Raw genomic sequence first — 57,327 nt, forward strand, 5'->3', positions numbered from 1 at the left:
CGGTGTCCACGAACGACGCCGCACAGTACGGTCTGGCCGCCATCCAGAACCTGGCACTGATCGGCGATCGGCTCGAATCCGACATGATCTGAGCCCTAAATCTCACGGATCTTGTGATCCGTCAACAGGTCGCCACCGGGAGGGCGTCGCGCCATAGTGGGTTCTCGACACACGGCCCTTCATCCTTAGCCCGGAGGATTCATGACCGCGCAGACCACCGTCAGGCCCAACTGGCCCGTCCTCATCGGATCGTCGATTCTCATCGTCGGTATCGCGGTGTGGGCGATCGTCCTCCCCGACCAGGCGGGTGGTGCGATCGGTTCGGCGGTCGGCTGGGTCGCCACCAACCTCGGGTGGTACTACATCCTGACCGCGACAGTGGTGCTCGGGTTCGTCGTCTACCTCGCGCTCTCGCCGATGGGGCGGACGAAGCTCGGCCCCGACCACTCGAGGCCGCAGTTCCGCCTGTTCACATGGATGTCGATGCTGTTCGCGGCGGGGATCGGGATCGACCTCCTCTTCTTCTCGGTGGCGGAGCCCGTCGCGCAGTACTACGAGCCCCCGGCCGGGGCAGCGGAGAACGTCGAGGCGGCGCGACAGGCGATCGTGTGGACGCTGTTCCACTACGGCCCCGTCGGGTGGGCGATGTACGCCCTCATGGGCGGGGCGTTCGCGTACTTCGCCTATCGCCGGAACATGCCCCTCAGCATCCGCTCGCTCCTGGCGCCGATCCTCGGGAACCGTCTTCGCGGATGGGCCGGACACACCGTGGACATCGCGGCCGTGCTCGGCACCGTGTTCGGCATCGCCACCTCCCTCGGGATCGGCGTCGTGCAGCTCAACTACGGACTGTTCCTCCTGTTCGGGATCCCGCAGGGCGTGGCCGCCCAGATCGGCCTCATCGTCATCTCCGTCATCATGGCGACGATCTCGACCGTCTCGGGCGTCGAGAAGGGGATCCGCCGACTGTCGGAACTGAACGTCGTCCTCGCCGTGCTCCTGCTCGTGTTCCTCGCCGTGACCGGCAACACCCGGCGCCTTCTCGACGGCGTGGTGATGAACGTCGGCGACTTCGTCTCCTCGTTCCCCGGCCTCATGATGAACACCTTCGCGTGGACGCAGCCGGACGAGTGGATGAGCGCCTGGACCCTCTTCTTCTGGGCGTGGTGGATAGCATGGGCCCCGTTCGTCGGCCTCTTCCTCGCGCGGATCTCCCGCGGACGCACGCTCCGCCAGTTCATCACCGGCGTCGTGGTCGTGCCGTTCGTCTTCATCGCGGTGTTCATCTCGATCCTCGGCAACTCCGCGCTGGAGCTCATCCTCGGCGGCGCCGACGACTTCGGTCAGACGGCGCTGTCCTCGCCCGAGCAGGGGTTCTACGATCTGCTCGCGGCCTACCCGGCTGCGCCGGTCGTCATCGCCCTCGCGACGCTGACGGGCCTGCTCTTCTACGTGACGTCCGCCGATTCGGGGGCACTGGTCCTGGCGAACTTCACGTCGATCATCGACGACCCGCGCGAGGACGGCAGCAGCCCGATGCGGGTGTACTGGGCCGTCGTGACGGGTCTGCTGACCCTGTCGATGCTGCTCATCGGCGGCATCTCGACGCTCCAGAATGCGACGCTGATCGTGGGCGTGCCCTTCTCGATCGTGCTGTATCTCGTCATGATCTCCCTCTTCCGAGCGCTCCGGACGGAGCAGCATCAGGCCGAGGGCTTCCGGGCGACGGTGACGGCCCGCGTGGCGACCGTGGAGACCCCGTGGCGGCGGCGCCTGCGACGCGTCGCGGAGTTCCCGACGCGCGAGAAGGCGCTGAGCTACCTCGAAAAGACCGCGGAACGCGCGCTGCGCGAGGTCGAGGCCGAACTGTCGGCGGTCGGCGTGGACGTGTCGTACTCCCGATCGGACGTGCCGGATGCCGACCTGCCGACGCTCGTGCTCTCGGCCCGGTTCCCTGATCACGCCGACTTCGTCTACCAGGTCTACCCCGTCGTCGAGGAGCTGCCCAGCTACGCGCGCCGCACCCCTCGACGGAGCGACCTCTACTACCGTCTCGAGACGTTCACGGCGACCGGATCACGCGGGTACGACGTCTACGGATACACGGCCGAGCAGCTGATCGCCGACGCGGTCGCGCACTACGAATCGCACATGGAATTCCTTCGGGTCACCCCCGACGGACGGGACGCCTCGATCGTCGAGGATGCCCCCGTGCCCGATTGGCACACCGACTTCCCCACCCACAAGGACTGACGCTGAGCAGAAGGAGCATCCCCATGCCCGAAACCCTGTACATCGACGGACGCTGGGTCTCCGCCGCCGCCGGCGGAACCAGGGAGATCCGTTGCCCCGCCGACGGTTCCCTCGTCGCCGTGGTCGACGAGGCGGACGAGACCGACACCGTCCGGGCGATCGCCGCCGCACGAGCCGCTTTCGACCGTGGCGAGTGGGCGGGCACCCCGATGCCCGAACGCGGCGCCCTCCTGCTCCGCGTGGCCACGGCCCTTCGCGAGCGGAAGGAGGAGTTCGCCGAGGCCGAGTCGCGCGACACCGGAAAGCGCATCGTCGAGTCGCGCATAGACATGGACGACATCGCCGCCTGCTTCGAGTACTACGGCCGCCTCGCGGGCAACGACGCCGGTCGCATCGTCGACGCCGGATCTGCAGATGTCCTCAGCCGCGTGGTCTACGAGCCCGTCGGCGTCTGCGCCCTCATCACCCCGTGGAACTACCCCCTCCTGCAGGCGGCGTGGAAGATCGCTCCTGCGCTCGCGGCCGGCAACTCCATCGTGCTCAAGCCCGCCGAGCTCACCCCGCACACGGCGATCCTCATGATGCGCGTCCTCGAAGACGCCGGCCTCCCGCGGGGCGTCGCAAACCTCGTGCTCGGAGCCGGCGCCGCTGCCGGCGGCCCCCTCTCCACGCACGAGGACGTCGACATGGTCTCGTTCACGGGCGGTCTCGTCACCGGACGGGTGATCGCCGCGAACGCCGCCGCGACGGTGAAGAAGGTCGCTCTCGAATTGGGCGGCAAGAACCCGAACGTCATCTTCGCCGACGCCGATTTCGATGCGGCGGTCGACAACGCGCTCAACGCGGCGTTCGTGCACTCCGGACAGGTGTGCTCGGCCGGCGCCCGGCTGATCGTCGAGGCATCCATCGCGGAGCGCTTCGTCGACGAGCTGGTGCGACGTGCCGAGGGCATCCGCCTCGGCGGACCGTTCGACGACGCCGCGGAGACCGGGCCCCTCATCTCGGCCGAACACCGGGACAAGGTGACCGCCTACGTCGACAAGGGAGTCGCCGAAGGCGCCCGCGTCCGGTGCGGCGGACGCTGGGGCGAGGGTGAGCTCGCCGACGGCTACTACTACCTCCCGACGGTGCTCGACCAGGTCAGCCGAGGGATGTCGGTGGTCCGCGACGAGGCTTTCGGACCCGTCGTGACGGTCGAGACCTTCGAGACGGAGGACGAGGCGGTCGAGACGGCGAACGACACCATCTACGGCCTCGCGGGAGCCGTGTGGTCGCAGGATGCCGGGCGCGTCCAGCGGGTCGCGGGTCGACTGCGTCACGGGACGATCTGGATCAACGACTACCACCCCTACCTCCCGCAGGCCGAGTGGGGAGGCTTGAAGCAGTCCGGCTTCGGCCGAGAGCTCGGCCCGACCGGCCTCGCCGAGTACCAGGAAGCCAAGCACATCTACCAGAACCTGCGCCCGGCTGTGACCGGCTGGTTCGAGAAGCGCTGAGGAGAAGAAACCGACATGGAGACCACGCACACTTTCGATTACGTCGTCGTCGGCGGCGGTTCTGCGGGAGCGGCCGTGGCCGCCCGGCTGAGCGAGGACCCGACGGTCACCGTCGGTCTGCTCGAGGCCGGCCCCACCGACGTCGACACGGACGTCGTCCTGACGCTGTCACGGTGGATGGAACTGCTCGAATCCGGGTACGACTGGGACTACCCGATCGAACCCCAGGAGAACGGCAACTCGTTCATGCGCCACGCGCGCGCGAAGGTCCTCGGCGGCTGCTCGTCGCACAACTCCTGCATCGCCTTCTGGGCGCCCCGCGAGGACCTCGACGAATGGGCGCACGTCCACGGCGCCGAGGGCTGGGACGCCGACAGCACCTTCCCGCTCTACCAGCGCCTCGAGACCAATGAGGACGACGGGGACCACCACGGCCACGACGGTCCCGTCCACCTCATGACGGCCCCGTCGACCGACCCGTCGGGCGCCGCACTCCTCGCGGCGTGCGAACAGGCCGGCATCCCGAACGTCCGTTTCAACACGGGTGACACCGTCGTCAACGGGGCGGGGGTCTTCCAGGTGAACCGTCAGCCGGACGGCACTCGCGCGTCGTCGTCGGTGTCGTACCTGCATCCGATCCTCGACCGGGAGAACCTGACGATCCTGACGGACGTCCACGTGCGCGAACTCGAGTTCGACGGCGACCGCTGCGTCGGGGTCCAGTACGTCGGGAACGCGTTCGGCCGCCCCGATCGCATCGCCGCGAGCCGCGAGGTCATCGTCTCGGCGGGGGCGATCAACACCCCGCAGCTGCTCATGCTCTCGGGCATCGGTCCGCGGGAGCACCTCGAGGAGCACGGCATCGCGGTGCGGGTGGATGCGCCGGGCGTGGGCGAGAACCTGCAGGACCACCCTGAGGGGGTCATCCAGTGGGAGTCCAAGAAGCCGATGCCCCGCGAGTCGGTCCAGTGGTGGGAGATCGGCGTGTTCACCGCGACGGAGGACGGCCTCGACCGCCCGGACCTCATGATGCACTACGGCTCGGTGCCGTTCGACATGCACACCTACCGCGCGGGCTACCCCACGGCGGAGGAAGTCTTCTGCCTCACGCCGAACGTCACGCACGCCCGGTCCCGCGGGACGGTGCGCCTGCGGTCGAGGGACTTCCGCGACAAGCCGATGGTGGACCCGCGTTACTTCACCGACCCCGACGGTCACGACATGCGGGTGATGATCGCCGGCATCCGCAAGGCGCGCGACATCGCGGCGCAGCCGGCGATGCAGGAGTGGGTGGAACGCGAACTGGCCCCGGGTCCCGACGCCGTCACCGACGATCAGCTCGCCGATTACATCCGCCGCACGCACAACACCGTCTACCACCCGGTCGGAACAGTCCGGATGGGCGCCGTGGACGACGCGATGTCGCCGGTCGACCCGCAGTTGCGCGTCAAAGGCGTGACGGGTCTGCGCGTGGCCGACGCCTCGGTGATGCCCGAGATCACGACGGTGAACCCCAACATCACGGTCATGATGATCGGCGAGAAGTGCGCCGATCTCATCCGCGGGGCGTGACGACAGGCGAGACGACGGTGAGCGGGCTCAGGCGAGACCCGCCTGCGTCAGGTGCAGGTGCGCGTAGCGGCCGCCGCGCGCCAGGAGCTCGTCGTGGGAGCCGCGCTCGACGATCTCGCCGCGCTCCAGGACGACGATGACGTCCGCCTGCCGGACGGTCGACAGCCGGTGGGCGACGACGAGGGTGGTGCGTCCCGTCATGAGGCGGCCGAGGGCATCCTTCACGAGCTCTTCCGACTCGGGGTCGAGCGCGCTCGTGGCTTCGTCGAGCAGCAGGATGCGCGGGTCGCGGATCAACGCCCGCGCGATCGCGAGCCGCTGCCGCTGACCGCCCGACAGGCGCGCGCCGCGCTCGCCCACGACGGTGTCCCACCCGTGCGGCTGGTCCTGCACGAACCCCCACGCGTTGGCGTCGCGGAGCGCCCGCTCGATGCGGGCATCGTCGACCTCGCCGAGCCCGTAGCCGACGTTCTCGCGGATCGTCCCCTCGAAGAGCACCGACTCCTGCGGGACCACCGAGACGAAGCGGCGCACCGCGCGCAGGTCAAGCTCCTGCATGTCCTCACCGTCGATGAGGATGCGGCCTCCCGTCGGACGGAGGAACCCGAGGATGAGGTTGAGCATCGTGGACTTGCCCGACCCCGACGACCCGACGAATGCGACGGTCGCGCCTGCGGGGATGTGCAGGTCGATGTCGTGGAGCGCATCCTCGGCGGCACCGGCGTAGCGGTGCGACGCGTGCGCGAGGGTCAGTTCGCCGGCGACCGCGTCGACCGTGCGCTTGCCGGCGTTCTGCTCGAGGTCTGGCTCCTGCAGGACCTCGGCGATCGAACGCACCGACTCGAGGCCGCGCGCGCCGACGGGGATGAGCATGAGCAGCTGCGTCAGCCCCTGGGTCAGCAGGGTGAAGTAGGTCGACAGCAGCACGACCTCACCCGGGGTGATGGGCAGGATGCCGGTGAGCGAGAACGTCGCGGCGAGGACGAGGCATCCCACCCCCAACAGCTGCATGGCGACCCACGAGACCGACGCGACGTGGCCGTTGAGCATGTCGAGGTGGAGCCCGGCGCGACGGACGCCGTCGGCGCCGGTTGCGACCCGGGTGACTGCCGTCTGCTCGAGGCCGTGGGCGCGGGTGACGGGGATGAGGGAGGCCATCTCGCCGACGCGGGCCGAGAGGGTCTCGACCTCGCGGCGGAAGTGGGCGTTCCGCTCCTGCGAACGCTTGCGCATGCCGTAGCGGATGCCGATGGCGATCGGGACGGCCAGCGCGTAGACGGGCAGGAACGCGGGGACGGCGATCGCGGTCATCGTGATCGCGCCCGTCATCACCATCGCCGCCGAAAGCAACGGATGCGTGACCTGCTGCAGCATGAGTTCGACGTTCTCGACATCACGCACGACCTTGGTCTGCACGATCGACGAGCTGACGCGCGAGTGGTAGCCGATCGACAGGCTCTGCAGCCGCTCGGCGAGGGCGTTGCGGAGGTCGGCGCCGGTGTCGCGGACGACCGTCATGAAGCTCCGCGTGTAGAGGATGTGGTTCGGGTAGTTCTGCAGCAGGAGCACGGCAGCCAGCACGAACCACCACATGACCTGCTGCACATCCCCGCGGCTCGCGACGATGTCGATCACCGCCGCCGTGATGACGGGCAGGAACCACATCGGGATCTCCTTCGCCGCGAAGGCGAGGATCGCGACGGCCATCCGCCCGGGCCGGCGGGCGAGCAGGCGCAGCACGGACCGCGTCGGGCGCGCGCCGTCGATGAGGGGAGTGAGATCGGAAAGCGTTTTCCGGGTCATGTGTCCATGGTAGGTGCGGGCTCTCCGGGCAGGAACCCCCTCGAACCCCGGAGCACCCGAACCCTCGACCCGAGGGGCGCCCCGCAGTACCGTGAGGCATGGCGATCTTGACCCTGCGGCGGTTCGCGCCCCTGATCATCGCGGTGATCGGTGTGGCCCTGCTGATCGCGGCGACGGCGCTTCGCGCGTCGCTGTGGGTGCACCTCGGCATCCTCGTCGCCACGATCGGACTGGCATCCCTCACCGCCGGCCGCGCTCGATCGACGTCTGCCGAGCCGCGCGAGCTCTCCGCCTCGGACGCGTACTCGGATGCCCACCTCGGCAGGCGCCCACCCACGCACCCGACGATCGACACGCGACCCCAGGGGCAGTACGGCCCGGGACTGCCGAAAGACCCGCTGCGCCTTCCCGAGGATCCGCCGGGCGTCTGACGGCGCGCAGCGGCGGGGGTTTCGGGAAGGCGCGCGTTCCGGGGACGCGAACTGCCGCATCTGCCGGACCGAGGCGACGATATGCGTCCCCGGAAGCCGGGGCGCCGGCACTCCGGGGACGCGATCTGCCGCTTCGTCGCGCCGGCAACGACAACAGGGGTCCCCGGAACGCTCCGGCCGGCGCCCGGGTCTATCGTGGAACCCGCCCGCCCCTCGATTCCCGGGACCCGATGACCACCCCACGCCGCGAACCCGATCCCCACGGTGAGCTCCCGATCGACAGCGACCTCGCCTCGACGGGGTCGCGGCCGGTGCACCTCGCCTGGTCGTCGATCCTGCTCGTCCTCGTCGGCGGCACCGCGGGGACGGCATCTCGCGAAGGACTCTCGCTCGCGATCCCCCCGGTCGGCGGCATCCCCGTCGCGATCTTCGCGATCAACATCGTCGGAGCGCTCTTCCTCGGGGCGCTTCTCGAATCCCTCGCCCGGCGCGGGCCCGACGACGGTCGCCGCCGTTCGCTCAGACTTCTCCTCGGCACCGGATTCGCGGGCGGGTTCACGACGTACAGCGCGCTCGCGGTCGACAGCGGCCTGCTGCTGACCGGGGGCAATCCGCTCGCCGGCATCCTCTACGCCCTCGGCACGGTCGTCGTCGGTGCGCTCGCGACCGTCGCCGGGATCGCGCTCGCCGCAGCGCACCACCGCCGGACGGTGACCCGATGACCCCCGTCCTCTTCATCGCGCTCTCGCTCGCGGGCGGAGTCGGCGCGGTGCTCCGCCTGGTGATCGACGGATCGGTCAAGAGCCGCGTGAAGACCGCACTGCCCGTCGGCACGCTCCTCATCAACGTCGTGGGCTCGCTCGTGCTCGGATTCGTGACGGAGCTCGCGCTCGGCGGCATCCTCGAGGAATCGTGGCGACTGATCATCGGCACGGGCCTCTGCGGCGGCTTCACGACGTTCAGCACCGCGAGTTTCGAGACGGTTCGCCTCGCGCAGGAACGCCGGTACGTGCTCGCTTCGGTGAACGCGATCGGGATGCTGGTGGCCGCCGTCGCAGCCGGGCTCGGCGGCATCCTGCTCGCCCGTCTGATCGGCTGATCCGGTCGGATGCCGCGCCTCGGGATGCCACAGGGAAAGCGCTTGCTGGCATACTCGAGGGAGCCGACGAAGGAGTCCCCGTGACTGTCACCCGACGAACCCGCATCGTCCTCGCCGGAGCCCAGGGCTTCGGCACCGTCCACCTCGAGAACCTGCGCCGCCTCGGTGACCGCGTCGAGCTCGTGGCGGTTGCGGATCCGACGCCCGTCCCGCCCGAGAACCTCCCCGCCGGAACCCGCGCCTTCGCGTCGCTCGCCGAGGCGCTCGACGCCGTCGACGACGTCCACGTCGTGATCGTGGCGACACCGCTGCACACGCACGCGGCGCTCGCGGGTCTCGTCGTCTCGCGCGGGATCGACCTCTACCTCGAGAAGCCGCCCGTGCTCTCGTCCGCCGACCTCGCCGTGCTCGCCGACGCCGCCGCGGCCTCGGGCGCCCGCGTGCAGGTCGGGTTCCAGAGCCTCGGGTCGCTCGCGATCCCCGCCCTCATCGCCGACGAGTTCGGCCTCGGGCCGATCCAGGCGATCGGTGCCGTCGGACTCTGGTGCCGCGACCGGGCGTACTGGTCGCGCAGCCGCTGGGCGGGCCACCGCATCCTCGACGGTTTTCCCGTCCTCGACGGCGTCGTCGCCAACCCGCTCGCGCACGCGACCGCGACCGCCCTCGCCGTCGCGCAGTCGACCGCAGCGTCCGACGTCACCCAGGTCACCGCCGACCTCTACCGGGCCAACGACATCGAAGGCGACGACACCAGCGTCATCCGACTGTCGACGGGGCGCGGCATCCGTGTGACGTCCGCCCTCACGCTCTGCGCGGAGGACTCCGAGGAGCCGTACGTCCTCATCCGCGGCACCCGAGGGTCGGCGAAGTTCTTCTACACGGAGGACGTCGTCGAGACGGCGGACCGCCGCGTCGAGTTCGGCCGCATCGACCTGGTCGAGAACCTGCTCGATCACCGCGATCACGGCACGCCGATGCTGGCTCCCCTGCACGAGACCGGCGCGTTCGTCCGCGTGATGGATGCCGTCGCCGACACCGAGCCGGCGCCGATCGACGCCGCCTTCGTCACCTGGAACGACGAGGGCCCCTCGCCGCGGGCCGTCATCCGCGGGGTCCGCGACGCCGTCGAGCGGGCGGTGGATGCCGAGGCGACCTTCGCCGAGTTGCACCTGCCCTGGGCGGCGAAGACCGAACCCGCCGTGCTGGCCGAGCTCCGCTCGCCGGACGAGTCGCGGCATCCCGTCGCCGTTCTCGTCGACGGCGCCGACATCACCCGCTCGTCGAGCCCGCGGCCCTACCTGCACCCCGTTCGGACCCCCGGCGGCGTCGTCGTGTCGGACATGCACCCGGCGGACCACGACTGGCACCTGGGCATCAGCGTGACGCTGCAGGACGTCTCGGGCGTCAACTTCTGGGGCGGCCGCACCTACACACCCGGCCGCGACTACGTCTGGCGCGACGACCACGGTCGCATCGTCGCCACGCGCGTCGAGGGCGAGGCATCCGCTCTCGAGGCGGAGTTCGCATGGATCGGCCGCGACGGCGCGCAGATGCTCACCGAATGCCGACGGATGACCGTGGCCGACGCCGGCTCCGGTGCGACGACGATCGATCTCAGCGTCGAGCTCACCTCGCGGGCCGGCACGCTGCACCTCGGCGGGCCGGGCAGCAACGGACGCGTCGGCGGCGGCTACGGCGGACTCGCCTGGCGCCTGCCCGCGGCGACGGACGTCGACGTGCGGACCGCCTCAGCGCGCGGCGAGGATGCCGTGCACGGCACAGTCGCCCCCTGGCTCGCCTGGTCGGCCGTGTTCGAGGGCGGACCGGCGACGGTTGCGATGGCCCCGCTCGACGAGGTCTCGGCCGCCGACCCGTGGTTCGTCCGCGTCGCGGGCTACCCCGGCATCGGCGCAGCCCTCGCCTGGGACCGCGCGGTGGACCTGGCCCCCGGCATCCCCGTGTCGCGCTCGTACCGCCTGCTCGTCGCCGACGGACGGCTCACCGACGACGAGGTCGTCGCCGCACTGCGACTGAGCTGAGGTCGCGCACGCCGAAGGCGGCGACCCCGACGGGCCGCCGCCTTCGCGTGGGGCTTACTTGATGCCGGTGGTGGCGATGCCTCGGATGAGGAAGCGCTGACCGAACAGGAAGGCCAGGAACACCGGCACGAGCGACACGACCGACATCGCGAACATCCCGCCGAAGTTCGACGCTCCCTGCGCCGACATGAACTGCCGGAGGGCCAGCGGCACCGTGAACAGGTCGGGGTTGTTCAGGTAGATGAGGGCGCCGAAGAAGTCGTTCCAGACCCAGACGAAGGTGAAGATCGCCGTCGTCGCGAGGGCCGGCGTCATCATCGGGAGCAGGATCTGCAGGAAGATGCGCGCGTGACCGGCGCCGTCGATGCGGGCGGCCTCATCGAGATCGCGGGGGATGCCGCGGATGAACTGCACCATCAAGAAGATGAAGAACGCGTCGGTCGCCAGCGCCTTCGGGAGGATGAGCGGCCAGAACGTGTTCACCATGCCGAGCTGGCTGAACATGATGTACTGCGGCACGATCACGATGTGCACGGGGAGCATGATCGTCACGAGCATGATCGCGAACATCGTGCGCTTGAAGTGGAAGTTCAGCCGGGCGAACGCGTACGCGGCCATCGAGCACGAGATCAGGTTGCCGACGATGGAGCCGGCGACCACGACGATCGAGTTCCAGAGGTAGGTCCCGAACGAGGGCGACAGGGCGTTCCAGCCCTCCGTGTAGTTCGACACCTCGAACGACAGCGGCCAGAGCCCCGGCAGCCGGAAGATCTCGTCGTTGGGTCGCAGCGAGCTGACGACCATCCACAGCAGCGGATAGAGCATCAGGGCGGACGTCGCGATGAGGAAAACGTGGCGGACCACGACGCTCACCTTCGAGCGCCCGCCGAGGCCGGCGGACTGCCGGCGGCGGATCCGTTGCCGTTCTTTCGCGAAGCGGCGGTCGCGGGTCGTGATCAGTTCAGTCGTCATAGAACACCCACAGCTTGGAGAGAGCGAAGTTCACGGCCGTGAAGCCCGCGATGATGGCCACGAGCAGCCAGGCCATGGCCGAGGCGTAGCCCATGTCGAACGACGTGAACCCCTTCTGGTAGAGGTACAGCGTGTAGAAGAGGGTCGAGTCCGACGGGCCTCCCGACCCGCCCGAGATGATGAAGGCCTGCGTGAAGGCCTGGAACGCGCCGATCATCGACAGCACGAGGTTGAAGAAGATGATCGGGCTGAGCAGCGGCATCGTGATGGAGATGAACTGCCGGACGGGACCGGCTCCGTCGACCGATGCGGCCTCGTAGTACATGACCGGGATCTGGCGGAGGCCGGCGAGGAAGATCACCATCGGGGCACCGAAGCCCCAGACGCTCAGCAGGATGATCGTCGACAGTGCCGTGTCGGGGTTCGAGATCCAGCCCGGCCCCTCGATGCCGAACACCGCGAGGAACTGGTTGACGATGCCGTCGACGCCGAAGATCTGCTTCCACAGGATCGCGACGGCGACCGACGAGCCGAGCAGCGACGGCAGGTAGAACATCGACCGGTAGAAGGCGAGTCCGCGGAGCCCCTTGTCGAGCAGGAGCGCGACACCGAGTGCTGCGATCATCGCGAGCGGGACGCCGACGAGCACGTAGACGAAGGTGACGCCGAGGGATGCCCCGAGTCGGGGGTCCTGCGACATCCGCACGTAGTTGTCGAGCCCGATCCACTCCGGGGCGTTGAAGAGGTCGTACTTCGTGAACGACAGGTAGAGGGATGCGCCGATGGGCAGCACCGTGACGAGGATGAGCCCGAGCAGCCACGGGGCCAGGAAGACCAGGGCGGCCTTCGTGTCCTTCGGTCGCTCGCGCGCGCCTCGCTTGCCGCCGACGCGGCGTATCTGGGACAGCTCGCTGATCGCGCTCATCCGGGTCCTCCTCGACACTTCCGACGGTCCTCTGCGACCGCCGTAGACACGCTCAGAAAGCGCTTTCTAGGACGATACACTATCGAGCGGAGCGCACAAGCGATCCCCGAAGACGAGGAGCCGCCATGGCCGATCCCACCCGCGTCGACGAGTCGGCACAGGCTCTCGGACCGATCGTCGGATACCCCGATTGGCCCGCTTTTCTCGAGCGGGAGCCGGTTCGGACCGACGGTTCGGACACCGGCCGCGCGCTCGCTGCAGCGCTCGGCATCCGTCGCACCGCAGCCCATGACGTCCGCGTCGAGCGCGAGTGGCGCGCCGCTGGCGTCCACGGCCGCGAACTGACGTGGCAGCTCCCCTACGGGCCCCGCACGCGAGCGTGGCTGCTGCGTCCCGACGACGACGGACGTCCGCTGCCCGCCCTCCTCGGACTCCACTGCCACGGCGGCGTGCGGTCGGTGGGTGGGGAGCAGCTCGTCGAGACCGACCGGGCGCCGCACCCCTCGGCATCCCGTCTGCGCGAGAACGTCTACGGCGGTCTCGCCCCGGCGAACGACCTTGCCCGCGACGGATTCGTCGTGCTCGCGCACGACGCGTTCTCGTGGGGCAGCCGGGCGTTCGACCTCTCGCACCCGACGCCGCGGCTCGCCGGACTCATCGCGGCCCGCGAAGCACTCTGGCGTGAGGAGGGCGTGACCCCCACCGACGCGGAGCGCTTCGATGTCGTGTCGTCGCTGCACGAGGACTCGCTCGCCAAGGCCGCCGGCATGCTCGGCACGTCGCTCGCCGGCGCCGTCGCGACCGAGGACGTCGCCGCACTCGACGTGTTGGCCGGTCTCGACGGGGTGGATGCCGACCGGATCGGCACGTTCGGACTGTCGGGCGGCGGGGGCCGCGCCGTGCTGCTCCGTGCGCTCGACGACCGGGTCCGCTCGACCGTCGTGACGTGCATGATGGCGACGTTCGCCTCGCTCGTGCCGCGCGAGATCGACACGCACTCCTGGCTGCTCAACAGCCCCGGCATCCGTTCCGCGGGAGACCTTCCTGAGATCGCGGCATCCGCTGCTCCCCGCGACCTGCTCGTGCAGTACGGAACCCAGGATCCGCTGTTCCCGATCGAGGGGATGCGGGATGCCGACCGCGCACTGCAGGGGACGGCGGGATACCGCGGCTCGTTCTTCGAGGACGGCCACGTCTCGAGCGCGGCGATGCAGGACGAGGCACGCGCGTTCTTCGCCGCGACACTCGCGGCGTGACCCAAGCGAGACACAGCGGTCGTTGACAACGTCGCGGCTCCGGCGCTACCGTCCGTCAGTAAGCGTTTTCTCACAGCTGAGAAAACGTTTGATCCGCGAAGGAGCGGCATGACCCCGATCACTACCGGCCAGACCCGATCCGGCCTCACGGCCACCGGTCGATCGACCCTCCGCTTCGCCCGGATCACCCCTGTCCTGCTGCGCGCCTTCCGCCGCCGCACCGTCTGAGAGGAACCTCATGAAGAATCGACGCCTCCTCGCCATCGCCGCTGCCGGCGTGGCGCTGGCCGTCACGCTGACCGGTTGCGGCGGTGGATCCGGCGCTGGAAACGGCGACGAGAAGATCACGCTGCGCTTCGCCTGGTGGGGCAGTGACGAGCTGAACGCCATCAAGGCGGAGCAGATCAAGCTGTTCGAAAAGGCCAACCCGAACATCACGGTCGAGGGTGAGCCCAGCGAGTACAACGGCTACTACGACAAGCTCGCCACCCAGGTGGCCGGCGGCGGCGCACCCGACGCGCTGCAGATCACGTACGACGCGCTGCCGCTCTACAAGAGCAAGAACGCGATCGCCGACATCAGCGGCGACATCGACCAGTCGGCCTTCCAGGCCGGCTCGCTCGACGCCGGCATCATCGACGGCAAGCTCTACGCCCTGCCGACCGGTGTCGGTTCGCGCGGCATCATCGTCAACCCCGCTGTCTTCGAGAAGGCCGGCGTCGCGCTCCCCGACGACACGTCGTGGACGTGGGACGACTACATCTCGATCGCCAAGGAGCTCTCCGAGAAGGCCGGCAAGGGCACCTACGGCTCGTCGGCGATCTCGAACGACCAGTCGCTCATGGCCTTCGCCCGCCAGAACGGTGAGGACCTCTACACCGCCGACGGAAAGTTCGGCGTGAGCGAGGGCACCGCTGAGAAGTTCTTCCAGTTCTCGAAGGACCTGCAGGAGTCCGGCGGCTCACCCGACGCCTCCACCGCGGCCGAGGACGCATCGGCGTCGCTCGAGCAGAGCCTCATGGGTCAGGGCAAGGTCGGCATGACCTTCGCCCCGCTCAACTTCATCGGCATCTACGCGGGCGCGTCGGGCCAGGAGCTGAAGATCCTCAACGTTCCCGGTGACAGCGACGGCAAGGTGGGTCTCGTCATCCAGCCGACCGTGCAGTACGCGGTCTACTCGAAGTCGAAGCACCCCAAGGAAGCGGCGAAGCTGATCGACTTCCTGCTGAACAGCGAGGAAGCGGGCCCGCTCAACAAGCTGACCCTCGGCATCCCCGCCGACCCGAAGGTCCTCGAGGCCATCACGCCCGATCTGACGGAGTCCGAGAAGGAGCAGGTGGCCTTCATCGACCGCCTGTCGAAGGCCGGTGGCACGCCGCAGAACCCGATCGCGCTGCCGACCTCGCAGCTCGGCCCGATCATCACCAAGCTGCTCGACGACGTCACCTTCGACAAGACGACCCCCGCGGATGCCGCGAAGGAACTCCTGTCGCAGGTCGACACGGCACTCGCCGCGAGCTGACAGACGGATGCGGCGGTCGGGATCTCCCGGCCGCCGCATCGCCATGTCCCGGACCATCGGAGGATGCGGATGACTTATCACCTGGCGGGAGACTCGACCGTCGCGCCCATGACCGCCGCGGAGGCGCCGATGGCCGGGTGGGGCGAATGCCTCGACGAATTCGTGTCGGCGCCGGTCCTGAACCATGCGTTCGGCGGGGCGACGACCGAGTCGTTCCTCGCGAGCGGGACGTGGGAACGGCTGCTCGGGAATGTCGTCGAGGGTGACACGGTGGTGATCCAGTTCGGCCACAACGATCAGAAGCAGCCTGAGCTGCTCGCCTCCCGCGGCGGGTACACGGATCGGCTGCGGCGGATGGTGGCGGACGTGCGCGAACGCGGCGCGCGGCCCGTGCTCTGCACGTCGTGCGAACGGCGCTGGTACGACGGCGAGCGCGTGACGCCGACGCACGGCGACTACCCGAATGCCGTGCGCGACCTCGCCGCGGAGGAGGGCGTCGACCTCATCGACCTCACGGCGTTCACGACCTGGCTCTACGAGGATCTGGGGGATGCGGCATCCGCCCGGTTGTTGTCGCACTACGCGCCTGGGGAGACCACCGCGTGGCCGGAGGGCTTGGTCGACGACACGCACTTCCGCCTCGAGGGGGCGCGTCGGATCGCGCGCTTCGTGGCGACGAGCCTGCGCGCGATCGAGCGTCGCGACGGCAATCAGCCGGCGAAGGGGTCGACGCTGACGGCGTGACGCGGGTGCCTCTTACGCTGGGCAGGTGACCGACTACGACCCGCGGATCGTCGACCTCTACGACATCGACAACCCCGACGGTCCAGACCACGACTTCTATCGGGCGCTGGCCGACGATCGCGAGGCGAGCACGATCCTCGACCTCGGATGCGGGACCGGGATGCTGACGGTCACCCTGGCGCGCGACGGTCGGCGGGTGGTGGGGATGGACCCGTCGCGCTCGATGCTCGCGTTCGCTCGCGCCCGCGACGGTGGAGACCGCGTCGAGTGGATCGAAGGTGACAGCACCGCGGCGCCGCCGGGCCCGTTCGATCTCGTCGTGATGACCGGGAATGTAATGCAGCACATCTCCGACGATGAATGGCCGCGCACCCTCCATGACCTGCACGCCCGAATGCGCTCGGGTGGCACGGTGTCGTTCGAGAGCCGCAATCCCGCGTTCCGCGAGTGGGAGTCGTGGGCGTCCGAGAAGCCCGCGACCCGTGACACCGCGCACGGATCGCTCACCGAGTGGATGGATGTCGAGGTCGTCGACGACCGCATCGTGAGGTTCCGAGCCCGCAACCTCTTCGCGGTCACGGGCGAGACGATCACGGAGGAGCAGTCCCTCGTGTTCCGCGACCGAGCCGAGCTCGAGTCCGATCTGCGGGCGGCGGGATTCGATGTCGACCGCGTTGACGGCGACTGGGGCGGGACGCCTTTCGATGGGACCTCTCGACTGATGATCTTCGTGGCCCGCGCGCGGTAGCGCGGGGCGCGGTAGCGCGGGGCGCGGTAGCGCGGGGCGCGGTAGCGCGGGGCGCGGTGGCGGCGGCTCGGCGCGGTGCGGTCGGCGTCAGAGCGCTCAGGCGCGCCGGCGCGGCACCGCGGCACGGCCTGACGGCCAGGGTCTGCGTCAGAACGGTGCCGGGTCGCCGGGGTGTGTGGCGACAGGGGTGAAGGCGACGGCCGGGGTGGGTGCGTCTTCGCGGTAGGTCCTGCCGAGGGGTGAGGTCCATTCGAGGACACCACCCTTCAGTTGTCGGACCTTCCAGGCGGTGAACTGCTTCATCGAATGATGCCGTTGGCATAGATGCGCGAGGTTGGAGAGTTCGGTGCGTCCGCCGAGGGCGTGGTCGTGGGTGTGGTCGACTTCGCAGCGGATGGCGGCGACGCGGCATCCGGGGAACCGGCAGTGCTGATCCCGGGCTTGCAGGAACCGTCGCATCCCGGCCGGGACACGGTACGAATCCGTCGACACGGTGACTCCGGTGGTCGGGTCGTGGAACAGACGCTCCCATGTGTGCGTCGCACCGGCGAGAAGGCGGGCGGTGGCCGGGTCGATGGGCGAGCGGCCGGCAAGATCGCACGGACCGTCGTCCGCTCCGGTGAGTGTCGCCGCAGGGACGAGCACTTGCACGCGGGCGCGGATCGCACCGAGCGGTCCGGCGGTGGTGTCGCGCGTGTCATCGAGCGCCGGTGTTCCGGCGAGGAGCAGGTCGGCGAACACGTCGGCCCGGACCTGATCGGTGGTGCGCGCGTCGGTCGCGACGACCTCCGAGTTCGCGGCGCGTTCGTCCCTCGTGTCGACGATCGCCCGCGCCTGCTGCGTGAGCCGATCGTGGATCCCCTCCGCGATCACGGTCGGGAGAGTCGCGATCAGATCGCTCATCCCATCCCGCCCCGGGATCATCCGAACGCACCGCCCCGCCGCGGCCTCTTCGTGTCGTTCCACGAACGATCGCGGGTGCATTCGGTGCGCGAGGATCTCCAGTTCACCCCGAACCCGGTTCGACGTCTCACCTTCGCATCGTTCGATCGCGACCTTCTCGAACTTCGCCCACAACTCCGCGGGCAGGTTCACCCCGGTCTCGACGATCGCCCTCACGTGACCCTGCACGATCCGTCCGGCCTCCCAAGCCGCCACCGCGGCAGGGAACCCCTCGATCGTCACCCGGGCTTCGCCGATCTGGCGTTGCACCGTGCGGTCGGTGGTCCGCATCGCCCCCGCGACTTCGGCCGAGATCGACCGCAGCACCATGTCGTGCAGGGTCACTTTCGCGTTCAGGTGCGCGCCCTGCTCCTCCGCCAACCGGCCCGCAGCGGCGAGCACACGCAACTCCCGGATCTGCACACGAGCAAGCTCAACGGCTACGTCCTCGACGTCCGCGACGATCCCCGCGATGGCGGCGAGATACGCATCGCCACCGGGGGTTTCCATCGCTTCCGCCATACCTGCACTCTCGCACCAACCTCCGACATCGACCCCGGCAGAATCAGCCGAAAACGGCCCCTATCCGCATCCCGAGAATGAGAGTTCATTCATCTCGAGCGGGCGCTCACGTCAGCGCGTGGCGTGGGGCTTCTTGATCGGGACCGCGATGCGGTGGACCCGCTCCTCTCCGTCGGGTGCGTCATGGAGATCACGAGCGACATGCACGGTCGCGTGGGGTGCGCCCGCCAGCACGGCCGGGACGCCTCGCAGCGGCAGGTTCTCCGCCACGTGCAGCTCGCGCAGCGCAGCCGAGCCGCCGAAGGCGGAGATATCGATGGACCCCTGCGCCGTGTCGAGGGTGGAGTTGTACACCTGCACCGACGCGAGTCGAGGGCTGCGCGCGAGATCGTCGAGATCGCTCCACCGCAGGCTGTGTGTCATGAAGGTGGTGAGCTGCGCGGGCGGATGCGACCACACGATACGCGCCGTCTGCGACCTGCCCCGGAGCTTGAGAAACTCGAGCCGATCGCTGCCGTCGCCGATGCGCACGTCCTCGTCCCGCACCCGGCCGATCTGGAGCGTGACGACGTCGGACAGACCCACCCAGCCGTCGGCGACGAAGGATGCCGCTTCGCAGTCGATCCTCCGCAGCCACCCGACGTCCTCGCTCCGAACCGGTGACGCACCGGGCGTCCAGACGCAGAGCTCGTCGACACCGCTCCCCCTCATCGACGCGATGTCCGGCGTCCTCACCCGATCGTGCAGGAACACGGTTCGAAGCGTCGGGATGTCCGCAACCCACCGCATGTCGACACCGGGAGAGTCGAAGGACGCCGCGTCGAGCCGGAGCGTCGTCGCCCCGGCATCCCGAGCCTGATCGACCTCGACGACGCGCGGCGACCCGTCCACGATGCGGGCACCCGTGCGGGAATGCAGAATCAACGCCATAGACGTCTCCGAATCCGAGCGCGCCGCCTCAGCCGAACGCGCGCGCCACCGGCCGCCTCACGCCCGCGAACTCCACGGTCGGCCAGGCCGGGTCTACCGTCAGCACCTCGACACCCGACTCCGTCACGAGCACGGTGTCCTCGACCTTCGCGCCCGGTGCGCTCGGGTTCCACGCGAACGCGTGGTTCGAGACCACGGCATCCGTCGTCAGGCTCGTCGCGCGGGGGTCGCGCCCGGCGTACCCGGTCGGTCCGCCCTGGTGGTGCTTCGTCCACTCGTCCGCATCGAAACCGGATGCCGCGTACCCGGCAGTCCCGGCCGCGAAGACGTCGTTCAACCGGGCACCCGGACGGGTCGCGGCGAAGAACGCCGCCTCGACCTCGAGGATCCGCGCGTCGTCGGCGCCCGCCTCGCCGACCCACCGCGTCGCGTTCGCGATGAGGCCGTGCCGCCGCCCGCAGACGACGAGCATCGCCCGACGTCCGAGCGGCCCGTCGGTGGGGAGCGGATGCCGGTGCGCCAAGCGCTCCTCGCCCGCGACGAGGATCACGAGCGGATCGATCCCTCGCGCGGCGAGACCCGACGCGAGCGCCGCCGCGGCGGACCGCTCGGTCGACGACGCACTCAGCCCGCGCGCGACAGCCGTCAGCACCTCCGCCGTCTCGCGCCCCAGCGCGCGGTAGCGATCCGCCTCCGCCGGCAGCAGCGACGCGCGCGCCGCCCGCAACGCGGCAGCCACCTCAGTCTCGCCCGCCCCGGCACCCGCAGCCTCGAGCACCGACTGATGCCACGGCACGCGGACCACCCGATCGGCATCTTCGGGCAGCAGCTCCTCTGCGATCAGCCGATCGGCCTCGTTCGCGCTGACGAACACCGTGTCGCCGTCATCGTCGACGCGCACGGCGAGAACGGGAGGGCCAGCGAGCGAGACGTGCGTGCGGACGCCTTCGAGGTACCAGGCGAGCGCTTCGTGCGATGAGAGCACGAGCGGGCGACCACCGGCATCCCGCCGCACACCGGCCACCCGCTCGCGTTTCGCGGCTCGGTCAACAGCAGATCCGGACATCGTCGTCTCCCGTCATAAAACGTTTCCTCGCATAGTATGGCCACACCGGCGCACGCGCTGCGCACGCCGGGAAGGCGCGAAGGGGAGCCGATGGCAGGGCTGAAGCAGACCACGATCACCGACGTGGCCAAGCACGCCGGCGTCTCGCTGGCAACCGTCTCCCGCGTGATGAACGGCAACGCGACCGTCGATCCGACCCTCGCCGAGCGGGTCCGCGCTTCTGCCGCCGAGCTCGGCTACTCCGCGAACCCCCTCGCCCGCAGCCTCGTGCTCGGCAAGACCCAGACGATCTCGGTCGTCGTCCCCGACCTCTCGAACCCCACGTTCCAGGGCATGCTCCGCGGGCTCAGCCGCGCGGCCGTCGCCGACGGCTATCACGTGCTCGTGGCCGACTCCGACGAGGACGAAGACCAGGAACGCCTGCTCGCCCTCGAATCGCGTCGCCGCTCCGACGGCCTCGTGCTCTGCGCTCCCCGCATGTCGGATGCCGCCCTCGCCGAGGTCCTTGCCGAAGTGGCGCCGGTCGTCCTCGTCAACCGCGCCGGCGATGCTCCGAGCGTCGCCGCGGACTATCGCACCCCGCTCCGCGAAGTCATCGACCACCTCTACGGCCTCGGCCACCGCCGCATCGCCTACCTCGCGGGCGCCAAGCGGAGCGCCTCGAACGCGCAGCGTCTCGCCGCGCTCGACGACGCCCGCGCGACCCTCGAGGGGTGCGAGATCTTCGAGATCCCCGCCGGCGTCGACTTCGCGGCCGGCGCCGACTCGCTCGACGCGGTCCTCGACTCGGGCGCGACGGCCGTCCTCGCCTTCAACGACCTGTCCGCCATGGGCCTGCTCAGTGCAGCGACCGAGCGCGGCCTGACGGTGCCTGGAGACCTGTCGATCGCGGGCTTCGACGACATCCCCTTCGCGCGCTACACCTCCCCCGGGCTGACGACCGCCGCCGTCCCGACGGCGGAGCTCGGCGCCCTCGCCTGGCGAGCACTCCGCGCCCTGCTGCAGGGCGAGACGCCCGACGCCACGCACACCGTCGTCCCCGAGGTCATCCTCCGCGGAACGACTGCCGCGCCCACGCGCTGAATCGCGCGACTGAAACGATCCACTTTCCCTCGAGAACATTCCTCGCGGAGCCGGCGGCATCCGTGCTACCTTCTGAGAAAACGTTTCCTGAGCCTGTTTCCCGGCTTGGAGGAGTCCGGCACGAAGGAGAGCCATGACCACTCGGTACGCCCTCGTCGGCGCAGGCCACCGCGCACAGATGTACGTGGACGCCATCGCTGACGACTACCGCGACCGCGCCGAACTCGTCGCGATCTGCGAGCCGAACCCCACCCGCGCAGAGTTCTACGTCGACCGCCTCGTGGCCCACGGCCTCGCCGCCCCGAGCACCTGGCAGCCCGACCAGCTCGAGGAGATGATCCGCGCCGAGCGCATCGAGCGGGTCATCATCACGGCGCGCGACGACCTGCACGCCGAGCTCATCGTCCGGTCGATGGATGCCGGGGCCGACGTCGTCGTCGAAAAGCCCCTCACCATCGACGCACCGAGCGCCGCCGCCATCGAGGCGGCCGCCGAGCGCCCCGGACGCTCCGTCGTCCTGACGTTCAACTACCGCTACGCGCCGCGCAACACGGCCCTCCGCCAGGTCATCGCCGAGGGACGCATCGGTCGCGTCACCTCGATCGACTTCTCCTGGATGCTCGACACGCAGCACGGCGCGGACTACTTCCGCCGCTGGCACCGCGAGAAGGAGCACTCCGGCGGGCTCCTCGTCCACAAGTCCAGCCACCACTTCGACCTCGTCAACTGGTGGATCGGGCAGCGTCCCCGCCGCGTCTTCGCCTCGGGAGCCCTCCGCTTCTACGGCGCCGAGAACGCCGCCGCCCGCGGCCTCGGCGACCGCCCCGACCGCGGCACGCACGACGGCGACCGCGACCCGTTCGAGCTCGACCTGCGCGGCGACGAGCGCCTGCGCGCGCTGTATCTCGAGGCCGAGCAGCACGACGGCTACGTCCGCGACCGCGACGTGTTCGGTCCCGGCATCACGATCGAGGACAACCTCGCCCTCGTCGTCGACTACTCGGACGGCGCGACCCTGTCGTACTCGCTGAACGCCCATGCCCCCTGGGAGGGCTACCGCGTCGCGATCAACGGCACCGAGGGCCGCGCCGAGCTCGAGGTCGTCGAGCGGGGCGCCGTCCTCGTCGGCGACGGGCTGCACCCGGTGGTCGACCCGAGTGCGGTGCAGGATGCCGCCCACTCGAGCCTCCGCCCCATGGGCGAGCGCCTGCTCGTGCAGCGGCACTGGGAGGAAGCCGTCGAGGTCCCGATCGTCTCGGGCGAATCCGCCCACGGCGGCGGCGACGCCCTGCTCCTGGCCGACGTCTTCGCGGGCCCCGTGGACGACCCGCTGGGGCGCCCAGCCGACTGGACCGACGGCGTCCGTTCGATCGCCGTCGGCATCGCCGGCAACCGCTCGCTCGAGACGGGCCTGCCCGTGCAGGTCGCCGACCTCGGCGTCGCGATCCTCCGCGACTCGACACCGCGGATCCCCCGATGAGCCGCGTCGTCGTCACGGGCGGCTCCGGCCGCCTCGGGCGCAACCTCGTCGCCGGTCTCGCCGCATTCGGTCACGAGGTCGTCTCGCTCGATCGCGCACCGGCCGACGACCTCCGCATCGACGGCGTCGAGCAGATCTCGATCGACCTCCTCGACGCGGCCGCGACCGCCGAAACGCTCGTGCGCGCGAGGGCCGACTCCCTCATCCACCTCGCCGCGATCGCCGTGCCGTTCAGCGCCCCCGAAGACGTGATCATGAGGACGAACACCGGCCTCGCGGTCTCGGTCCTCGGCGGAGCGGTGGATGCCGGCATCGGACGGATCGTCGCGGCATCCAGCCCCACTGTCCTCGGCTACGGCAACCCGTCGGGCTGGCTGCCCGACTCGCTGCCCCTCGACGAAGAGTCGACGCCGCGGCCGTGGAACGCGTACGCGCTGTCGAAGCTCATGATCGAGCAGACCGTGTCGATGCTGCACCGGCGCACCGGCGACGACGTCCGCTACGCGACGTTCCGCCCCTGCTACGTCATCGCGCCCGAGGAGTGGCTCGGTGCCCCGACCCAACAGGGTCACACCGTCGCCGAGCGCGTCGCCGATCCCGCGCTGTCGGCACCGGCCCTCTTCAACTACGTCGACGCCCGCGACGTCGCGTCGTTCACCGACCTGCTGCTCGGCGCGCTCCCCGACATCCCGAACGCCGAGGTGTTCTTCGTCGGCGCCGACGATGCACTGGCCGACGCCCCGCTCGCCGACCTCCTGCCGCGCTTCGTGCCCGGCACGGACGACCTCGCGAGCGGCCTCACCGGCACCACCCCCGCCTTCTCGAACGCGAAGGCGGCGCGCGTGCTCGGCTGGCACCCGCAGCACTCCTGGCGCACCGAACTCACCGCACCGTCGCCCACCCTCGACCGAAAGGACGTGCCGGTATGAACTTCGACGGCATCCTCTTCTTCCCCGTCACGCCCTTCGACTCAGCCGACCGCGTCGACACCGACCTCCTGACGCAGCACGTCTCGAAAGGTGTGGATGCCGGTGCCGGCGGCGTCTTCCCCGCGTGTGGCACCGGCGAGTTCCACGCCCTGTCCGCCGCCGAATCGGCGCTCGTGGTCCGGACGGCGGTCGACGCGGTCGCCGGTCGCGTCCCCGTCATCGCCGGAGCCGGCGGCCCGCTCGGCCACGCCGTCGAGGTCGCGCGCTCCGCCGCCGGTGCCGGCGCCGACGGCCTGCTCGTCCTGCCGCCGTACCTCGTGGGCGCTCCCCAGCACGGGCTCATCGCCTACGTCGAGGCGATCGCCGCGGCATCCGATCTGCCCGTCATCGTCTACCACCGCGGCTCGGCGGCGTTCACTGCCGAGTCGATCCGCACCCTCGCGGCAAACCCGAAGGTCGTCGGCTTCAAGGACGGCGTCGGCGACATCGGCGCGACCCAGCTGATCGTGCGCGCCGTCGCGGATGCCGGTCGTGAGGACTTCGCGTTCTTCAACGGCCTGCTCACCGCGGAGCTGACGCAGGGTGCGTACCGCGGGATCGGTGTTCCGCTGTACTCGTCGGCGGCCTTCGCGATGATTCCCGAGGTCGCGAACGCGTACTACCGCGCGTACATCGACGGTGACGAGGCGCGTCGCCTGGCGATCGTCGACGGCTTCTACGCTCCGCTCGTCGCACTCCGCGACGAGACACCGGGCTTCGGCGTCTCGCTCATCAAGGCGGGCCTCCGCCTCGAGGGCCTGCCCGTGGGCTCGGTCCGCGCGCCGCTCGTCGACCCGACCCCGGCGCAAGAGGCCCGACTGTCCGAGATCCTCGCCGCGGGCCGCGCACTGCTGTGACCACGATCGCCTCGCTCGGCGCCCGGCTGATCCGGGTGCCGCTGACGCGCCCGTGGGCCGCCGACGTCACTTCGGTGGGCGTCATCGCGACCCACGTCGTGCGGTCGGACGGCGCCGAGGGGTGGGGCTTCTCGTGGACGCCGCAGATCGGCGCCGAGGCGGTGCTCGCGCTGCTGCAGCACGACATCCCCGCCTTCGCCGTCGGCCGCTCGGCCGAGCCGGCGGAGGTGTGGCCCGAGCTGTGGCGGCACCTGCATGAAGCGGGTGGCGGCGGTCTCACGACGATCGCGATCGCGGGGCTCGACCTCGCCCTGTGGGATGCCGCGGCCCGCGCCGCCGGCACCTCGGTGTCGACGTCGATCGGCCGCCGCCGCGAGTCGGTGCGCTCCTACGGCAGCGGCATCAACCTGCACTACGAGCTCGACGATCTGCTCGCGCAGGCGCAGCGCTGGGTGGATGCCGGTTTCGACGCCGTGAAGATGAAGGTCGGCAGCCCCGACCTGACGCGCGACGTCGAGCGCGTCGCCGCGGTGCGTGACGTCATCGGACCCGACCGGCAGCTCATGATCGACGCGAATCAGCGGTGGGACCTCGACCGGGCGACGACCGCCGTCGAGGCACTAGCGGCATCCGACATCGCCTGGATCGAGGAGCCGCTGCGCGCCGACGACCTCGCCGGCCACATCGAACTCGCCCGTCGCCTTCGATCCGGATCGGGAGTGCCGATCGCCCTCGGCGAGAACGTGCACACCCGCTACCGCTTCGACGACTTCGTCCGGTCGGGCGCTGCGCAGGTCGTGCAGCCGAACATCGTCCGCGTCGGCGGGATCACCCCGTTCCTCGAGATCGCGGGCGACGCGCACGCCGCCGGTGTCGACCTGCATCCCCACCTGCTGCCCGAGCTCTCGGGCCAGCTCGCAATGACCCTGCCGCAGGAGGTCCTCGTCGAGGACATCGAGGATGCCGCTTTCGGCGCCCTCGGTGCGCTCGACGCCCCCTCCCCCGTCACCATCGCCGACGGAACGCTGACCGAGGTGCCCCACGAGGGTCTCGGCCTGCGCTTCACCGACCCGGAAGGACTCCGATGACCACGTCACCCGAAGAACTCGCCCGCCTCACCGACGCCGCCGCGGCCGCCGCGCCGATCTGGCGCACGTCGTCCGCCGACGATCGCGCGCGCTGGCTGAGCGCCGTCGCCGACGCGCTCGACGCCCACGCCGACGAACTGGTGGCGATCGCCGACCGCGAGACCCGCCTCGGCGCCGTCCGTCTGCGCGGCGAGGTCGGCCGCACGACGGGGCAGCTGCGCCTGTTCGCCGCGGTCGTCCGCGAGGGCTCGTACCTCGAGCTGACCGTCGACGACGCGGATGCCGCGGCCACCCCGCCCCGCCCGGAGCTGCGTCGCCTGCTCGTCGGCGTCGGCCCGGTCGCCGTGTTCTCGGCATCCAACTTCCCGTTCGCCTTCTCGGTCTGCGGCGGCGACACCGCCTCGGCGTGGGCGGCCGGGAACCCGGTCATCGTGAAGGCGCACTCGGGGCACCCCGAGCTGTCGGAGCGCACCGCCGCCATCGCGATCGAGGCGCTGACGGCCGCGGACGCTCCGGCCGGGTCGCTCGCTCTCATCGAGGGCCGAGAGGCGGGGAACGCGCTCGTGCAGCACCCCGTCATCCAGGCCGCCGGCTTCACCGGCTCGCTCTCGGGCGGCCGCGCACTTTTCGACCTCGCGAGCGGGCGCCCCGACCCGATCCCGTTCTACGGCGAGCTGGGCAGCGTGAACCCCGTCGTCGTCACGACGGGCGCCGCAGCGGCGCGCGGCGCTGCGCTCGCGACCGGACTCGTCGGCTCGTTCACGCTCGGCGCGGGCCAGTTCTGCACGAAGCCGGGTGTCGTGTTCATCCCGCGGGATGCCGGTATCGAGCAGCTCGTGGCCGACGCGGTCGCCGGTGCGGCCGGTGGACCGCTGCTGACCGAGCGCATCACGACCGCGTTCCCCGACGGCATCCGCGACCTCGAGGCAGACCCGTCGGTCGAGGTGCTCGCCCAGGGCGCCGAGACGCCCGGCGGCGCCCGCCCCGTGGTGTTGACGACGGATGCCGCAGCGGTCGCCGAGCGTCCCGAGACGCTCATCGCCGAGGTCTTCGGCCCGGTCACGCTGCTCGTCCGCTACAGCGACCAGGCCGAACTGCTCCGCGCGCTGCGCGCCGTGCCGGGAAGCCTCACCGCGACCCTGCACAGCGAGGCGGGCGAGGATGTCGCCGAGGTGCTCGAGCTGCTGCAGCTGCGCGCCGGACGCGTACTGTTCGCGGGCTGGCCGACCGGCGTCGCCGTGACGTGGTCGCAGCAGCACGGCGGACCGTGGCCCGCGACGACGTCGCTCCACACCTCCGTCGGCGCGACGGCGATCCGCCGGTTCTTGCGGCCGGTCGCGTTCCAGGACGCGCCCGACGCGCTGCTGCCCGAGGCGCTCCGCGACGCGTCGCTGGCTCGACTGCCGCACCGCCGCAACGGCGTTCTGCAGGTGCCGACCGCATGAGCGCGGCGTTCGACCTCGTCCGCGGCCACGTCGATGCGGGCCGGCTGCCGTCGGCCGTGCTCGGCGTGGCCACGGCCGACGGGACGGTGGCGCTGGAGGGGTTCGGGGCCGCGGCATCCGATCGGTACCCGCTCTTCTCGATCACGAAGCCCCTGCTCGGGATCGCGGCGGCGCGGGCGATCGAGCGCGGGCTGCTGACGGCCGAGACACCGCTGCGCGACGCGGTGCCCGAGTTCGGCGCAGGGCGGGACGACGTCGTGCTGCTGCGCCACCTCGTGTCGCACACCGCGGGGATCGCGGAGCCGCCGCTCGACCCAGTGACGCCGCTTCGTGAGGAGCTCGTCACGCGCGGCCGGGACTTTGCCGCGGGCACGGCATCGCGCTACTCGTCGCTCGCGTTCGAGGGCGTCGCGGCGCTCGTCGAGCACACGACTGGTCGCGAGTGGGCGGATGCCGTGGCGGACTGGGCGGCCGAGATCGGCGCCGACGGGCTCAGCCTCGATCACGCCGGCTCGGTCGAGGTCGTCGACGCCGCGGCCTCGGGCGTCGACATGGCGCGGTTTGCCGCGGTGCGGCATCCGGGGGCGGGTCTCGTCGGCCGTGCGGACGACCTACTGAGGCTGGGGTCGGAGCTGCTGCGGATCGAGGGCGGGGCGACCGGCGGCATCCTGCAGCCGGCAACGCTGGCGATGATGCGGCGGCCGTTGACGGGCGACATCCCCCGGCTCGAGCCGTACACCGCGGAGCGCGGGCAGGACTGGGGGTTCACGTGGAACCTCCGCACGCGCGCGCCCGGCCTCATCGACCAGGACGTCTACGGCCACGGCGGCTGGGCAGGAACCGAGTTCTGGGTGCACCCCGGTGCGGGGATCGCCTGGGTGCTGCTCACGAACGCGGTCTCGCGCCCCGGCGTCGACCTCGACGCGCTCGACAACGCGGTGGTCGCGGACCGCTGAGGCGCGTGCGGGCTGCGGCGCGTGCGGGCTGCGCTGCTCTCTCGCCCAGATCATGTTCTGTCGCCGAGAACACACGTCGCGAACGTCCGCGGCGTGTGCTTTCGGCGAGAGGACATGATGTGGATGCCTCGCGGGCTGCGCGGCCGCCGACCCCACCCCCTGCGCGCGACCGCACCCTCTACATCCCGCTCGCACAGGGTGGGGTCGAGCAGAAGGGGTGGGGTGGATGCCTCAGCCTCGCACCACGCGCGGTTCGAGCTCCGCGCGCACAACCTCCGCACCCACGGGCGGCGAGCCCGCAAAGCGCACGCGCCCCGACGGCGGTCCGGGCAGGATCTCGATGCGCAGCTCGCTCGCGTCGCCGCGGGCCTCGGCAGGGATGCGCCAGGGTCGCCCGGTCCACAGGGCGTCGGCGACGAGGCGGTCGCCGACCCACGCGCGGGCGACGTCGCCGGTCCAGTCGAGGCGGAGGGTCCGCTCGTCGGCCGGGTCGATCGCCACGGTCACGATCGCCGCCGCGTCCCACGAGTCCGGGATCGACGCGCGACCACCGTGCGCGGACCTGGCAGGAGGCGCACCGGCCGAACGCTCGACCCTCACCTCGACCGGGGTCGGCCGCCCGGGCTCGACGTCGACCGCCGACCACCCGTCCTCGCCGAGCACCTCGACGCGCGGCGTCACCGCGGCGTCCCCCGCGAAGGTCACCTCCCCGCCTGCTGTCACGACCGCGCCCGGAGCCCACACGAGCCGCCCGTCGGCGACGGCGATCGCGTCGGCATCCGCCTGGTCGAGCACGAGCACCCGCGCGGCGACGCCGACATCGCGCGACAGCTCCCACACCCGCCCGCGCCGAGCCGGAACCTCGACCGCGTCCGCATCGGCCGAGACCTGCGGCGGGATGCCGTCGGTCGCCGCCGCGACCAGCAGCGGCGACCCGCGCCACACCACCTCGGTCACCGGTTGCGCGGTCAGCCAGTGCACGGTCGCGTCGCCGAGCGGCATCCCGAACGGCCACGCGAACACCGCGCCGGTCGGAATGTCGGCCTCGGGGAACATGACGTCGCCGACCTCGAATCGCACACCCTCGTGGGCGGGCAGGTCGACCCCCGGATGCCGGTTCACGACGAACACGAAACCGCTCGCCCCGTCGGAGCGCACCGACCACCGGAGCCCGGTGACGTCCGGGGCGTCGACCGCGTCGTCGGGGAACGAGGCGGGCATCGCGGCGAGCGCTGATCCCCAGCGCGCGAGCATGAGGTGCTGCCGGCGGAGCGCCGCCCAGCTCGCCCGCGGCACACCCTCGACCTGGAGGGGTGCCCCGAAGTCGTACGAAAGCTCGACGAAGTCGTTGGGCGCGCCCGCCGCGTGCGATTCCTGCAGGCCGCGCCGCGGATTCCGCCCGTCGGCGTACATGTAGTACCCCTGCCAGACGCTGCCCGACGCGAGCTTCGCCATCGCGATTCCTGCGACGTCGGCCGCAAGCACGTCGAGCCGCCGGTGGTACGCCGAGGTCATGCCCGACCCGAGCTCGCAGGTCGTGAACGGATGCGGCGCCCGCACCGCCTCGGCGACGGCCGCGTCATCGCGGTGGTCGGCGCCGATCGAGTCGTCGTCGCGTCGCGGTGACGGGTAGAAGTTCGCGTGACTGCGGAGGTCGGGATCGGTCTCGGCGTCGACCCAGAACGACTCGGGGTATCCGCCGTACACCGGGAGGAACCCGTCGGGCACCGCCGCGCCACCCCACCCGGTCGCCGTCCAGATGGGCGCGGTGAAACCCAGCCCCTCGGCGATGTCGCGCAGGCGGGCCAGGTGGTCGGCCCCGTCGTAGAGCTCGTTGTCGACCTGGATCGAGAACAGCGGGATGCTGCGCACCTCGTGCGCGAGCCGGGCATACCAGGTCTCGACCTCCGCCAGGTAGGCGGGGTCGTTCGTCCGGAGCGGCAGGCCGGAGTCGACGAGCCAGTCGGGGATCCCGCCGTGGCGCGCCTCGGCGTGGGCGTACGGGCCGATGCGGAGGATGAGCCCAAGCCCGACCTCCCGGGCCGTCTCGAGGAAGGCGCGCAGGTCGAGTCCGCCGGTGAAGTCGGCCTGACCGCGCACCGGCTCGTGATGGTTCCAGAGGACGTACGACGACACGTGGGTGAGGCCGCCGGCGCGGGCGGCGGTGAGCACCGGCATCCACCTCTCACGAGGGATGCGGGAGTAGTGGATCTCGCCCGAGATCGGGAACACCGGGATGCCGTCCTGCCGGAGCGACTGCGCGGTGACGTCGATTCCCGATTCCGCGGAGGGACGGATGCCCGCGGGCTCGGGGGTATCCGGCGGGCGGACGGAAAGGGCGTGGATGCGCGTCATCGGGACTCCAGCTGGGGACGGGGACTCCCCCGAGCCTAGGAGCCGCCCGGTACCCGGCCGGGGCCGCGCGCGGATCGTCCAGGCATCCCGTCGCTTCACTCCGAGGCGGATGCCAGCAGCGCGTCGCGCAGGCGAGGGCTGAGTCCGACGAGGTCGGTTTCGACCGGAACAGCGAGAGCCTGCAGGGCTCGGCTGAAGTAGTTGCGCGCCGCCGCGGCCAGGGTGATGTCGACGATCTGCCGGTCATCGAAGCCCGCGTCGCGCAACCCCTGACCGTCTGCATCGGTCATGTCGGTGGGATGCGTCGACAGTCGCCGCGCGTACCTGATGACCGCCCGGTCGGCGTCACTGAAGTCCGGGTGTTCGCCGTGCTGTGCGAGACCCTCGATCTGATCCTCCGCGAGCGCGCCCGAGCGCAGAGCCTTACGGCCGTGTGCGAGCAGGCAGTGCCGCGAGCGCAGCGCGCCCGCAGCGGCGAGGGTCGCGAGTTCATACGTGCGCACCCCGATTGACGGGACGACCGCGTGGATGAGCGCCTCGAAGGCGGCCAGCGCCTCGGGGTTGACCGCCATCGCCCGCGTATGGCTGAACACGAACCCGTCCTCGGCGAGGTCGTCGCGGTAGATCTCGGCGATCACGCCATCGGAACCATCGGGATCGGGGGTGCGGATGATCATGGGAGCCTCCCGGGATGTCATGACGCTGGGTCCGTCCTACTCCCCGGGGGCCGGTTACACCAGTGCGGGCTGCTCCTCCAGGGCCCCCGCATCCTTGACGACGAACTCCCGGCCTGAATCGCACAGGTCACGAATTCGTTCCTCATGCCTGTCTGCGCTTACGGCTGGGCGTCGGTTGTGATCTGCGCGAGGGCGTTCATGAATCCTTCAGAGCACCCGCTGGGTCGTCGAAGTTCTGGTCCTCAGCCGGTCACCGTCACGTGGCGGCATCGGGCGCCTGAGATGTGGCACTCCAGCTTGCGAGGAGACGGAGGCGGTCGGCTGTTTCCGATCCGGGCTCGGCGCCGTAGATGATCAGGTTCTGGCCGGGGTCGGCAGGCAGCGGCATGGATTCGAATGTCAGGTGGAGGTCGCCGACGACGGGGTGGTGGATGAATTTGATGCCGGCGTCGTGAGTGCGCACGTCATGGGATCGCCACAGCACTCGGAATTCGGCGCTGTCGCGGTTGAGGTCGTCGATGAGTTGTTGCAAGTCTCGATTCAGCGGGTCGGTGCCGAGTTCGCGTCGCAGGTTGGCGACCAGGTTCGCTGCGGCGGTGTCCCACTCGATGAAGAACTCTTTGGCGCCTGGGTTGAGGAACGTGTATCGGGCGGTGTTCGGGATGCCGTCGGGCGCGGCGTCGTACAGGGGTGAATAGGTCTCGCGTCCGAGGGTGTTCGCGGCGATGAGACCACGGGTGACGGTCCCGACGAATGCGGGTGATTCGGTGAGGCCGTCGAGAATGCGCTGCACGGCCGGTCGCACGAGAGTCCGCATCGGGCGCGAGGCGGTTCGCAGAGAGGCGGTGGTACCGGTGAGGTGGAACAGGTGATCGCGTTCGGTGGGCGTGAGTTGAAGGGCTCGGGCGACGGCGTCGAGCACCGACTCGGAGACGACGCCTACGGCTCCGCGTTCGAGCTTGGTGTAGTAGTCGACGCTCACCCCGGCGAGCATCGCTACTTCTTCGCGCCGGAGACCCGCGACTCGGCGGTTCCCGCCGTACGCGGGGAGCTTGGCCTGCTCGGGAGTGATTCGCGCCCGCCGAGACACGAGGAACTCGCGCAGCTCGTTTCCGGTTTCCATGATCCGAGGCTACGACTGGCCACGGCGATAAAGGGGGTTCTGCGAGAGCCTGTATCGCCCCGCACAGCGGGCGTTGACTGGCCTTCGACCGCAGACGGCCAGATCGTGCTCGGGTGCACGAGCCAGCTCAACGAGCACTACGCAGTCCGTCCGCCCGCGGGCTACTGAACCCCCTCCTCGCGCCGCACGGCGCAGTCGAAAGGAACGATCATGACCACGATCCCCACGGTCACCCTGAACAACGGTGTCGAGATGCCGCTGCTGGGCTTCGGCGTCTTCCAGATCCCCGACGAAAACACTCAGCAGGCCATGATCGACGCGATCCAGGCCGGCTACCGCCTGATCGACACCGCCGCCAGCTACGGCAACGAAGAAGCTGTCGGCCGAGGCATCGCAGCCAGCGGTATCGCCCGGGAAGAACTCTTCATCACGACCAAGCTGTGGATCCAGAGGCGCGGCGAGCAGGGCGCCCTCGAAGCGTTCGAGACCTCGATGAAAAAGCTCGGCCTCGACTACCTCGACCTTTATCTGATCCATCAGCCCTTCGGGGACTACTACGGCGAGTGGCGGGCCATGGAGAAGCTGCACAAAGACGGCCGTATCCGTGCAATCGGCGTCTCCAACTTCGCCCCCGACCGGCTCGTCGACCTCATCCAGTTCAGCGAGATCATGCCCGCGGTGAATCAGATGGAGACCAACCCCTTCCACCAGCAAGCCGACTACCAGGAACTGCTCACCAAAGAAGGCGTCGTCCTCGAAGCGTGGGCGCCCTTCGCTGAGGGCAAGAACGACCTGTTCGCCAACCCGGTGCTGACTGAGATCGGCGAGAAGTACGACAAGGCACCCGCCCAGGTCGTCCTGCGCTGGCTGCTCCAGCGCGGCGTCGTGTCGCTCGCGAAGTCGGTCAAGCGCGAGCGGATGCGGCAGAACATCGACGTCCTCAGCTTCGAACTCGCCCCCGAGGACCTGGATCGCATCGCGACACTCGATGCTGGCGAGTCGCAGTTCTTCTCCCACGCCGACCCCGAGATGGTCCGCTGGCTCGCCGGCCGAGCGGAAAGCTAGGAACCGGTCAGGCTCGTGGACGGAATCGATCCGCGGGACGATCCTCGCGATCAGGGTTGGCCTCGCAGGCTCGCGTTCCTAGGCTGAGCGGATGCAGGCGGACTGGATCGAACACCGGCGTTCCGACGACGGTGAACTCCTGGGATGGATGAAGCCCGTCGGGGAAGGCTTCGTCGTCGTGGACTTGCTCGGCCGAACTCGCACGGACGCTGTGGACTGGTTGACCGCAGAAGAATGCCTCGATGCTCTGGGGCTGACCTACTTGGCCGACCGGTACGAGTTTCGCCTGAACGACGGTTCATGGCTGAAAGTGCGTATTGCAGAAGTCTCGCCGACGGGAATCCGGCTGCAGAAGGATGACTGGGGCAGCGTCTCTGCGACGGAGCTGTACTACTCAACGCCCTTCCCCGTCAGCCCGGACACCCTGCGGCCGCTCTCGTAGAGGGGAGATCCCTCTGCTGGCGCAGGGCACCGCCACGCAGATGTGATTCTCGCCGATCTCGTTGGCAACGCCGTTCGGTGCGCCGGTCCCGGGGCAGCCATCTCCATCCGGGCCCGCCGCAAGGGCGACGGTATCCGCATAGACGTGAGCGACGATCGGACTCGGGCTACCGATCGCACGCGAGAATACGGCACTCCACGGCGATGTCTCCCGCCTCAGCTCTCGGCGGCCACTCCAGCGGCGACAGCGAATATCACGACCACACCGATCACGATCCACGCGATCATCCACGGTCTGCGCTCGTACAGCGGCACCACGCCGGGATGGCGCTGCTCCAGCAGCTGAGGCGTCAGTGGCTCGTCGATGATCTCCGCCCGACCGAGGGCGCGGGTCAAGGCCATCAGGTCCCCAGCGTCGTAGACCTGGCCGGACAGACGCAAGAACGGTTTCGACCCCCCGGCCACCGCCACGAATGTCGGCGCGATGTCGTTGCCGAGCTGCTCGTACTGCAGCACCAAGACGGCCTTGGTCACGGCCTCCACCGGCGTCCGCTTCTCAAAGCCGAGCAGCAGGCCAGCCACGACGTATGACGCGTCCACCGTGACACTGGTGATCATGGTGGCTATCGCCAGTGTCCCCACCAAGAGCCCCGCGCCGATGACGGTCCAGATCGCCCAACTGGGCAGACCGGTGCCCTGCAGTCCGAGGGCTGCCACGATGACCAACGGAAAGAAGATCGCAGCGCGGTAGGCCAATCCCTTGCCGAAAGCCTGGCCGCTGGGCTTGATCGTCAGGTGTGGGGACCCGGGCGGTTGCGTCGAGTGCATACGTCGAGTTTTGCATCATGCTGGCCGCTGTCGCAGCCCGACATCACGGATGGATGTGGGTAGTTGCCCCCCCGTCACCGTGACCGACGGGCACGGTATCGTGGCCCCATGATCGATCCCCCTGGACCGGTTTCCTCATCACCACGGCCATCAGAGGTACTTGATGCCGTTGCCCTGGCCCGTTCCGGCGATCAGGCAACCGCCGCAGGCCAACTCGACGCACTGGCCGACAGCCCCGACCCCCTCACCGCCTGGTCGGCGACCGCCGCCCTGATGCCCTGGTGCTGGTGGAACGACGAGTTCACGGCTGCCGCGCAGCGTGTCGAGCGCACCGTTGCCGCGGTCGGTCCGCTCGCGGTTCACGCAGACCTGCCGAAGGTGAACGCTTTCGTGACCGCCTTCGCCGCGGCCGCCCACTACGAGGGCATAGACATCGTCGGCCCCCTCGAGAACGTGTTGGCTGCTCTGCCACCGGAGCACCGGCAGCGCCGGCTGTTCGACCAGACCTGGCACCGTGTGGTCTCGGAGCCATCCTCCGTGTTGCCTGCCGGGGTCCCCGATCCCGAACCGATGCTGTCCGGGCCGGCGGCCCTGGCCGCACGAGGCCTGTCCGCGCTGTCGGCCACCGAGGCGCAGACCGTGATGTTGGAGGCGATCAACTGCGGTCAACGGGATCTCGTGCTCGACTGGATCGACGCCGGGGTCCCGGTCCCTGACAGGTCCTGGACATTGCTCTGGGTTGCGGAGATGTTACTTGAGCGAGGACGCACTGATCAGGTCGAATCGCTTCTGGTCCGACAAGCAAGCGCCTGGATCCCGGCGGCGTGGTGGGAGACGACGTCTGGGAGGATCCCAGTGGGAATCGTCACCCACGACCTCACCACGCCGGCCGTCCGGCGGGCTCACCTGGAGCAGCCTGTCGCCGTGGGTGTGCACTGGGACGAACCCATCTGACCGTGCCTGATTGCCAGATTCAGAACCCACCGAGCGGCCTGACCGAAGCTCAGACCAGAAAACTACTCGTCCCGTAACGCACATACGGCGGCTTGGTGTGAAAACGTATGACGGTCTTCACCAGGACTCCTGGTCAGTGACACGCTCGCGGCCCGAGGAAGTGTACCCCCCTCCCCCCGAAGGAACGTGCGACCGCCACGCCCTACCCCTTCCCCTGCCCCCGATACGCCGTCGGCGACACCCCATGGGCCACACGGAATCTCCGTGAGAAGTAGAACGCGTCGTCCATGCCGACGCGGCGCGCGACCTCCGCGACGGGCAGGTCGGTCGCGTCGAGCAGGTGCCGGGCGTGCGCCATCTTCAGCGCGAGGTGGTGCGCGATGACCCCGCCGCCGGTCGCATCGCGGAACAGCGCGGCGAGGTGTGAGGGCGACACCCCGACCATCGAGGCGAGCTCGCCGACGTGCACACTGCCGTCGATGCGCTCCTCGAGGTAATGAAGTGCACGCTCGACGGGCGTGCCGTGCTCGGGCAGCAGCCGGTCGACGGCGAGTTGCGTGAACAGCCGCCACGCCATTCCCGCCGTCGCGACCATGCGACCCGGGGTGGTGTCGCGAGCGAGCGACGTCGAGATCTCGTCGAGCAGCGCCGTCACGCGCTCCACGCCGCGGAGCGACAGCGTCACGCGGGCGGGCGACACCCCGACGGCGTCGAGCAGCTCGGGCACGTCCGAACCGCGCACGTGACACCACCAGATCGTCCAGGGGTCACTCGAGTCGGCTCCGTAGGAATGCGGCACGCCGCCCGGAATGACGATCGCCGTCGACGACCCGACGCGCGTCCGCTGACCGGCCACCTCGACCCACCCCGCTCCCGAGACGCACACGATCACGATCGTCTCAGGAGCACCCGTAGGGCGATGCCGGCCGTGGCCCGCCGCGCGTGGGAAGTAGCCAGCATCCGTCACCACCATCCGCCGCGTCACCGGACGGGCGAGAGCTGCCTCCACGACGGGGCGCGGCACGACACTCAGCCGTTGCCGCTCGAACCCCTCTGCCCGCTGCATCCCCCCATCCTGCCGCACCGCACCAGCGGATCGTCCAGGCTGCCCGCATCCCCGCCCATGGCCCCGCCGCCTCGACACTCGTAGATTCGCCCCATGCCCGACGCTGCGCCCAGCCGCATCCACCTGCCAGACGCCCCCGCCGACCAGCAGGCTCTGCTCGATGCGGGCGGCGTCGCGTGCTGGAGCGAGGACGTCACGATCGACACCTACGAGCCCGGCGGCCCCGACCCCTACCCGGCGTTCCTCGACCGGCGCGTCTACCAGGGGTCGAGCGGGCGGGTCTATCCGCTGCCGATGATCGAGTCGATCTCGCACGAGAAGCAGCCGCGGGCGTGGCGGGCGATCCACCTCGAGAACGCGTACGTCCGGCTCATGCTGCTGCCCGAGCTCGGCGGACGCATCCACATCGGGTACGACAAGGTCGCGGGCTACGACTTCTTCTACCGGAACAACGTCATCAAGCCCGCCCTCGTCGGCCTCGCCGGCCCGTGGATCTCGGGCGGCGTCGAGTTCAACTGGCCCCAGCACCATCGCCCCGCCACGTTCCTCCCCGTCGACAGCCGCATCGAGCGCGAGGACGACGGCAGCGCGATCGTCTGGCACAGCGACCTCGATCCCCTGCAGCGGATGCGGGGCGTCCACGGCGTGCGGCTGCGCCCGGGATCCTCACTCATCGAGCTCGACGTGCGCCTGCACAACTGCACCGACGTGCCGCAGACCTTCCTGTGGTGGGCGAACGTCGCCGCCCGCTCGCACGAGCAGTACCAGTCGTTCTTCCCCGACGACGTCCGCTTCGTCGCCGACCACGCCCGCCGCGCGATCACCGCGTTCCCGCACGCCGACCGGGCGTACTACGGCGTCGACTATCCCACCCTCGCCGCCGAGCGCCCCGGCGCCGACCGCATCGACGTGTACAGCAACATCCCCGTACCCACGTCGTACATGATCACCGACACCGAGGACGGCTTCTTCGGCGGCTACGACCACGCCGCCGACGCCGGATTCGTCCACTGGGCCGACCCCGCGATCTCGCCTGGCAAGAAGCAGTGGACGTGGGGCGACGGCCCCATCGGACGCGCCTGGGACGACCAGCTCACCGACACCGACGGCCCCTACGTCGAGCTCATGGCCGGGGTGTACACCGACAACCAGCCCGACTTCGCGTGGCTCATGCCCGGCGAGACGAAGACGTTCTCGCAGCACTGGTTCCCCGTACACGCCATCGGTCCGGCACGGCAGGCGACGACGGATGCCGCGGTCTCGGTCACGACCAAGGGCGGCCGGTCGCGCATCGGCGTCCTCACGACGCGTGCGCACGGAGCGGCGCGCGTCGAGGTCAGGGTCGACGGCGGTGACACGAGGATCACGGACGTCGCGATCGGCCCCGACTCCCCCGCCGTCGTCGAGGTCACCGGAACCGCGGTCGAGGTCACGGTCGTCGCCGACGATGCGATCCTCGTCCGGTGGGTGCGCCGGGACGCCGAGCCCGCGGAGCCCTGGGTCGCGACGGCGCCCGAGGCACCCGAACGCATCGAGGGCACCGACGAGCTGCTGCTCACGGCGGCGCATCTGGTGCAGTACCGGCATCCCACCCGGTCGCCCCTCCCCTACCTGCGCGAGGCGCTGCGGCGGGATCCCGACGACGCGCGCGCCCGCACGATGCTCGGCGCGTGGCACCTCGCGCGCGCCGAGTACGCCGCGGCGCGCGAACACCTCGAGGCGGCCGTCGCCCGCGAGACCCGCCGCAACCTGAACCCCCGCGACGGCGAGGCGCACTACCTGCTCGGGCTCGCGCTCGAGCGCCTCGGCGAGCGCGACGCGGCCGATCGGCGGTTCGCGCGGGCGGCGTGGAACGCGGTGTGGGCGGCACCGGCATCCCTCGCCCGTGCTCGCCTCGCGCTCGCGGACGGGCGCCCGTCCGACGCGCTCCGACTCGCGGATGCCGCCGACGCGATTCCCGAGGCGCGCCGTCTGCGCGTGCTCGCGCTGCGCCGACTCGGGCGTGACGACGAGGCGACGGCGAGGCTCGAAGATCTCGTCGCCGCCGACCCGCTCGACCCGATCACTGTGCTGCTCGCCGACGCGCCGGCTCCCTCCGACCCGCGCGCGGCGCTCGACGCAGGCGCCGAGTTCGCCCGGGCCGGCGCGCTCGAGGAGGCCCTCGCCGCAACCGAGCGCACCGCGACGGGCGAGTCCGGGTTCGGCAACCTCGAGCCGGTCCGGCTGATCCTCCGCGCCGCGTGGGCGGAGGCCGCCGGCCACCCCGATCTCGCCGCCACCGAGCGGGCCGCCGCCGACCGCCTCGACCTCGGCGGCGCGTTCCCCGCCGGCCTCGATCAGCACGACGCCCTCGTCGCCGGAGTCGCCGCCGGATCGTCCGCCGCCGCCGGCATGCTCGGCGCCTGGTTGCTCGACGCGGGGCGCGACGACGACGCCCTCGCGGCGCTCGACCGGGCCCGCGCGCTCGGCGCCGACGACCCCGTCGTCCTGCGGAACCTCGCCCTCGCCACGGTCCGCACCGGCGGCAGCCCCGACGACGCGGCCTCCCTCTACGAGACAGCCCTCGCCCGCCGCGCCGACCCTCGGCTCGTGCTCGAGCGCGACCTCCTCGCGCAGCTGACCGGGACGGATGCCGCGACCCGCCTCGCTCTGCTCGAACGCCACCCCGCGGCACTCGACGCCCGCGACGACCTCGCGGTCGCGCACGTCGGACTGCTCCTCGACGTCGGCCGCCTCGATGATGCGTGGCGGATCCTCACGACGCGGGTCTTCCGCCCGTTCGAAGGCGGTGAGGGCGTCGTGCTCGCCGCGTACGACCGCGCTGCGTGTCTGCTCGCGCGCCGCGACTGCGCCGAGGGCCGCCCGGATGCCGCGATCGCCCTGCTTCACGCCGGGATCGATGCACCTGCGAACCTCGGCGAGGGGCGGCATCCCGCCGTCCCCCAGGCCGAGCGGTTCGTCGCGCTCGGCGACGCGCACCGCCTCGCCGGTGACGACGTGGCCGCGCGCGCCGCCTGGGAGCGGGCCTGTGCGGCGACGCCGCTCGCCGTTGCTCCGCGTCCCGCCGACGAGGCGACCTTCTGGATCGGGGTCGCGCACACGCGGCTCGGCTCGCACGACGCCGCAGCCGACGTGTGGACCGAACTCGACGCGCGCGCCGCCCAGATCGAGTCCGCCCCCGACGAGGTCGACTACTTCGCGACGTCGCTGCCGGAGCTGCTGGTGTTCGATCTTGACACCGCCGATCGCCGACGGGCGCAGGCCGCCCGCCTGCGCGAACTCGCCGCCGTGGGACGCACGACGGCAGACGAAAGGATGAACGCATGACCGACCGCTACATGGGCTCCGGCAATGTCGCCGAAGGGCCCTACGGACCGACAGGCCCCATCCCCGCACACCTCCCGGACCGTCTCGCGATCACGCTCTGGGACTTCTCCTGGTACACCCGCGCCGGCGCGGGCGATGTTTACGCCGACCTGGATGCCGCGTGCGCTGACGCGGCATCGCTCGGCTACAACGCGATCCGCATCTGCGCGGCGCCCCTGCTGCTGTTCGGCGACCTGGGGCTCGACGACCTCGCCCGTGACCTGGAGATCGAGGGGCTGGGACCGGCGGCATCCGGCGGGTACTACGGTCAGCGCACCCGCTGGTACGACACCCCCGGCGGGTACGCGCTCGACCTCTACGCCCACCTCGAGGCGCTGTTCGCCGCCGCGCGACGGCACGGGCTGGTACTGATCCTCTCGAGCTGGGAGTACCAGCAGTCGCCCGCTTTCGCCGCGTCGCCCCGGTGGTTCGACGCGATCGACGCGGTCCCGTTCGAGGCCCGCTACCGGCTGCTCGCTGAGGCCTGGGATCGGATGCTGGCCTGGGTCGACGCGCACGGGTTCCGCGACCTCGTGGCCCTCGTCGAGATCCACAACGAGGTGGAGTTCTCGATCCTGCCACCGCTGACCGACGAGGCGGCGACCGAGGTCGCGCGGCTCGGGGAGCGGCATCCCGACCTGCTCGTCACCGCCAGCTACGGCAAACCGCCCCACCTGGCGATGCACCGCCTGCCCGCAGGCCTCGGCGCGGCGCAGTGCCACGTGTACAGCTACGGCGTGCTCGACGCGCTGCAGAGCCGCATCGACATCCGGTCGGAGGGGACCGAGGGGTTCCCGAACGCCGAGCTGCGCGCGCTCTTGCGGCCCGACGCGCCCACGCTGGAGGAGTACGGCCGGCCCGCCGAGTGGAAGCTGCGGTCGACCGTCGTCACCGACCAGATGATCTACGGCTACGACTGGGTCGACCCCGACGCCTGGGACGCCTGGCTCGACGCCGAGTACCCGCGCTACGCCGAGGTCATGCACCGCGAGATCGAATCCCGCGTCATCGCGATCGCCGAGTGGGCGCGCTGGCAAGGGGTGCCCGCGCTGATCGGCGAGGGCTGGGTGGGGTACACCCCGCTGCACGGCGGGTTCGAGGAGTCCGAGACCGGTCGCGAGCTGGCGGAACACGGCATCCGCACGGCCCTCGGCCGCGGCGTGTGGGGCGTCGTCCTCTGCTCGAACGCCGCCCCGCACCACCCCATGTGGCAGCTGCGCGAGTGGCAGCAGCGCGTGAACGCGCTCGTGCGCGGGATGTGACGCGCGCGCTGGTCCCCGCTCTTGTGTCCACATCATGTTCTCTCGCCGAGACGACACGTTGCGCGCACGCATAGCGTGTGGTGTCGGCGAGAGAACATGATGTCGCCGAGCTTGACGCCGCACTGTCGCCGCACTGACGCCCCGCTCGGGCGCAAACGAAGCGGGGGTGGATGCCACCGGCATCCACCCCCGCTCACGTCACCACTCAGCGCAGCGGCACCTTCGCGAACGACATGTCGGACGCGAGGTAGAAGTCCGTGTACGCGGGCTGGTTGTACGCCGTCTGCTGACGCGCGATCTCGGCCCGGTACTGCGGGTCGTGCATCAGCGTGTAGAGCTTGTGCTCGGTCGGCTCAGTCGAGACATACATGCGCAGCGCTGACGAGTCCGCCGTCCGCACGAGCAGCTCCTCGCGCCAGTCACCGAGCACATCGGCCACGAGCGACGGGTTGCCTTTCGTGCCGTTGTTGGTCAGGGTGCCGGATGCCGTGAGCACCGTCCCGCGCGTCCAATCGTCGATCGTGGGGGTGACGGTCTGCGCGCCGTTCACGATCTGCGTCGTGAGGTCGCCGGCCCAGCGGATCGACATGTTCGTGCCGGGGTTGGTGGCCTGCAGGACGTCGCCGTCGGCGGAGAGGAGGCCGGAGGCATCCGTTCCGGCGGGCATGCTCGACCAGACCTCGACGCCGGGCACATCGGCACGGACGTCGCCGACCATCCCGCGGCCGGTGTCCTTGCCCGAGTAGGCGCCGAAGAGCACCTCGCCCGTCGCGGCATCCCGCATCGCCGTCCCGTACGGGGCGTAGGCGCCACCCTCGTGAACGGTGAAGATCTCCTTGCCCGGGCGGTTCGGATCGAAGTCGCCGACGTGCATCGCGTCGCCGTGGCCGAGGCGCGCCGTCTCGCCCGGGGTGGCGCTGCCTTCGGGCATCGTGTCGAACGACGAGTAGAGCAGGCTGCCGTCGTCGTCGAGGGTCGCGGAACCGTAGACGATCTCTTGCTTGCCGTCGCCGTCGACGTCCGCCGCGCTCAGGCTGTGGAAGCCCTGCGTCGTGAGCGTGCCGTACTCGGGGTCGGTGCCGTCGCGACCGTGCGGACCGTCGTTGAACGGGTTCGTCATGGGCACGTGCCCGCTGTCGACGAGCCAGCGCTTCTTCAGGTGCTTGCCGTTCCAGTCGTACGTCGCGACGGTCGAGCGCGTGTAGTAGCCGCGGGCGAACACCGCCGACGGATGCGTCCCGTCGAGGTACGCAACGCCGGAGAGGAAGCGGTCGACGCGGTTGCCCGGCTCGATGCGCGACATCGCGTAGTCGCCCCAGAGCAGGCCGTCGTCACCGCGACCCGGCTCGTAGCGGACCGTCTCGAGCTCCTTGCCGGTCTTGCCCTCGAACACCGTCAGGTACTCGGGACCGTCGACGATGAAGCCTTCGAAGTTCCGCAGCACGTTGCGGGCCGAGCGCGACGGCGCGTACACGTCGATGAAGTAGTCGACGAGCTCCTCCGCATCGGCGCGGGAGAGCGGGTAGTCGTGCGTCGGCTCGGTGCCGAGCGCCTCCTCGATCGTGGCGGGCCACTGACCCGAGACGACCTCCTCGCGCTCCGACCAACCCTGGAAGACATCGGCGAGGTGCGCGGCGTAGTCGTCGGCGCTCATCCGATAGTCGTCGGAGTGCGAATAGCCCGCCTTGCGGTCGGACTTCGGCATGGTGACGTACTCGGCCTTCTTGGCCTTGCCCTTCTTGTACTCGGTGCTCTTCGTTCCGGGCGCCGTCTTCATCATGATCTCGGCCTTGCCGTTGCCGTCGAAGTCGTAGACGAGGAACTGCGTGTAGTGCGCCCCCGCGCGGATGTTCACGCCCAGGTCGATGCGGTTGAGCAGCGTGCCGTCGAGCTCGTACGTGTCGATGTAGACCGGCCCGGTGTAGCCGACCTGCGAGACATCCTTCGCGTTCGACGGGTCCCACTTGACGACGTACTCGTACGCACCGTCGCCGTCCACGTCACCGACCGACACGTCGTTCGCCGCATAGGTGTACGCCTCGCCTGCCGGCGTGACACCATCGGCGGGCTTCGTGAGCGGGATGTCGAGGAATGGCGACCCCTGCACCGTCACCTTGTCGGACGCCTTGCCCTCGCGCTTGCCCTGCAGCGGCGAGACGGTGTACTTCGAGCGGTCGGTGCCGTCCGGGTCGACATAGGTGGTCGAGTCGGTGACCGTCGCGATGCGCTTGCCGTCGCGCTTCACGACGAAGTCGGTGCCGGTGAGCCCGGTCGCGGATGCCCCGGTCGCCTCGCTCTTGAAGAGGCGCCAGGTGAGGTGGATGCCGCCCTCGCCCGGCAGGGCGACGAGCCCGCGGTCGAGCTTCTCGAGCTGCGGCGATGCGGCGGGTTTCGGCTTACCGGGGCCGTGCCCCGGGTGTGCCATCGCGGCCTGAGCCGGGATGACGAGGGCCGCTGCGGCGAGCGCGGCGACGACGGACGTGCGGACGGGATTTCTCATGCTGTTCACCCTTGAACTCGTGATGGAATGCGGTTTCCCCGGTGCCCGGCCGAGCCTAGGTCGGGCATTGAATCGTGTCAATGGATGCCGCACGGTCACCGCCCGCTCGCCGAGACGCATGCCCCGCGCGTGCAACCCGGGTCGGGGCAACTGTCGAGGGTGTGCCGAGTGCAGGTCATACGCTCACCTGCCCGCTCGATTCCGCCGGCATGCCGGCGCTGACCCTGCACCGGGCACGCGGCGTGTGGGGTGACGCCGCCGCCGCCGGACGAACGCGACACGCGGGCTCGAACTCCGCCACAATGAGCACGAACTCCGGAACCGACGACGGGACGCGCCATGCCTCGACCGAGCACCCTCTCCGACTACCTCGACGGCCTCAGCCCGGCGAGGCGCGACCTGTTCGCGCGCCTCAGCGAGGAGGTCGCGGCGATCGAGACTCCTGAGGAGATCACGCGCCTCGTGTTCCGAGCTGGGCAGACCGACCACCCCGAGTACGACGACGCGGACGTGGTCTTCTGGAAGGCGGTCGATCAGCTGTACCTGCAGGCAGCCGTCTCCGACGGCGACCTGCCGATCCTGTTCTGGGGCTTCCACACCATCGACCTGCTCGGTCGCCGCCACTCCAAGGGCGTGCTCGTCACCGACCGCACCGTCTACGTCGAGGGAGTCGACGAGCTCGATCCGAGACCGTTCAGCCTCGCCTCGCTGGGGACGACCGAGGTCCGGATCGACGGCGCCGCGCTCCGCGTCGGCGACGCGACGGTCGACCTCGCTCCGACCGAGCGGGTTCTGGCGGTCGACGAACGGCCCGCCGTTGCGCGCTACGTGTCCGCCGTCATCGACACCGTCCGCGGAACGGTCGCCGTCGCCGACCAGCCCGTCGAGAAGCCCGCGACGGTGGAGGAGCTCATCCTGGCGAGCAGGCTGTCGTCCGATTTCCTGCTCCCGTCACGCCCGAAGAACGCGAAGGGGATCGCGAAGCTCGCCGCGAAGTGGAAGCTCCCCGCATCCGAGCGCGTGCTCGTGTCGCTCTCCAGCGCGACCTTCGTCGGCGTCTACGGCATCGCGATCACCGACGCGGCGCTCTACTCGCGAGACCTCATGGAGGACCTCGACCGCACTCCGCTCGACGAGATCGGCGCGATCACGTGGGATGCCGAGGCGAAGGGTTTCCGCGTCACGCCCGACCATCTCGCCCCGACGCTTCCCGGCATCAACGACGACAATCGCGACTACGTGGCGGCGCTCCTGACCTCGCTGGTGCGGTCAGCCGCGCACACCGGCTGACGCCGGGCATCCCGCTCCCGCTTGGTGCGGATCATGTTCTCTCGCCGAGCGCACACGTCGTGCGCGTGCGGAGCGTGTGGTCTCGGCGAGAGGACATGATGTGGACCGGTAGCGCAGCGGGCCGCCCCTCTCAGCCTCCGGTGGAGGCGCGGACGATGAGCTCGGGGCGGAAGCGGATGCGCTGCGGCGCGGCATCCGGATCTCCGAGCGTCGCGAAGAGCGCGTCGACGGCGGCGGCGCCGATCTCGCGTGCGGGCTGACGGATCGAGCTCAGCGGCACGACCGTCGACTGTGCGAAGTCGATGTCGTCGTACCCGATGAGGGCGAGATCCTCGGGCACGCGCAGCTTGCCCAGGATCGCCGCTCCCTGCAGCACACCGACGGCCAGCAGGTCGTTCGCGCAGAAGACCCCGTCGGGCCGGTCCTCGGCATCGCGCCGCGCGAGCTCCTCGCCCACGAGCCGCCCCGCGAGCACGGTGAGCTCGTCGGTCGACGAGACCTCGAGGGTCGCGTCGGGCACCTCGGCGAGCGCGCGTCGCGCCCCCTCGAGACGGTCCGCCACCTGGCGGACGGATGCCGGGCCCCCGGCGAAGAGGATGCGTCGGCGCCCCTGCTGCAGCAGGTGCTGCACGGCCAGGTATCCGCCTTCGACGTCGTCGACGGCCACCGAGGGCAGCTCGCCGTCGGCTTCGGCATCGACGAGCACGATCGGAACGCCGGCGGTCTCGAGGATCTCCGCCCGGGCGTCGTCGAGGGCGAGCGGGGTCAGCAGGACGCCGTTCACGCGCTGCTCGCGGAACAGGTCGAGGTAGGCGTTCTCGCGAGCGGCATCCTGTCCGCTGCTGCCGAGGAGGACGGTGACCCCGTGCTCGGCGGCGCGTTCCTCGGCGCCGCGGGCGACCTCGGCGAAGAACGGGTTGGCCGAGTCGAGGACGACGAGCCCGACCGTCCGGCTGCGTCCGGCGCGCAGTTGCCGGGCGGCGTCGTTGCGCACGAATCCGAGATCGGCGATGGCCGCGTGCACGCGTTCCACGGTCGCCGGGGAGACCTTTTCGGGACGGTTGAGGACGTTCGACACGGTCCCCACCGACACTCCCGCCGCGCGAGCGACGTCCTTCACACTGACTGCCACATGACCTGCCTTGACGAATGCTTCGCCCCCACGTTACTGTTCTCGATGTTGAATCGTTTCATGATCACGAGTCAATCCCACGACCCCGGCCCTCACGAAGGAGTGACATGACCCGCGTCGCCTTCCAGCTGCAGATCGACCCGGCGCTGATCGACGAGTACGTCGCCCGACACACGCCCGTCTGGCCCGAGATGCTGGCTGAGATCGCGGCATCCGGTCGTCGCAACTACTCGCTCTTCCTCGGTGACGGCGGCCGTCTGTTCGGCTACTACGAGGTCGACGACGACACCGCCGCGCAGGCCTACCTGGCCGCCTCCCCCGTCGCTGCGCGCTGGGAGGCCGAGATGGGCCGCTTCTTCGTCGGCCTCCACGGCCGCCCTGACCAGGCGGCGACGCCGCTGGCCGAAGTCTTCAACCTGCACGACCAGTTGGCGGCCTCCGCCGACGTGTCAGAAAGCGATCCCTCATGACGACGCTGTCCCCCGACATCCTCACCCAGCTCGAAGGCCAGTCGATCGAACTTCCCAGCTGGGCGTTCGGCAACTCCGGCACCCGCTTCCGCGTCTTCGCGACGGCTGGAACCCCGCGGGACCCGTTCGAGAAGATCGCGGATGCCGCCGAGGTCCACCGCTGCACGGCTCTGGCCCCCAGCGTCGCCCTGCACATCCCGTGGGACAAGGTCGACGACTATGCGGCCCTCCGCCGCCACGCCGAGGACCACGGCGTGCAGCTCGGCACGGTGAACTCGAACACGTTCCAGGACGAGGACTACAAGTTCGGCGCGCTCACGCACCACGACGAGAGCATCCGCCGCAAGGCGATCGACCACCACCTCGAGTGCCTCGACATCATGCACGAGACCGGCTCGCGCGACCTCAAGATCTGGCTCGCCGAGGGCTCGAACTACCCCGGCCAGAACGACATGCGCGCGCGCCAGGATCGCCTGCAGGATTCGCTGCAGCAGATCTACGCCCGCCTCGGCGACGCGCAGCGCCTCGTGCTCGAGTACAAGTTCTTCGAGCCGTCGTTCTACCACACCGACGTTCCCGACTGGGGGACGGCCTACGCCCAGGTCGCCTCGCTCGGCGACAAGGCGCTGGTGTGCCTCGACACGGGCCATCACGCCCCCGGCACGAACATCGAGTTCATCGTCATGCAGCTGCTGCGTCTCGGAAAGCTCGGCTCGTTCGACTTCAACTCGCGCTTCTACGCCGACGACGACCTGATCGTGGGCGCCGCCGACCCGTTCCAGCTGTTCCGCATCCTCGTCGAGGTCGTGCGCGGCGGCGGCCTGAACAACCCCGACGTGGCCTTCATGCTCGACCAGTGCCACAACATCGAGGACAAGATCCCCGGGCAGATCCGCTCGGTGCTCAACGTGCAGGAGATGACGGCGCGCGCCCTGCTCATCGACCGGGGCGCCCTGGATGCCGCGCAGCAGGCGAACGACGTGCTCGGCGCCAACGGCATCCTCATGGACGCGTTCTACACCGACGTGCGTCCCGCGCTCGCCCGGTGGCGCGAGTCGCGCGGGCTTCCCGCCGACCCGATGGCCGCGTACGCGGCATCCGGCCACCTGCAGCGGATCGCCGACGAGCGGGTCGGCGGCACGCAGGCCGGCTGGGGTGCATGATCGTCCGATGAGCGAGAACCCCACCCCCTACGGCGCGGCCGGCGGCCTCGTCCGCGTCTACCCCGCGCGCGTGCTCGACCGCCCTACTCCCGGACTCGTCTGGCTGCACGGCGGCGGCTTCGCGGCCGGCGACATCGACATGCCCGAGGCCGATCACGTCGCCCGCACGTTGGCGGATGCCGGGACCACGGTCCTCTCGGTCGACTACCGCCTGGCTCCCCTGCCCGCCGGGTGGGAGGCTCCCGCGACCGAACCGGGTCGCGAGCGCGTCGGGTACCCCGCGGCATCCGACGACACTCTCGCGGCGTGGGAGTGGCTCCTCGACCAGGCCGCAACACTCGGCGTCGACCCCGGACGCCTCGCCATCGGCGGAGCGAGCGCGGGCGCGAACATCGCCGCGGGCGCGGTCCTCCGCCTCATCGAGACCGACCGGCAGCTGCCGGCGCTCGTGCTCCTCGCGTATCCGACGCTGCTCGCCGAGCAGCCCGAGCCCGAGGGTGACCTCCGCGCGGCGCTCGACGCCCGTCCCGAGGCCGACCGCTTCGGACCGGATGCCGTCCGCGGCATGTACGAGAACTACCTCGGCGGGTCCGTCGTCGACGCGCCACTCGGAGCCATCCCGGGGCTCGCGACGACCGAGGATCTCGCCGAGTTCCCGCCGACGCTCATCGTCGCGGGCGACGTCGACGAGCTCCGCATCTCGAGTGAGCACTTCGCCCGCACCCTCGCTTCCGCCGGCCGCGACGTCGAGCACGTGATCGAGCCGGGTACCGACCACGGGCACCTGAACCGCCCCGATGACGGGGATGCCGCATCCCTCACCCTGGCCCGCTTCGCCGCGCGCCTGGCGGCTCTCACCCCGTGAGCTCCGCGCGGGGAACGGTCGCCGCCGTCGACCTCGGCGCGACGAGCGGACGGGTGATCGTCGGGCACGTCGCCGCGGACACGCTCGAGACGACGACGGTCGCCCGCTTCGCGAACGAGCCCGTGCGGATCGCGGACGGCCTGCACTGGAACCTGCTGGGGCTGTACGGATCGGTCCTCGACGGCCTCCGCGACGCTCTGCGCGGCGACACCGAGATCGCGAGCATCGGCGTCGACTCGTGGGCCGTCGACTACGGCCTGATCGCACGATCGCGCCTGCTCGGCGAGCCGTTCCACTACCGCGACGAGCGCACGGCGCGCGGCGTCGAGGCCGTGCACGCGTCACACCCGCACGATGCGCTCTTCGCCCGGAACGGTCTGCAGTTCCTCCCCTTCAACACGCTGTACCAGCTGGCCGCGGAGCACCGGTCCGTGCTGCAGCTCGCCGACCACGCGCTCCTCATCCCCGACCTGATCGGGTTCTGGCTGACCGGGCAGGCGCGCACCGAGCGCACCAACGCCTCGACGACGGGGCTGCTGCGCGCCGACACCGGCGAGTGGGATGCCGATCTGATCGCCGCGCTCGGACTGCCGCAGCACCTCCTGACGCCGCTCATCTCCCCCGGCGAGACGCTGGGCGCTCTCACCGGCGACGTCGCGGCGAGCCTCGGTGCCCCGCGGACCCCGGTGACCGCGGTCGGGTCGCACGACACGGCATCCGCCGTGGTCGCCGTTCCGATGGTGTCGCCGGACGCGGCGTACATCTCCTGCGGCACGTGGGGTCTCGTTGGCGTCGAAGTCGACCAGCCCGTGCTCACCGACACGGCCCGCGAGGCGAAGTTCACGAACGAGGGCGGGGTCGACGGACGCGTCCGGCTGCTCCGTAACGTGATGGGGCTGTGGATCCTCAGCGAGACGGTCCGCGGCTGGCAGCGCGAGGGGCACGACGTCGACCTCGGCGAGCTGTTGGATGCCGCGGCCGCCGTCACCGCGCCCGTCGCCCTCTTCGACGTCGACGACGCCCGTTTCCTGCCGCCGGGTGACATGCCCGCGCGCATCGCCGCGTGGTGCGAGGAGCACGGTGCGCCGGCGCCGCAGAGCCGGACCGAGATCGCCCGCAGCATCATCGAGTCGCTCGCGCAGGCGTTCGCCGATGCCGCGCACGAGGCCGGTCGCATCGGCGGGGTCGACGTGCGCGTCATCCACATCGTCGGCGGCGGGTCGCTCAACGAGCTGCTGTGCCAGCGCACGGCCGACCGTTCCGGCGTTCCCGTGCTCGCGGGGCCGGTCGAGGCGACCGCACTGGGCAACATCCTCGTGCAGGCCCGCGCGGCCGGCATCCTGGCCGGCTCGCTCGAATCGCTCCGCGACCTCGTCGCCCGCACGCACACGCCTCGGCGGTACGAGCCACACGCCGAATGACCCCGGGCGGGCCGGACCGCCCGTCACCCCTAGGCTGAAAATCATGCCTGCGCCGACCCTGAACCGCGAGATCCTGCGTCTCGCCGTGCCCGCGCTCGGCGCGCTGGTCGCCGAGCCGATGTTCCTCATCGTGGATGCCGCTCTGATCGGCCACCTCGGCGTCGTGCCTCTCGCGGGCCTCGGCATCGCCAGCGCCGTGCTCCAGACGATCGTCGGACTGATGGTGTTCCTGGCGTATTCGACGACTCCGGCGGTCGCCCGGAAGTTCGGCGCCGGCGACAGCAAGAGCGCGGTCAGCGTCGGCATCGACGGACTCTGGCTCGCGCTGGGTCTCGGCGCCCTGCTCGCTCTGTTCGGATCGCTCGCGACGCCGTGGCTCGTCGACCTCTTCGGGCCGAGCCGCGAGGTCGCCGAGCAGGCAGTGACGTATCTTGCGCTGTCGATGTGGGGCCTGCCCGCGATGCTCATCGTCTTCGCGGCCACCGGACTGCTGCGCGGCATGCAGGACACCGTGACACCGCTCTGGATCGCGGGCCTCGGCTTCGGCGCCAACGCGCTGCTCAACTGGCTGTTCATCTACGGGTTCGGGTGGGGCATCGCCGGGTCCGCCGCGGGCACCGTCGCCGCGCAGTGGGGCATGGTCGCGGCCTACGTCGTCGTCATCGGACGCCTCGCGCGGCGCCACTCGGCATCCGTCCTGCCCCAGCGCGACGGCGTGCGCGGGTCGGCGAGGTCGGGCGGCTGGCTGTTCCTGCGGACGGTGTCGCTGCGCATCGCGCTGCTCGCGACGGTGGCCGTCGCGACGGGTCTCGGCACGGATGAGCTCGCCGGATGGCAGGTCGCGTTCACGATCTTCTCGACGGCGGCGTTCGCCCTCGACGCCCTCGCGATCGCCGCGCAGGCGCTCATCGGCCGCGGCCTCGGCGCTGACGACGAACCGTTCGTGCGGCGCGTGCTCGGCCGTACCGTGGCGTGGGGCGCGTGGTTCGGTGTCATCGTCGGGGTGGCGATCGCCGCGCTCTCGGGTGTCATCGGCATCGCCTTCACGGGGGATCCCGCGCTGGCCGCGCTCATCCAGCCGGCGCTCCTCGTCCTCGCTCTGGCGCAGCCCGTGTGCGGCGTGGTGTTCGTCCTCGACGGTGTGCTCATGGGCGCCGGCGACGCGAAGTACCTGGCAGTCGTGGGCGCCCTGAACCTCGTGCCGTACCTGCCCGCGCTGGCGATCGTCATCGCCCTGCACCCCGGCGGGGCGGGCGGTCTCGCCTGGCTCGCGGCCTGCTTCTTCGGCGTCTACATGCTCGCCCGTCTCGGCACGCTCGGCTGGCGCGTGCGCCGTTCGGAGTGGCTTCGCGTCGCCGTGTGACCGGATCCGCGGCATCCGTGCCGCTCCCGCAGTGTCACCCGGCTCCCCTAGAGTGCGGTCATGGATCCCCGTGACGACGACTTCCTGAACGACCTGCACCGGCTGGTGCAGCGACTGAACCGGATGCCGGAGGCCGAGGAGGCTCCGCTGACGCCGCTCGGCGAGCGCGTCCGGGACCATCTCGGCGCCGACCCGACGGGACTGCCCATGGTGTCCGAAGCGGTCCCGCCGCACCGCCTCGTCGATCTCGACCTCGCCCTCGACGCCCTGGCCGGCGACGACGCCGAGGTCATCGGACTGCGCGGAGGCAGGCATCTGCGGCACGAGGAGTTCTCGGGCCTGCTCGCGTCGCCCTACGCCCGCATCCAGCCCGGTCCGGTCGAGTACGTGTCGGTCCCCACCGGGCCCGAGACGACGCGGCAGACGAAGTCGACCGCCCTGCGGATGTTCCGCGTCGACGGGATGCCGGTGGCCGCCCTGCAGCGCGCCGCCGACCCGCAGTCGGGTCGCGAGACGGCGTCTCTCGACGTCGTCGCCGCGTCGCCCGAGGTCGCCTCGGGGCTCCTCGCCGAGACGCGACGCCTGATGAACGAGCTCAGTGTCGTGCGTGGCAACGTCGTGAGCTTCGCGCGCGGAGAGTACGGGGCGAGCGGCATCGGACGGATGACGTTCCTCGAGCGGCCGACGGTGACCGCCGACCAGGTGATCCTGCCGGAAGGGCTGCTCGACCGCATCCGCGCACATGTCGTCGAGATCGGCGGTCGCGCCGACGAACTGCGCTCCCGCGGGCAGCACCTCAAGCGCGGCGTCCTCCTGTACGGCCCTCCCGGAACGGGCAAGACGCTGACCATCCGTCACCTCATCCACGAGACACCGGGGACGACGGTCGTGCTTCTGCAGGGGGCCGCACTCGGACTGATCGGTGAGGCCGCCTCGCTCGCCCGTGCGATGAGCCCTGCCCTGGTGGTCCTCGAGGATGTTGACCTGGTGGCCGCGGACCGCGGTGACTTCGGATTGCAGCCGCTGCTGTTCGAGGTGCTCGACGCGCTGGACGGCCTCGACGGGGACGCCGACGTGGCCTTCGTCCTGACGACGAACCGGGCCGAGATCCTCGAGCCCGCTCTGGCCGCGCGGCCCGGCCGCGTCGACCTCGCCCTCGAGATCCCGCTGCCCGATCTGCCGGCCCGGCAGCGCCTGTTCCAGGTGTACGGCGGCGAGCTGCCGTTCTCGGCCGACGCGCTGGGTCAGTCCGCTGAGCGCGCCGAGGGGGTCACGGCATCCTTCGTGAAGGAGGTCGTGCGACGTGCGGTGCTGCGCGCCGTGACCGACGGTCGCGACGTGACCGACGACGACCTCGCGGTCGCTCTCGACGCGATGCTCGACGACACCCGCGGGATCTCGCGCGTGCTGTTCGGCGGGGATGCGGCCGCCGACGCGGTGGCCGCGGAGGAGGGGAGCACCAGCATCCACTTCGGAGGGCACTTCTGATGCGCAAGTCGCGAAGGGCCACGGCGACGGTCGTGCTGTTCTCTGCCTTCGCGCTCTCGGGATGCGGGACGACACCGGGATTTGGTGGTGGCCAGGCCGCTGGTCAGTGCGCCGCACCGATCGTGACCGTGACTCCCGCGGCGGCGGCCCCCGGCGACACGGTTACCGTAACGAGCGACGGTTGGTCCGTCTGCGAGGACACCCCGAACGATCCCTCGGGCGAGGCACCCTGGACCGAGGTCCGGATCGAGTGGGCTCAGGGCGACACCTCGCGCGAGCTGCGTACCGCTGACATCACCGATACGGCGATCTCCGCCGAGGTGACAGTGCCCGACGATGCGACCGCGGGGCCCGCCCGCATCCGCGTCCTCCACCGCGATCTCGCGATCGACGGCGACCTGACGGTCACCGGCTGACCCGCCCTCAGGCCATCAGCGGGATGGACCCGACGAGGACACCCACAGCGAGCATCACCAGCGAGACGATGACCGCACGCCACAGCACCTTCTTGTGGTGGTCGCCGAGGTTCACGCCGGCCAGCGAGACGAGCAGCAGGATTGCGGGGACGAGCGGGCTCTGGAGGTGGACCGGCTGGCCGGTGATCGAGGCGCGAGCCATCTCGACCGGCTCGATCCCGTAGTTCGAGGCGCTTTCGGCGAGGATCGGCAGGATGCCGAAGTAGAACGCGTCGTTCGACATGAAGAACGTGAACGGGATCGACAGGATGCCGGTGATCACGGCCATGAACGGTCCGAGTGACGGCGGAATCACCTGGGTGACCCAACTCGCCATCGCGTCGACCATGCCGGTGCCGTTGAGCACACCGACGAGCACGCCGGCGGCGAGCACCATCGACACGACGCCGACGATGCTGGGGGCGTGGGCGACGATCTCGTCGGCCTGGTTCTTCAGCCGGGGGAAGTTGATGATGAGCGCGACGGCCGCACCGACCATGAAGACGTAGGCCAGCGGGTAGATGTCGAGCACGAGCATCACCATGACGGCGAGGGTCAGGACGAGGTTGAACCAGATCAGCTTCGGTCGGAGCGTCGCCCGGTTCGGGTCGAGCAGCGTGTCGGCCATCGCGGTGTCGGCCGTGTCGACGAGTTTCGCGGCGTCGACGGCGGAGCGGGCGCCGCGGACCGTGACGATGTTGCCGGTGCGCAGGTGCGCGCGGGCGCCCGGCTTGCTCTCGGCACCGCGGAACAGTCGCGGCGCACCGAGGCGACCGTCGCCGGTGCCTTCGAGGCGCGAGGTATCGACCGATCCGGCGAGGCGACGGCGCTCCGAGAGGCCGAGGAACCACGCGAACAGCAGCGAGATGACGAGGCCCGTGGCGAGCGAGGGCAGCATCGGGACGAAGATGTCGGTCGGCTGCAGGCCGAGCGCCGAGGCGGCGCGCACGGTCGGACCGCCCCAGGGGACGATGTTCAGCGTGCCGTTCATGAGCCCGGCGACACAGGTCAGGACGACGGGGCTCATGCCGAGGCGGAGGTAGATCGGCAGCATCGCCGAGGTGGTGATGATGAAGGTGGTCGATCCGTCGCCGTCGAGCGAGACCGCTCCGGCGAGGATCGCGGTGCCGAGCACCACCTTGGCGGGGTCGTCCTTCAGCAGGCGGGTGATGAGGCGGATGAGCGGGTCGAAGAGCCCGACATCGATCATGATGCCGAAATACATGATCGCGAACATCAGCAGCGCGGCCGTGGGTGCGAGATCGCCGATCGCGTCGATGACCATGTCGCCGAGGCCGAGACCTGCACCGGCGAACAGGCCGAAGATGGTCGGCACCGTGATGAGCGCGACCATGGGGGTCAGTCGCCGGGTCATGATCAGGGCCATGAAGGTCAGCACCATCACGAACCCGAGGATGACGAGGATCGTGTCCGGTGGGGTGAACGCCACGGGATACTCGACTGCCTCGGTATGCACGATGCTCATCGCGACTCCTTCGTCGTGAAGCGGCGCCGGGGGGTTCGGTGCCTGGTCCCGCGAGCGTACGGATGCCGCGGGGTGCCGCGCGCGCTAAGGCTCATTCCCCGGCGTTGTGCGCGTAACGTGGCTTTCGCTCATTGTGCGCAGGAGGTGGTCGGGTGCGGTTCGGGAGCAGGATGCTGGTCCTCCAGCTCGTCACGCAGGTGTGCGTCGTGGCGGCGTGCGCCGGCGTCTTCCTCTTCCTCGGGGTGCAGCAGCTGCGCGCCGAAGCGGAGTCCTCGGCGCTGAACATCGCCCGGAGCGTCGCGGCGACCCCCGACGTCCGCGAGCTGGTCGCGGAATACTCCGCCGACCCCGGCACGCCGGATGCCGCGAAGCTTCGCGGCGGCCCTCTGCAGGGGTACGCCACCGCCGTCTCGGACCGTACGGACGTGCTGTTCGTCGTGATCACCGACGATCACGGCATCCGTCTCGCCCACCCCGACCCGGACCGGCTCGGCGATGTCGTGAGCACGAGCTTCGACGACGCCCTCGCCGGGCGCGAGGTCGTGACGTGGGAGTCCGGCACGCTCGGCGAATCCGCACGCGCCAAGGTGCCGGTGTACGCGCCCGGCGACGGCGACCGGCCGGTCGGAGAGGTGAGCGTCGGATTCGAGCGAGCCAGCGTGTTCCGCGATCTGCCCGCCCTCCTCACCGGCATCGCCGTCGCGGTCGTGCTGGCCCTCGCCCTCGGCGCGGTCGCGGCGCTGCTGATGCGTCGGCGGCTCGAGCGCGTGACGCTGGGGCTGCAGCCCGAAGAGCTCGCGGCACTCGTCCAGACGCAGACCGCCGTGTTCGAGAGCGCGGACGAGGGTGTCGTCGCGGTGGACCCGGACGGCACCGTGCGCGTGTGGAGCGAGGCGACAACGCGGATGCTGGGCGTCGCCGCCGCGCCTGGGACCGCCCTTCGCGACGTCCCGGTCGACCCGTCGGTGCGCGATGCGCTCACGGGGGGCGCGCCGTCGGGACTCGCGGTCGGCGACCGCATCGTCTATGTCGACGTCCGCCCGGTGCGTCGCGGTTCCCGCGCACTCGGCACCGCGGCGATCCTCCGCGACCGGACCGATCTGCTCGCCCTCACCGAGCGTCTTGACGGCGTCCGCACCCTGACCGACGCGCTGCGCGCGCAGCGCCACGAGTTCGCGAACCGCCTGCACGCGGCATCCGGTCTGCTGGACGCGGGCCGCGGCGAGGAGGCCCGCGACTTCCTGCGCGAGGTCTCGGGTCGCGGCGCCGTCGACCTGCGGGTGGCCGGGCTGGATGCCGTGACTGACCCGGTCCTGCAGTCGTTCCTCGGCGCGATGGCCGAGAGCGCCCGCGAACGCGGCGTCGAGTTGCGCGTCGGGCCCGACACCCTGCTGCGCAGCACGCTGCGCGAGGTGGAGGACACCCTCGCCGTGCTCGGGAACCTCGTGGGGAACGCGGTGACGGCCGCGGCATCCTCGTCGGCGGACGCCTGGGTAGAGGTGACCCTCCTCGACGAGCTGGACGGGGGCGAGCTCGTCCTGACGGTGGCGGATTCGGGAGGCGGCGTGACGGAGCCTGGCGACGTGTTCGCCGCGCGCACGGTGTCGGAGACTGAGACGGCGGTGCACGGCCACGGCATCGGGCTGCCGCTGTCCCGTGAGCTCTCGAGGCGACGCGGGGGCGAGGTCTGGATCATCGACGCGGGCGGCCGCGACGGCGGCGCGGTCTTCGGGGCTCGTCTGCCCGCGGTGATGGGTCCGGCGGGACCGGGTGAGATCGAGGAGAGCGACGATGAGTGACATCCGTGTGCTGATCATCGACGACGACTTCCGCGTCGCCGGCGTGCACCGCGACATCGTGACGGGGGTGCGCGGATTCACCGCGCTCGAGCCGGTCCGCACCGCGGCCGAGGCGCTGGCGGCCGTGCGGGCCGACACCCCCGACCTGATCCTCGCCGACGTGTACCTGCCCGACGGGGACGGCATCGAGGTGGTGCGCTCGTGCGGCGTCGACGCGTTCGTGCTGAGTGCGGCGACGGACGCGCGGACGGTGCGGCGCGCCTTCCGCGCCGGCGCCCTCGCCTACCTCGTGAAGCCGTTCGACGCGCGGACGCTGGCCGATCGCCTCGACCGGTACGCGCGCTACCGCAACCTGCTCTCCGACGCCGCCCCGCTCACGCAGGACCAGATCGACCGCGCGGCGACGGCGATGCGCGGCGCCCCCGACCAGGCGTCGGTGTCGCGGTCGGCGACGGAGCGGACCATCCTCGGCGCCCTCGCCGACGGCGAGGCGTCGGCGAGCGAGGTCGCCGAGCGCAGCGGCATCTCACGCGCAACGGCCCAGCGCCACCTCACCGCGCT

General features: G+C 70.6%; 48 protein-coding genes (2 of these 48 cut by a window edge). 34 read left to right on the forward strand and 14 right to left on the reverse strand.

What is annotated here, in order from left to right; translation table 11 throughout:
* The 4 genes from ABQ271_RS13460 to ABQ271_RS13475 form a co-directional block, all read left to right on the forward strand.
* Nucleotides 1–92, forward strand: partial view of a Tat pathway signal sequence domain protein gene (locus ABQ271_RS13460; protein ID WP_349309241.1) — the 3' end only. 2,536 nt of this gene lie to the left of the window's left edge; only the last 92 of its 2,628 coding nucleotides appear in the window; the start codon falls outside the window, past its left edge; it ends in the stop codon at nt 90–92.
* Between the two features lie 109 nt (nt 93–201).
* A complete protein-coding gene (gene betT, locus ABQ271_RS13465; RefSeq protein ID WP_349309242.1) occupies nt 202–2,253 on the forward strand; it encodes a choline BCCT transporter BetT in 2,052 nt (683 codons plus the stop codon).
* 23 nt (nt 2,254–2,276) lie between these two features.
* On the forward strand, nt 2,277–3,749 hold the full coding sequence (locus ABQ271_RS13470) for an aldehyde dehydrogenase family protein (protein ID WP_349309243.1): 1,473 nt from the start codon (nt 2,277–2,279) through the stop codon (nt 3,747–3,749).
* Between the two features lie 15 nt (nt 3,750–3,764).
* Nucleotides 3,765–5,321 carry a GMC family oxidoreductase N-terminal domain-containing protein gene (locus tag ABQ271_RS13475; RefSeq protein ID WP_349309244.1) on the forward strand — a complete coding sequence of 519 codons (1,557 nt, stop codon included), beginning with the start codon at nt 3,765–3,767 and terminating at the stop codon, nt 5,319–5,321.
* 27 nt (nt 5,322–5,348) lie between these two features.
* Here the strand turns inward: ABQ271_RS13475 and ABQ271_RS13480 are convergent, their stop codons facing one another.
* Nucleotides 5,349–7,124, reverse strand: a complete 1,776-nt coding sequence (locus tag ABQ271_RS13480) for an ABC transporter ATP-binding protein (protein ID WP_349309245.1) — start codon at nt 7,122–7,124, stop codon at nt 5,349–5,351.
* 98 nt (nt 7,125–7,222) lie between these two features.
* On the opposite strand from ABQ271_RS13480, the gene ABQ271_RS13485 reads away from it, so the two are divergent.
* The 4 genes from ABQ271_RS13485 to ABQ271_RS13500 all read left to right on the forward strand — a co-directional run bounded on the left by ABQ271_RS13485 (nt 7,223) and on the right by ABQ271_RS13500 (nt 10,693).
* A complete protein-coding gene (locus ABQ271_RS13485) occupies nt 7,223–7,555 on the forward strand; it encodes a hypothetical protein (protein WP_349309246.1) in 333 nt (110 codons plus the stop codon).
* A gap of 311 nt (nt 7,556–7,866) precedes the next feature.
* Nucleotides 7,867–8,277 (forward strand): CrcB family protein, encoded by a 411-nt coding sequence (locus ABQ271_RS13490; RefSeq protein ID WP_349310909.1) that lies wholly within the window; start codon nt 7,867–7,869, stop codon nt 8,275–8,277.
* Entirely contained in the window at nt 8,274–8,654 is a 381-nt protein-coding gene (crcB, locus tag ABQ271_RS13495; protein WP_349309247.1) for a fluoride efflux transporter CrcB, read from the forward strand. The genes ABQ271_RS13490 and crcB overlap by 4 nt, the downstream gene beginning before the upstream one ends.
* 80 nt (nt 8,655–8,734) lie before the next feature.
* Nucleotides 8,735–10,693, forward strand: a complete 1,959-nt coding sequence (locus ABQ271_RS13500; RefSeq protein WP_349309248.1) for a DUF6807 family protein — start codon at nt 8,735–8,737, stop codon at nt 10,691–10,693.
* 54 nt (nt 10,694–10,747) lie between these two features.
* Here ABQ271_RS13500 and ABQ271_RS13505 read toward each other — a convergent pair whose 3' ends face one another.
* Complete coding sequence (locus ABQ271_RS13505; RefSeq protein WP_349309249.1) at nt 10,748–11,665, reverse strand: carbohydrate ABC transporter permease; 918 nt, start codon at nt 11,663–11,665, stop codon at nt 10,748–10,750.
* Nucleotides 11,655–12,590: a sugar ABC transporter permease gene (locus ABQ271_RS13510; RefSeq protein WP_349309250.1), complete on the reverse strand. Its 936-nt coding sequence runs from the start codon at nt 12,588–12,590 to the stop codon at nt 11,655–11,657. The genes ABQ271_RS13505 and ABQ271_RS13510 overlap by 11 nt, the downstream gene beginning before the upstream one ends.
* 125 nt (nt 12,591–12,715) lie before the next feature.
* On the opposite strand from ABQ271_RS13510, the gene ABQ271_RS13515 reads away from it, so the two are divergent.
* From ABQ271_RS13515 to ABQ271_RS13530, 4 genes are all read left to right on the forward strand, one after another.
* Nucleotides 12,716–13,846: a hypothetical protein gene (locus tag ABQ271_RS13515; protein ID WP_349309251.1), complete on the forward strand. Its 1,131-nt coding sequence runs from the start codon at nt 12,716–12,718 to the stop codon at nt 13,844–13,846.
* A 238-nt stretch (nt 13,847–14,084) separates the two neighbouring features.
* Nucleotides 14,085–15,368 (forward strand): sugar ABC transporter substrate-binding protein, encoded by a 1,284-nt coding sequence (locus tag ABQ271_RS13520; protein WP_349309252.1) that lies wholly within the window; start codon nt 14,085–14,087, stop codon nt 15,366–15,368.
* A gap of 69 nt (nt 15,369–15,437) precedes the next feature.
* Entirely contained in the window at nt 15,438–16,112 is a 675-nt protein-coding gene (locus tag ABQ271_RS13525; protein ID WP_349309253.1) for a rhamnogalacturonan acetylesterase, read from the forward strand.
* Between the two features lie 25 nt (nt 16,113–16,137).
* Nucleotides 16,138–16,860 carry a class I SAM-dependent methyltransferase gene (locus ABQ271_RS13530; RefSeq protein ID WP_349309254.1) on the forward strand — a complete coding sequence of 241 codons (723 nt, stop codon included), beginning with the start codon at nt 16,138–16,140 and terminating at the stop codon, nt 16,858–16,860.
* A gap of 147 nt (nt 16,861–17,007) precedes the next feature.
* Here ABQ271_RS13530 and ABQ271_RS13535 read toward each other — a convergent pair whose 3' ends face one another.
* The 3 genes from ABQ271_RS13535 to ABQ271_RS13545 form a co-directional block, all read right to left on the reverse strand.
* Complete coding sequence (locus tag ABQ271_RS13535; RefSeq protein ID WP_349309255.1) at nt 17,008–18,324, reverse strand: DUF222 domain-containing protein; 1,317 nt, start codon at nt 18,322–18,324, stop codon at nt 17,008–17,010.
* Between the two features lie 111 nt (nt 18,325–18,435).
* Nucleotides 18,436–19,254: a hypothetical protein gene (locus ABQ271_RS13540; RefSeq protein ID WP_349309256.1), complete on the reverse strand. Its 819-nt coding sequence runs from the start codon at nt 19,252–19,254 to the stop codon at nt 18,436–18,438.
* Nucleotides 19,255–19,282: 28 nt separating this feature from the next.
* Nucleotides 19,283–20,239 (reverse strand): M24 family metallopeptidase, encoded by a 957-nt coding sequence (locus ABQ271_RS13545; RefSeq protein ID WP_349310910.1) that lies wholly within the window; start codon nt 20,237–20,239, stop codon nt 19,283–19,285.
* A gap of 171 nt (nt 20,240–20,410) precedes the next feature.
* Between ABQ271_RS13545 and ABQ271_RS13550 the strand changes: the two genes are divergently transcribed.
* The 7 genes from ABQ271_RS13550 (at nt 20,411) to ABQ271_RS13580 (ending at nt 28,197) form a co-directional block, all read left to right on the forward strand.
* Nucleotides 20,411–21,403 carry a LacI family DNA-binding transcriptional regulator gene (locus tag ABQ271_RS13550; protein ID WP_349309257.1) on the forward strand — a complete coding sequence of 331 codons (993 nt, stop codon included), beginning with the start codon at nt 20,411–20,413 and terminating at the stop codon, nt 21,401–21,403.
* Nucleotides 21,404–21,536: 133 nt separating this feature from the next.
* Nucleotides 21,537–22,883, forward strand: coding sequence for a Gfo/Idh/MocA family oxidoreductase (locus tag ABQ271_RS13555; RefSeq protein ID WP_349309258.1), 1,347 nt, complete (start codon nt 21,537–21,539; stop codon nt 22,881–22,883).
* The gene (locus tag ABQ271_RS13560) at nt 22,880–23,812 is read left to right on the forward strand and encodes an NAD(P)-dependent oxidoreductase (protein WP_349309259.1); all 933 of its coding nucleotides are present in this window, start codon (nt 22,880–22,882) and stop codon (nt 23,810–23,812) included. The genes ABQ271_RS13555 and ABQ271_RS13560 overlap by 4 nt, the downstream gene beginning before the upstream one ends.
* Nucleotides 23,809–24,708: a 5-dehydro-4-deoxyglucarate dehydratase gene (locus tag ABQ271_RS13565; RefSeq protein WP_349309260.1), complete on the forward strand. Its 900-nt coding sequence runs from the start codon at nt 23,809–23,811 to the stop codon at nt 24,706–24,708. The genes ABQ271_RS13560 and ABQ271_RS13565 overlap by 4 nt, the downstream gene beginning before the upstream one ends.
* Nucleotides 24,705–25,796, forward strand: coding sequence for a mandelate racemase/muconate lactonizing enzyme family protein (locus ABQ271_RS13570; RefSeq protein ID WP_349309261.1), 1,092 nt, complete (start codon nt 24,705–24,707; stop codon nt 25,794–25,796). Before ABQ271_RS13565 ends, ABQ271_RS13570 begins: the two co-directional genes overlap by 4 nt.
* Nucleotides 25,793–27,241: an aldehyde dehydrogenase (NADP(+)) gene (locus tag ABQ271_RS13575; RefSeq protein WP_349309262.1), complete on the forward strand. Its 1,449-nt coding sequence runs from the start codon at nt 25,793–25,795 to the stop codon at nt 27,239–27,241. Before ABQ271_RS13570 ends, ABQ271_RS13575 begins: the two co-directional genes overlap by 4 nt.
* Nucleotides 27,238–28,197, forward strand: a complete 960-nt coding sequence (locus ABQ271_RS13580; protein WP_349309263.1) for a serine hydrolase domain-containing protein — start codon at nt 27,238–27,240, stop codon at nt 28,195–28,197. The genes ABQ271_RS13575 and ABQ271_RS13580 overlap by 4 nt, the downstream gene beginning before the upstream one ends.
* A gap of 231 nt (nt 28,198–28,428) precedes the next feature.
* On the opposite strand, the gene ABQ271_RS13585 is transcribed toward ABQ271_RS13580, so the two are convergent.
* The 3 genes from ABQ271_RS13585 to ABQ271_RS13595 form a co-directional block, all read right to left on the reverse strand.
* The gene (locus ABQ271_RS13585) at nt 28,429–30,552 is read right to left on the reverse strand and encodes a beta-galactosidase (protein ID WP_349309264.1); all 2,124 of its coding nucleotides are present in this window, start codon (nt 30,550–30,552) and stop codon (nt 28,429–28,431) included.
* Nucleotides 30,553–30,647: 95 nt separating this feature from the next.
* Entirely contained in the window at nt 30,648–31,229 is a 582-nt protein-coding gene (locus ABQ271_RS13590) for a carboxymuconolactone decarboxylase family protein (RefSeq protein WP_349309265.1), read from the reverse strand.
* Between the two features lie 256 nt (nt 31,230–31,485).
* Entirely contained in the window at nt 31,486–32,352 is an 867-nt protein-coding gene (locus ABQ271_RS13595) for a helix-turn-helix transcriptional regulator (protein ID WP_349309266.1), read from the reverse strand.
* Nucleotides 32,353–32,562: 210 nt separating this feature from the next.
* Here ABQ271_RS13595 and ABQ271_RS13600 point away from each other — a divergent pair, with 210 nt between their 5' ends.
* Together ABQ271_RS13600 and ABQ271_RS13605 are read left to right on the forward strand one after the other, a co-directional pair.
* Nucleotides 32,563–33,417, forward strand: coding sequence for an aldo/keto reductase (locus ABQ271_RS13600; protein WP_349309267.1), 855 nt, complete (start codon nt 32,563–32,565; stop codon nt 33,415–33,417).
* A 91-nt stretch (nt 33,418–33,508) separates the two neighbouring features.
* Complete coding sequence (locus ABQ271_RS13605; RefSeq protein WP_349309268.1) at nt 33,509–33,859, forward strand: hypothetical protein; 351 nt, start codon at nt 33,509–33,511, stop codon at nt 33,857–33,859.
* A 215-nt stretch (nt 33,860–34,074) separates the two neighbouring features.
* On the opposite strand, the gene ABQ271_RS13610 is transcribed toward ABQ271_RS13605, so the two are convergent.
* The gene (locus tag ABQ271_RS13610; protein WP_349309269.1) at nt 34,075–34,686 is read right to left on the reverse strand and encodes a hypothetical protein; all 612 of its coding nucleotides are present in this window, start codon (nt 34,684–34,686) and stop codon (nt 34,075–34,077) included.
* Nucleotides 34,687–34,794: 108 nt separating this feature from the next.
* On the opposite strand from ABQ271_RS13610, the gene ABQ271_RS13615 reads away from it, so the two are divergent.
* The gene (locus ABQ271_RS13615; protein WP_349309270.1) at nt 34,795–35,640 is read left to right on the forward strand and encodes a hypothetical protein; all 846 of its coding nucleotides are present in this window, start codon (nt 34,795–34,797) and stop codon (nt 35,638–35,640) included.
* Nucleotides 35,641–35,842: 202 nt separating this feature from the next.
* Here the strand turns inward: ABQ271_RS13615 and ABQ271_RS13620 are convergent, their stop codons facing one another.
* Entirely contained in the window at nt 35,843–36,706 is an 864-nt protein-coding gene (locus ABQ271_RS13620) for an AraC family transcriptional regulator (protein WP_349309271.1), read from the reverse strand.
* Between the two features lie 93 nt (nt 36,707–36,799).
* Here ABQ271_RS13620 and ABQ271_RS13625 point away from each other — a divergent pair, with 93 nt between their 5' ends.
* Entirely contained in the window at nt 36,800–40,033 is a 3,234-nt protein-coding gene (locus ABQ271_RS13625; protein ID WP_349309272.1) for a DUF5107 domain-containing protein, read from the forward strand.
* A complete protein-coding gene (locus ABQ271_RS13630) occupies nt 40,030–41,334 on the forward strand; it encodes a cellulase-like family protein (protein WP_349309273.1) in 1,305 nt (434 codons plus the stop codon). The genes ABQ271_RS13625 and ABQ271_RS13630 overlap by 4 nt, the downstream gene beginning before the upstream one ends.
* Before the next feature lie 205 nt (nt 41,335–41,539).
* On the opposite strand, the gene ABQ271_RS13635 is transcribed toward ABQ271_RS13630, so the two are convergent.
* On the reverse strand, nt 41,540–43,843 hold the full coding sequence (locus tag ABQ271_RS13635) for a rhamnogalacturonan lyase (RefSeq protein ID WP_349309274.1): 2,304 nt from the start codon (nt 43,841–43,843) through the stop codon (nt 41,540–41,542).
* Between the two features lie 330 nt (nt 43,844–44,173).
* Between ABQ271_RS13635 and ABQ271_RS13640 the strand changes: the two genes are divergently transcribed.
* Entirely contained in the window at nt 44,174–45,124 is a 951-nt protein-coding gene (locus ABQ271_RS13640; protein ID WP_349309275.1) for a hypothetical protein, read from the forward strand.
* A gap of 130 nt (nt 45,125–45,254) precedes the next feature.
* On the opposite strand, the gene ABQ271_RS13645 is transcribed toward ABQ271_RS13640, so the two are convergent.
* On the reverse strand, nt 45,255–46,256 hold the full coding sequence (locus tag ABQ271_RS13645) for a LacI family DNA-binding transcriptional regulator (protein WP_349309276.1): 1,002 nt from the start codon (nt 46,254–46,256) through the stop codon (nt 45,255–45,257).
* Between the two features lie 107 nt (nt 46,257–46,363).
* On the opposite strand from ABQ271_RS13645, the gene ABQ271_RS13650 reads away from it, so the two are divergent.
* From ABQ271_RS13650 to ABQ271_RS13680, 7 genes are all read left to right on the forward strand, one after another.
* The gene (locus ABQ271_RS13650; RefSeq protein ID WP_349309277.1) at nt 46,364–46,726 is read left to right on the forward strand and encodes an L-rhamnose mutarotase; all 363 of its coding nucleotides are present in this window, start codon (nt 46,364–46,366) and stop codon (nt 46,724–46,726) included.
* Nucleotides 46,723–47,889 carry an L-rhamnose isomerase gene (gene rhaI / locus ABQ271_RS13655; protein ID WP_349309278.1) on the forward strand — a complete coding sequence of 389 codons (1,167 nt, stop codon included), beginning with the start codon at nt 46,723–46,725 and terminating at the stop codon, nt 47,887–47,889. The genes ABQ271_RS13650 and rhaI overlap by 4 nt, the downstream gene beginning before the upstream one ends.
* A 7-nt stretch (nt 47,890–47,896) precedes the next feature.
* Entirely contained in the window at nt 47,897–48,754 is an 858-nt protein-coding gene (locus tag ABQ271_RS13660) for an alpha/beta hydrolase (RefSeq protein ID WP_349309279.1), read from the forward strand.
* Nucleotides 48,751–50,175, forward strand: coding sequence for a rhamnulokinase family protein (locus ABQ271_RS13665; RefSeq protein ID WP_349309280.1), 1,425 nt, complete (start codon nt 48,751–48,753; stop codon nt 50,173–50,175). Before ABQ271_RS13660 ends, ABQ271_RS13665 begins: the two co-directional genes overlap by 4 nt.
* Nucleotides 50,176–50,218: 43 nt before the next feature.
* Nucleotides 50,219–51,538, forward strand: a complete 1,320-nt coding sequence (locus ABQ271_RS13670) for an MATE family efflux transporter (protein ID WP_349309281.1) — start codon at nt 50,219–50,221, stop codon at nt 51,536–51,538.
* 60 nt (nt 51,539–51,598) lie between these two features.
* Nucleotides 51,599–53,026 carry an AAA family ATPase gene (locus ABQ271_RS13675; protein ID WP_349309282.1) on the forward strand — a complete coding sequence of 476 codons (1,428 nt, stop codon included), beginning with the start codon at nt 51,599–51,601 and terminating at the stop codon, nt 53,024–53,026.
* A gap of 122 nt (nt 53,027–53,148) precedes the next feature.
* A complete protein-coding gene (locus ABQ271_RS13680; RefSeq protein ID WP_349309283.1) occupies nt 53,149–53,442 on the forward strand; it encodes a hypothetical protein in 294 nt (97 codons plus the stop codon).
* Between the two features lie 7 nt (nt 53,443–53,449).
* On the opposite strand, the gene ABQ271_RS13685 is transcribed toward ABQ271_RS13680, so the two are convergent.
* Complete coding sequence (locus ABQ271_RS13685; protein WP_349309284.1) at nt 53,450–54,967, reverse strand: CitMHS family transporter; 1,518 nt, start codon at nt 54,965–54,967, stop codon at nt 53,450–53,452.
* A 170-nt stretch (nt 54,968–55,137) separates the two neighbouring features.
* Here ABQ271_RS13685 and ABQ271_RS13690 point away from each other — a divergent pair, with 170 nt between their 5' ends.
* Nucleotides 55,138–56,766 (forward strand): sensor histidine kinase, encoded by a 1,629-nt coding sequence (locus ABQ271_RS13690; RefSeq protein WP_349309285.1) that lies wholly within the window; start codon nt 55,138–55,140, stop codon nt 56,764–56,766.
* A protein-coding gene (locus ABQ271_RS13695; RefSeq protein WP_349309286.1) for a response regulator crosses the window boundary here: on the forward strand, nt 56,759–57,327 show its 5' portion. Its footprint extends 91 nt past the window's final position; 569 of the gene's 660 nt are visible here — the first part of the coding sequence; the start codon lies at nt 56,759–56,761; its stop codon lies off the right edge, out of view. Before ABQ271_RS13690 ends, ABQ271_RS13695 begins: the two co-directional genes overlap by 8 nt.

Origin of the sequence: Microbacterium sp. MM2322 (assembly GCF_964186585.1) — a bacterium.
GTDB lineage: Bacteria > Actinomycetota > Actinomycetes > Actinomycetales > Microbacteriaceae > Microbacterium.

Coding starts and splice junctions, on each gene's coding strand:
- ABQ271_RS13605 (WP_349309268.1), top strand. CDS start 33,509: ATGCAGGCGGACTGGATCGAACACCGGCGTTCCGACGACGGTGAACTC.
- ABQ271_RS13660 (WP_349309279.1), top strand. CDS start 47,897: ATGAGCGAGAACCCCACCCCCTACGGCGCGGCCGGCGGCCTCGTCCGC.
- ABQ271_RS13515 (WP_349309251.1), top strand. CDS start 12,716: ATGGCCGATCCCACCCGCGTCGACGAGTCGGCACAGGCTCTCGGACCG.
- ABQ271_RS13620 (WP_349309271.1), bottom strand. CDS start 36,706: ATGCAGCGGGCAGAGGGGTTCGAGCGGCAACGGCTGAGTGTCGTGCCG.
- ABQ271_RS13600 (WP_349309267.1), top strand. CDS start 32,563: ATGACCACGATCCCCACGGTCACCCTGAACAACGGTGTCGAGATGCCG.
- ABQ271_RS13615 (WP_349309270.1), top strand. CDS start 34,795: ATGATCGATCCCCCTGGACCGGTTTCCTCATCACCACGGCCATCAGAG.
- ABQ271_RS13640 (WP_349309275.1), top strand. CDS start 44,174: ATGCCTCGACCGAGCACCCTCTCCGACTACCTCGACGGCCTCAGCCCG.
- ABQ271_RS13575 (WP_349309262.1), top strand. CDS start 25,793: ATGACCACGTCACCCGAAGAACTCGCCCGCCTCACCGACGCCGCCGCG.
- ABQ271_RS13690 (WP_349309285.1), top strand. CDS start 55,138: ATGCTGGTCCTCCAGCTCGTCACGCAGGTGTGCGTCGTGGCGGCGTGC.
- ABQ271_RS13535 (WP_349309255.1), bottom strand. CDS start 18,324: ATGGCGGAAGCGATGGAAACCCCCGGTGGCGATGCGTATCTCGCCGCC.
- ABQ271_RS13540 (WP_349309256.1), bottom strand. CDS start 19,254: ATGGCGTTGATTCTGCATTCCCGCACGGGTGCCCGCATCGTGGACGGG.
- ABQ271_RS13610 (WP_349309269.1), bottom strand. CDS start 34,686: ATGCACTCGACGCAACCGCCCGGGTCCCCACACCTGACGATCAAGCCC.
- crcB (WP_349309247.1), top strand. CDS start 8,274: ATGACCCCCGTCCTCTTCATCGCGCTCTCGCTCGCGGGCGGAGTCGGC.
- ABQ271_RS13675 (WP_349309282.1), top strand. CDS start 51,599: ATGGATCCCCGTGACGACGACTTCCTGAACGACCTGCACCGGCTGGTG.
- ABQ271_RS13480 (WP_349309245.1), bottom strand. CDS start 7,124: ATGACCCGGAAAACGCTTTCCGATCTCACTCCCCTCATCGACGGCGCG.
- ABQ271_RS13475 (WP_349309244.1), top strand. CDS start 3,765: ATGGAGACCACGCACACTTTCGATTACGTCGTCGTCGGCGGCGGTTCT.
- ABQ271_RS13670 (WP_349309281.1), top strand. CDS start 50,219: ATGCCTGCGCCGACCCTGAACCGCGAGATCCTGCGTCTCGCCGTGCCC.
- ABQ271_RS13560 (WP_349309259.1), top strand. CDS start 22,880: ATGAGCCGCGTCGTCGTCACGGGCGGCTCCGGCCGCCTCGGGCGCAAC.
- ABQ271_RS13650 (WP_349309277.1), top strand. CDS start 46,364: ATGACCCGCGTCGCCTTCCAGCTGCAGATCGACCCGGCGCTGATCGAC.
- ABQ271_RS13585 (WP_349309264.1), bottom strand. CDS start 30,552: ATGACGCGCATCCACGCCCTTTCCGTCCGCCCGCCGGATACCCCCGAG.
- ABQ271_RS13555 (WP_349309258.1), top strand. CDS start 21,537: ATGACCACTCGGTACGCCCTCGTCGGCGCAGGCCACCGCGCACAGATG.
- ABQ271_RS13580 (WP_349309263.1), top strand. CDS start 27,238: ATGAGCGCGGCGTTCGACCTCGTCCGCGGCCACGTCGATGCGGGCCGG.
- ABQ271_RS13470 (WP_349309243.1), top strand. CDS start 2,277: ATGCCCGAAACCCTGTACATCGACGGACGCTGGGTCTCCGCCGCCGCC.
- ABQ271_RS13550 (WP_349309257.1), top strand. CDS start 20,411: ATGGCAGGGCTGAAGCAGACCACGATCACCGACGTGGCCAAGCACGCC.
- ABQ271_RS13520 (WP_349309252.1), top strand. CDS start 14,085: ATGAAGAATCGACGCCTCCTCGCCATCGCCGCTGCCGGCGTGGCGCTG.
- ABQ271_RS13595 (WP_349309266.1), bottom strand. CDS start 32,352: ATGGAAACCGGAAACGAGCTGCGCGAGTTCCTCGTGTCTCGGCGGGCG.
- ABQ271_RS13505 (WP_349309249.1), bottom strand. CDS start 11,665: ATGACGACTGAACTGATCACGACCCGCGACCGCCGCTTCGCGAAAGAA.
- ABQ271_RS13525 (WP_349309253.1), top strand. CDS start 15,438: ATGACTTATCACCTGGCGGGAGACTCGACCGTCGCGCCCATGACCGCC.
- ABQ271_RS13510 (WP_349309250.1), bottom strand. CDS start 12,590: ATGAGCGCGATCAGCGAGCTGTCCCAGATACGCCGCGTCGGCGGCAAG.
- rhaI (WP_349309278.1), top strand. CDS start 46,723: ATGACGACGCTGTCCCCCGACATCCTCACCCAGCTCGAAGGCCAGTCG.
- ABQ271_RS13485 (WP_349309246.1), top strand. CDS start 7,223: ATGGCGATCTTGACCCTGCGGCGGTTCGCGCCCCTGATCATCGCGGTG.
- ABQ271_RS13630 (WP_349309273.1), top strand. CDS start 40,030: ATGACCGACCGCTACATGGGCTCCGGCAATGTCGCCGAAGGGCCCTAC.
- betT (WP_349309242.1), top strand. CDS start 202: ATGACCGCGCAGACCACCGTCAGGCCCAACTGGCCCGTCCTCATCGGA.
- ABQ271_RS13625 (WP_349309272.1), top strand. CDS start 36,800: ATGCCCGACGCTGCGCCCAGCCGCATCCACCTGCCAGACGCCCCCGCC.
- ABQ271_RS13685 (WP_349309284.1), bottom strand. CDS start 54,967: ATGAGCATCGTGCATACCGAGGCAGTCGAGTATCCCGTGGCGTTCACC.
- ABQ271_RS13590 (WP_349309265.1), bottom strand. CDS start 31,229: ATGATCATCCGCACCCCCGATCCCGATGGTTCCGATGGCGTGATCGCC.
- ABQ271_RS13565 (WP_349309260.1), top strand. CDS start 23,809: ATGAACTTCGACGGCATCCTCTTCTTCCCCGTCACGCCCTTCGACTCA.